Below are 57,671 nucleotides of genomic sequence, written 5' to 3'. Positions count from 1 at the left end.
GATGCGGAGTCAACTGGTTATCCAGCAACCACTCGTAGAAAGCACGCAACAGATAGGGACGACGCGGCGTCAACTGTGACAAATCCATACAGGTTAACCCCGACCGAGGCGCATTTCACGTTCAGCTTCGGTTAAAGAAGCCAGGAAAGAATCACGTTCAAAGACGCGGGTCATATAGCCTTTCAGCTCTTTCGCCCCTGCGCCGCTGAATTCAATACCCAACTGCGGTAAACGCCACAAGAGAGGCGCCAGGTAGCAATCAACCAGGCTGAATTCGTCGCTCAGGAAATACGGTTTCTGACCAAATACCGGCGCAATCGCCAGCAGCTCTTCACGCAGTTGTTTACGCGCAGAGTCGGCCTCGGAAGCAGACCCGTTTACGATGACGTTCATCAGCGTATACCAGTCTTTTTCAATACGGTGCATGTACAGACGGCTTTCACCGCGCGCGACCGGATAAACCGGCATCAGCGGCGGATGAGGGAAACGCTCATCCAGATATTCCATAATGATGCGAGATTCCCACAGGGTCAGCTCACGATCCACCAGTGTCGGAACGCTTTGATTCGGGTTGAGGTCAATCAGATCCTGAGGTGGATTGTCCTTTTCCACATGTTCGATCTCAAAACTAACACCCTTTTCAGCCAACACAATGCGGACCTGATGGCTATAGATGTCAGTAGGACCAGAAAACAGCGTCATTACCGAACGTTTGTTGGCAGCGACAGCCATGAAAACCTCCAGGTATATTCAGAATTTTTACTGCTACCAGCCACAATGTGACCAGCCAGATGTTATGTCACCCAGGGCGAAAAAAGCCATCATTGCTCAGAAACGAGACAAAAAATGAACATTCCCCGCTATTTGGGCAGAAAATTGGATGATAGTTTACCAGATTTTGTGACCTTTGTGGTGAGTCGATTCTGGAAATGAGGAAAAAGAGATATTCCTGGTCTGAAATGCTCGCCCCACCTGAGATATTGTCTTTCGCCTGTTATGCCTGTACTACCGGTGCGCCCCAGCCATCAAAACTGCCGCCATGTTTTTCAGCCAGATCGGTAAGCTGGCAAGTGATTTCTGTCATATGCCATTGTTGCGGAGCATCGGTGCTGATAAAAGACGCCATAAACCCCTGTTGCGGGTCATTCATTCGAATACTGACCAGCGTTATGCCATACGGTAATGCAGCAATATCTTGCGCCAGGTCGCGCGCTGCGACCTCTGTAGGCAATGTCGCATAATAATCAATAGCGCGCGGAAGCGTCAGATCATCACCTTGTTCCTGTAATCCCCGGCACACACGGGAATCGTGTATCCAGTTCCAGTCGTATCGGGTTGGATACAAGAACTGGCGGTAAAAGTTTCCTTTATCATTGTGACTCTCTCTATAACTAAAAGAGATTTCCGGGCCACCAGCGAGCAATTTATCCAGCGTCTTTTCCCAGTTAAGATCCTCTTCCGACATGAACACAAAATCGCGCCAGCCTTGTTGGGTAACCACACCCACCAGCCAGATCGGAAACGTCTTCCCCTTTTCATCAAGCCAGTCCTCTATACGATTTAAACGCTGTGTTTCATCGGGCTGCGGTAAACCATTTTCATAACAGTTGGTGTAATGAACACGTAAGAACCCGGTATGGATAAGGCGATCAAATTTTTCATCCTGAATGGCGCCGATATCCACACGTATACCCGTAACATGGTCATCCACCGTTGTTATAAAGAATTCCCATTTATTCGACAGCATTAACGACTCTTTCTTAGTAAACAATGAGTTAAAAAATCCCACTGCGACTTCCTTTTCTCTGAGCGTGCATGAAAGATGAATAAGATGAGAATAATGCTAAAGATAGGGAGGAAAAGAGACTGGATTCGGACTTTAGCCATAAAAAAACCCGCCGAAGCGGGTTTTTTCGCTAACAGTTGTCTGCCGAAGCAGAACCCCATTAACGTTTGGAGAACTGCGGACGACGACGTGCTTTACGCAGGCCGACTTTCTTACGTTCAACCTGACGAGCGTCACGAGTAACGAAGCCAGCTTTACGCAGTTCGCCACGCAGGGACTCGTCGTACTCCATCAGAGCGCGGGTGATACCGTGACGGATCGCACCAGCCTGACCAGAGATACCACCACCTTTAACAGTGATGTACAGATCCAGTTTCTCAACCATGTCGACCAGTTCCAGCGGCTGACGAACTACCATGCGGGCAGTTTCACGACCGAAGTACTGTTCCAGAGAACGTTGGTTGATAACGATTTTACCGTTGCCCGGTTTGATGAACACGCGAGCTGCGGAACTTTTGCGGCGACCAGTGCCGTAGTATTGATTTTCAGCCATTGCCTATAATCCCGATTAGATGTCAAGAACTTGCGGTTGCTGTGCCGCGTGGTTGTGCTCGTTGCCCGCGTAAACTTTCAGTTTACGGAACATAGCACGACCCAGCGGGCCTTTTGGCAGCATGCCTTTAACCGCGATTTCAATCACACGCTCAGGACGGCGGGCAATCATCTCTTCAAAGGTCGCTTGTTTGATACCACCGATGTGGCCGGTGTGGTGATAGTACACTTTGTCAGTACGCTTGTTGCCGGTTACAGCAACTTTGTCAGCGTTCAGAACGATGATGTAATCACCAGTATCTACGTGCGGAGTGTATTCCGCTTTGTGCTTACCGCGCAGGCGACGAGCCAGTTCAGTAGCCAGACGGCCCAGAGTTTTACCGGTCGCGTCAACAACATACCAGTCGCGTTTTACGGTTTCTGGTTTAGCTGTAAAAGTTTTCATTAAAAGCTTACCCAAATAAATAAGTTACACGTTGGTGAACACCCAAACGTTTTAAATAGTTGAGGTTCACACGACAAAGTCCGGTAAACCTACCCCCTCGGATATGTTTGGCCGGCACAGAGAAAGTTTGGGAAAAAACTCTCTTGTAACGTGGGGTCGCAGGATTATAGAGAAGTCCAGGTCAAAGATCGACCCCTTTTTGCGATTTGCCGCGGGTTTTGTTCAGGCCTGGTTCACCCTCGGTCGGGGAGGTTGCACAGATATAATACCGCATAATGCCGGGGCGCTGCGCTTGTCCGGCTTACGGCATATGCTCCCGCTTGAGGTACTCCGCACTCTGCATCTCTTGCAGGCGTGACAGACAGCGCTGAAATTCAAACTTGAGCCGTTCCCCCTGATAAATTTCATATAACGGTGCGGCGGCGCTGACCACCAGCTTAACGTGGCGCTCGTAAAACTCATCCACCAGCGCAATAAAGCGGCGCGCTTCGTTCTCCATCAGCGGCGTCATGACCGGCACGTCAAACAGCAGAACCGTGTGAAATAACCTTGAGAGCGCAATGTAATCATGCTGGCTGCGGGCCTCGACGCACAGCGTAGCGAAAGAGACCGCTAGCGTTTGGTTTTCAACGCCCAGGGTGGATAAAGAGCGATGATTGATTTCCAGCGTCGGAGCGTGCGCGCGCGCGGCCCCCGCTAACGCCAGCCACAGTTTATCCATTTGCCGCCGGGTTTCATCATTAAGCGGCGTTAGCCATAAATGGGCCTGCGTCAGCGTCCGCAGCCGGTAATCGACGCCGGCGTCCACATTCATAATGTCGCAGTGCTGTTTAATGGCATCGATAGCCGGCAGGAAGCGGGCGCGTTGCAAACCGTTGCGGTAGAGTTCATCCGGCGGAATATTGGAGGTCGCGACCAGCGTAATGCCGCGTGCAAACAGCGCTTTCATTAAACCGCCCAGCAGCATGGCGTCGGTAATATCGGTGACGAAAAACTCATCGAAACACAGTACGTCCGTCTCGGTTTTAAACCGATCGGCAATAATGTCTAACGGATCGATCTGTCCCTGTAGCGCGGTAAGTTCTTCATGCACGCGCAGCATAAACCGATGAAAATGCAGGCGTAATTTTCGCTCACCCGGCAGGCTGTGGTAGAAGAGATCCATGAGCCAGGTTTTGCCGCGACCCACGCCCCCCCACATATACAGCCCGCGAACCGGTATTTGCGCGTCCGGTTCGTTTTTGCCTAATAATTTCCCCAGTCGCGCTATCAGACCGCCGGGTGGCGTAGCCGACGATTTTTTCGCGGTGAGCGCCTGATAAAGGGTTTCCAGACGGTCGACCGCCTCTTTCTGTACGTCGTCAGGCTGATGGGTGCCTTCGTTGAGTGCCTGGAGATAACGCGATGTAGGGGAAAGGCTTTGCATAATGTTATTGTTATTCCTTGAAAATCGATGTGCCGTCGTTCACGGCTGACGAAAAAAAGGCCGTTCTACACTACGCGATATGCTGTCGGGATTCCACTTCTACGGAATTAGCGGTTATAGTGGCATAATCAGGCGCGGGCATGGAGCCTGGAGCCAACACCCTACGGAAACATAAGACAACGGGAGATGTTCATGACCTGGGAATATGCGCTAATTGGATTAGTCGTCGGTATCATCATTGGTGCCGTGGCCATGCGTTTTGGTAATCGTAAGTTACGTCAACAGCAGGCATTGCAGTACGAACTGGAAAAAAACAAAGCTGAGCTGGAAGAGTACCGTGAAGAGCTAGTTAGCCACTTTGCCCGCAGCGCGGAACTGCTGGATACCATGGCGCATGATTACCGCCAGCTGTATCAGCATATGGCGAAAAGCTCCAGCAGCCTGCTGCCGGAAATGTCTGCGGAGTCGAATCCGTTCCGTAACCGTCTGGCGGAGTCTGAGGCGAGCAACGATCAGGCGCCAGTACAAATGCCACGTGATTATTCTGAAGGCGCGTCTGGCCTGTTACGTAGCGGCGCAAAGCGCGATTAATCGCACGCCGTTAAGAAATTTATCGGGCGCATCGCTTGCGCCCTCTCTCTATCTTTCCTGTCCCAGCTATTATCATTGTTACCAGGCTGAAAATTCAATAACATCAATCTGTTTTGAATTGTCTATCCGTTCATTCAAGGTACGAGAGCAGCATCCATGAAAAAACACACCCAGCTGTTAAGTGCATTAGCGTTAAGTGTCGGGTTAACTCTTTCGGCGCCGTTTCCAGCCCTTGCATCGATACCAGGCCAGGTGCCAGGCCAGGCGACGCTGCCAAGCCTTGCCCCTATGCTGGAGAAAGTGCTGCCTGCTGTCGTCAGCGTAAAAGTCGAGGGAACCGCCGCCCAGAGCCAAAAAGTGCCGGAGGAGTTTAAAAAATTCTTTGGCGAGGATCTGCCAGACCAGCCGTCCCAGCCGTTTGAAGGACTCGGTTCGGGGGTGATTATCGATGCCGCGAAAGGCTATGTATTAACCAATAATCATGTGATTAATCAGGCACAGAAGATCAGCATTCAACTGAATGACGGACGCGAATTCGACGCGAAGCTGATCGGCGGCGACGACCAGAGCGATATCGCTCTGTTACAAATTCAGAATCCCAGCAAGTTAACGCAAATTGCCATCGCCGATTCCGACAAACTCCGCGTCGGCGATTTCGCCGTGGCAGTCGGTAATCCGTTTGGCCTTGGGCAAACCGCCACCTCCGGGATTATTTCAGCGCTGGGACGCAGCGGGCTTAATCTGGAAGGGCTTGAGAACTTTATTCAAACCGATGCCTCTATTAACCGCGGCAACTCCGGCGGCGCGCTGCTTAACCTGAACGGCGAGCTGATCGGGATTAATACCGCGATCCTCGCGCCAGGGGGCGGGAGCATCGGCATTGGCTTTGCTATTCCTTCCAATATGGCGCAGACGCTGGCGCAGCAGTTGATTCAGTTCGGCGAAATCAAACGCGGATTGCTGGGAATTAAAGGCACTGAAATGACCGCTGATATCGCTAAGGCATTCAAACTGAACGTTCAGCGTGGCGCTTTTGTCAGCGAGGTTTTACCCAATTCAGGTTCGGCGAAGGCCGGGGTGAAATCCGGAGACGTGATTATCAGTCTTAACGGTAAGCCGCTGAATAGCTTTGCCGAACTGCGTTCACGTATCGCCACCACCGAACCGGGTACGAAAGTGAAGCTGGGCCTGCTGCGCGATGGTAAGCCGCTGGAGGTGGAAGTCACGCTGGATTCCAATACCTCTTCTTCCGCCAGCGCCGAAATGATCGCCCCGGCGTTGCAAGGCGCGACGTTGAGCGACGGCCAGCTGAAAGACGGGACGAAAGGCGTTAAGGTTGATAGCGTCGAAAAAAGCAGTCCTGCCGCGCAGGCCGGTTTGCAAAAAGATGATGTTATCATCGGCGTTAATCGCGATCGCATCAGTTCTATCGCCGAAATGCGCAAAGTGATGGCGGCAAAACCGTCCATCATTGCTCTTCAGGTAGTACGCGGCAACGAGAACATTTATCTATTGCTGCGCTAATCCTGTCTTAAACCGGGCATCAGCCTGCGATGTGATGTCCGGTTAACTCATGGTATGCTGCTGCCGTTCCCTTTTTTAACGACGCCTCCATCATGTTTGTGAAGCTCTTACGTTCGGTCGCAATAGGTTTAATTGTCGGCGCTATTCTGTTGGCCGTCATGCCTTCTTTGCGCAAAATTAATCCTATCACCGTCCCGCAATTCGACAGTACCGATGAGACGCCAGCCAGTTATAATTTTGCGGTTCGCCGCGCCGCGCCTGCCGTCGTCAACGTCTATAACCGCAGTATGAACAGTACCGCGCATAATCAACTGGAGATCCGCACGCTGGGTTCCGGCGTGATCATGGATCAACGCGGTTATATTATTACCAACAAGCACGTGATTAACGATGCCGATCAGATTATCGTCGCGCTACAGGATGGCCGCGTCTTTGAAGCGCTACTGGTTGGCTCCGATTCGCTTACCGACCTGGCGGTGCTGAAGATCAACGCCACTGGCGGGCTGCCTACCATCCCGATTAATACAAAGCGTACACCGCATATTGGCGACGTCGTACTGGCTATCGGCAACCCATATAATCTGGGACAGACCATCACCCAGGGAATCATCAGCGCAACGGGTCGTATCGGCCTGAACCCGACAGGGCGACAGAATTTTCTCCAGACCGACGCCTCGATTAACCACGGTAATTCCGGCGGCGCGCTGGTCAACTCGTTAGGCGAACTGATGGGGATCAACACCCTCTCTTTTGATAAGAGTAACGATGGCGAAACACCGGAAGGCCTTGGTTTTGCGATTCCCTTCCAGCTAGCCACGAAAATTATGGATAAGCTTATCCGCGACGGTCGCGTGATTCGCGGCTATATCGGTATTGGCGGACGAGAAATCGCGCCGCTGCACGCGCAGCAGGGTAGCGGCATGGACCCGATTCAGGGCATTGTCGTTAATGAAGTGACGCCAAACGGCCCCGCCGCGCTTGCCGGTATTCAGGTTAATGATTTGATTATTTCGGTCAATAATAAACCCGCTGTGTCCGCGCTGGAGACGATGGATCAGGTGGCGGAAATCCGCCCGGGCTCCGTCATTCCGGTCGTGGTAATGCGGGATGATAAGCAGCTCACGTTCCAGGTGACGGTGCAGGAATACCCGGCGTCGAACTAAAACGACGCGGCTTTTGCCCGCGTCGTTCGACGACTAGTCAATAAAGACTGGCCCTGCCGGAAAATGCGCCAGGAAACTCGTGAAGATCAGCAGAGCGGGGAGACTTTTCTCCCCGACGGCTTCTTCACGCAGCGCCTTATCGAGTGCCAATAAGCCAGACTCGCCCCCTTCCCCCAGAATGCCGCCCATCCAGAGCAGTCGTTGCGCCTGTTGACGCGCATACTGCGATGCGCTTTTCCAGGCAACCAGATGCAGCAACGTTTGTAACAGCAGGATCCGAGACGCGTGACCATCGCGTTGTAATCGCCTGAATACGGGTAATGCAATACTACGTACCGTCGAGAAACCGCTCGCCGCCTCCCCCTCAATCGGCGATAAACCAACAGCCGCCTGTTTGACGAAATCGCATAACTGATTGTGTGTTAATGGCCGCTCGCCTGCGCTCATATACCCTGCGGCAAAACAGAGTAACCCGATACCCTGAGCCCAATCGGTCGATGGCAGAATCCCCTGCGGAACATTCGGTGCCGACGTCTGTGCGGCACAAAGCCCCTCGTCGTAACACTGTGCAAAACGTTGCTCATATATTGCTGAGTTGACGCCAGACCACGGCAGCAAATGCAGCGCTGGCTCAAGCTCAGTTATCTGATTCACCGTCTCAACAACATAACGCAAGATGGTTTCTCTGGATGGCATGGATGTACCTTGCCGAAACGCAACCATTTCACTCATTACTGTGTCCTCATTTTGCGGGAGCAGAATCACTGCTCCCGATTAGATTGGATTACATCGCCAGCACGTACTTCAGCATCACGCCCGCCGCAATGGCCGAGCCAATCACCCCCGCCACGTTCGGGCCCATCGCGTGCATCAGCAGGAAGTTCTGCGCGTCCGATTCCAGCCCCACCTTGTTCGATACGCGTGCCGCCATCGGCACTGCCGACACGCCGGCGGAGCCAATCAGCGGGTTGATTTTGTTCTTACTGCACAGGTTCATCAGCTTCGCCATCAGCACCCCGGCCGCCGTCCCAATCCCGAACGCAATCACACCCAGCAGCAGAATGCCCAGCGTCTGCGGCTGCAGGAACTTATCCGCGACCAGCTTCGCGCCCACCGACAGCCCGAGGAAAATGGTCACGATATTAATCAGCCCGTTCTGTACCGTGTCGCTCAGACGCTCCACCACGCCGCTTTCGCGCATCAGATTGCCAAAGCAGAACATCCCCAGCAGCGGCGCGGCGTCCGGCAGCAGCAGCGCCACCAGTAGTAACAGCACCACCGGAAAGAGGATTTTTTCCCGCTTACTCACCGTGCGCAGCTGCACCATGCGGATTTTCCGCTCTTTCTCGCTGGTCAGCGCGCGCATAATCGGCGGCTGGATTAACGGCACCAGCGCCATATACGAGTACGCCGCCACCGCGATGGCCCCCAGCAGCTCCGGCGCCAGCTTGCCCGACAGATAAATCGCCGTCGGGCCGTCCGCGCCGCCGATAATGCCGATGGCCGCCGCCTGCGGCAGGGTGAAGGCAATCAGGCCGAAGTAGTTCAGCGTCAGCGCCCCCAGCACCGTGGCGAAGATGCCGAACTGCGCCGCCGCGCCCAGCAGCAGGGTGCGCGGGTTGGCCAGCAGCGGGCCGAAGTCGGTCATCGCCCCCACGCCCATAAAGATGACCAGCGGCGCGACACCGGAGCCAATCGCCACTTTATAGAACAGCGCCAGCACCCCCGGCGTGTAGCCCATGTCCACCGCCAGGTTCTCCATCTGGTTCTGGACTGAGGGCAGGGCAAGGGCCAGCGCTTCCTTGATGGCGTGCACGTCCGGCGCGCAGTTGAGCTTCGCGGCAATCACCGCCAGCTGCCCGGCGTCGTGATGCGCCAGCAGGCTTTCCAGCGCGGTCAGCGCCATACCCGCTTCCGGGATGTTCGACAGCAGACCGCCGAAGCCAATCGGCAGCAGCAACAACGGCTCGAACTTCTTCGCAATCGCCAGCCACAGCAGCAGCAGGCTGACCAGCAGCATGATGGCCTGGCCTGCGCCAAGGTGCATCAGCCCCATGCCCTGAAGCAGGGCGTTCAGACTTTCCATTTCAGTTCTCCGTTACGCCAGCGTCATCAGGGTGTCGCCCACAGAGACCGCGTCCCCGGACTTCACCGCGATACCGCGTACCGTCCCGGCCTGCGCGGCGCGGATTTCGGTTTCCATCTTCATGGCTTCCAGAATCAGCAACACATCGCCTTCGGCCACCGTCTGGCCCTCGGTGGCAATCACCTTCCAGATATTGCCCGCCAGCGGCGCGGTGACCGGTGTGCCTGCGCCTGCCGGGGCGGTGGCAGGAGCAGAAGAGGCAGCAGGTGCAGCCGCAGTGAGCTGGTTGATATCGCCGCCGTCGCTGACCTTCACCACAAAGGCTTTGCCTTCCACTTCCACGGTGTAGATACCGGAGGCGGCAGGCTTCTCTGCTTTTGCCACCGGCTGCGCGGCTTCCGCCTGCGGCAGTGGCTCAAACGCCGCCGGGTTATTGCGGTTCTCAAGGAATTTGAGGCCGATTTGCGGGAACAGCGCCACGGTGAGCACGTCGTCAATGGCGTTTCCCGCAAGCTGAATGCCCTTCTCCTGCGCCTGGCGCTTCACGTCCGCTTCCAGTTCAGCCAGTTCCGGTTTGAGTAAATCCGCCGGACGGCAGGTCACCGGAGCGCCCCCTTCCAGCACGCGGGCCTGTAACGCCGCGTTCACCGGCACCGGGGTGTGGCCGTATTCGCCTTTCAGAATGCCCGCCGTTTCTTTGGCAATGGTCTTGTAGCGTTCGCCCGTCAGCACGTTGAGCACCGCCTGGGTGCCGACAATCTGTGAGGTGGGGGTCACCAGCGGAATAAAGCCGAGGTCCTCGCGCACGCGGGGGATTTCCGCCAGCACCTGGTCGAGTTTGTCCGCCGCGTTCTGCTGCTTCAGCTGGCTTTCGAGGTTAGTGAGCATGCCGCCCGGCACCTGCGCCACCAGGATGCGGCTGTCGTAGCCTTTCAGCTGGCCTTCAAAGGCGTGGTACTTTTTGCGCACCTCGCGGAAGTACGCGGCGATATTTTCCAGCTTCAGGATATCCAGCCCGGTGTCATGCTCAGTACCTGCCAACGTCGCCACCAGCGCTTCGGTGGCCGGGTGGCCGTAGGTGGCGCTCATGGAGGAAATCGCCGTGTCGACGCCGTCAACGCCCGCCTCGATGGCCTTCAGCAGGGCCATCTCCGCCATGCCGGTGGTGGCATGAGCATGCAGATGCAGGCGCACGTCATAACGTTTTTTGATTTCGCTCACCAGCTCATACGCCGCCATCGGTGTGAGAATGCCGGACATATCCTTGATGGCAATCGAGTCAACGCCGGTTTCCAGCAGTTGCTCCGTTAAATCCAGCCAGGTCTGCAGGGTGTGCGCCGGGCTGGTGGTGTAACTCAGGGTCCCCTGGGCGTGCGCGCCGTGGCTGCGCACCGCCTGTAATGCGGCTTTCATATTGCGCGGGTCGTTCATGGCATCGAAGACGCGGAACACATCCATGCCGTTTTTCACCGCGCGTTCGACGAAGCGCTCCACCACGTCATCGGCGTAGTGGCGGTAGCCGAGCAGGTTCTGGCCGCGCAGCAACATCTGCAGCGGGGTTTTGGGCATGGCTTTTTTGAGTTCGCGCAGGCGCAGCCACGGGTCTTCGCCGAGAAAGCGGATACAGGCGTCAAAGGTGGCGCCGCCCCAGCACTCCAGCGACCCGTAGCCCACGTCATCGAGCTGAGCGGCAATCGGCAGCATATCGTCAAGACGCAGGCGGGTGGCGAAAAGGGACTGGTGGGCGTCGCGCAGGACGACATCGGTAATGGCAATGGTCATGGATCCCTCCGGGAATTAAGCGTTAAGGCGGTGATGGTGAATGGCGGCGGCAATCACCGGCTTTAAGCGGGTGAAGTCGTCCACGACGGGAACGGCGCGCGGTGCGGGCGCGGCGACGGGTTCCGGGAAGAAGCGAGTAATCACGGCAGACATGCCGCGGATGGCGAAAATCAGCAGGAACAGAAACGCCAGCACGAACCCCATGCCGAGGAACATCAGGGTGAAGCCTTCACCTAATAGCAGAGCTGCATTAGTCATAAAATAGCCTTCAGGCAGGAGGCACGATAATGGGGCTATTTATGACGATGAAATAATAAGGGTGGATTTCCCTGAACCGCCCCCGGCCAGAGCCCTTGGTTATTATTATCGTCATAACGTATTACCACCATTATCGTGCAATTTACGTAATCAGGTTTATTTGATAAAACTTACGTTCTGGCATATTTCATCAGCGACGATCTCTTTACGCTGATTAAAAATAATTTTGTTCTGTTCAAACAGATTATTCCCATGGGTATCAATAGAAACAATCAGCGGGCCAAACTCTTTAACCCGACAGACCCACAGCGTTTCCGGCATCCCCAGATCGCGCCATTGGGCATCTTCAATTTCTTCCACGCACACGGCGGCTACAACCGCACAACCGGCAGGGAATACGCAGTGCAGCGCTTTGTGTTCAGCACAGCCCTCTTCGGTACCTTTACCCATACCGCCTTTACCCACAATTAATTTCACGCCGGTCTGCGCAATAAATTCTTTTTCGAATTTCTCCATACGCATGCTGGTGGTTGGTCCAACGGAGACCATTTCAAACTTATCGTCTTCGCCTTTAATTGGGCGGACAATTGGGCCAGCGTGTAAAATAGCGCCGCCGCGAACATCTACCGGAAGTTCACGACCACCTTCAATTAAACGGCGATGGGCTACGTCACGGCAGGTAACAATATGACCGTTGAGATAAATAATATCGCCAGCCTTAATATCCGCTAAATCTTCATCTTTAATTGGCGTAGTCAGGATTTTTTTAGTCATCAGAAATTCACTCCGCTGTGAGACGTAATGGTGTAATTCAAATCTTTATCGAAAACGATATGCCCTTTACGGTGCGACCAGCAGCCGACGTTTACCGCCACGCCGATGGTAGAAGGATGACGCGCGGTGTTTTCAATGTTCACGCCCATAACGGAGGTATTACCGGACATCCCCTGCGGCCCCAGGCCAATTTTGTTAATGCCGTCTTCCAGCATTTTTTCCAGCGAGGCTGCACGCTCATTCTCGTTATGCGAACCGATCGGACGCATCAGCGCTTTTTTCGATAGCAGTGCCGCCGTTTCAACAGAGGTCGCTACGCCCACGCCAACCAGCAGCGGCGGACACGCGTTGAGGCCGTAGCTGGTCATCACATCCAGTACAAAGCGGGTCACACCTTCATAGCCTGCACCCGGCATCAGCACCATCGCTTTCCCCGGCAGAGAACAACCACCGCCTGCCATATAGGTATAAATGCTGCACTGATCGGAATTGGGAACGATTTCCCAGAAGACCGTCGGCGTACCTTTACCCACGTTTTTACCGGTGTTGTATTCATCAAAAGTTTCTACGCTGTTGTGGCGCAGCGGAGAATCTACAGTTGCTTTGATCACCGCCTCACGCAACAACGCTTCCAGCTCGCCAATCAGCGGAAAGTTCGTCCCGCACTCCACCAGAAACTGAATGACACCGGTGTCCTGGCAGGAAGGTCGATCCAGCTCTTTCGCCAGACGCTGGTTCTCAATCATGGTAGTAAAGATGACGTCGGCCAGTTTACTGGTCTCTTTCTTATGCAAATCTTCCAGTTTTGCAGTGACATCATCAGGCAAAACTTTGCCGGTATATCCCACAAACTTGGCCATAACGTCGGTCATATGGGATATCTGTTCACTTTTGCTCATAAATGCTCCTTAGTCAGAACAGCTTCCGTTAATTACGGATGAAAAGGGAAAAGGATTGGCAGCAGGATCAAGCTGACAATGGTTGAAACGATAATCAGGGGGATACCGGCCTTAGCGTAGTCGACAAATTTATAGCCACCCGCGGAGAGCACCATCATGTTGGCAGGCATACCGATAGGGGTTGCGTAGGCGCAGGAACCGCCAATGACCGTCGCCATCAGAACCGCACGCGGGTCGGCCCCCATGCCTGCGGCAATGGACAAACTCACCGGCACCAATAGCGCTGTCGTTGCGGTATTGGACATAAAGTTGGTCATCACAACGGATAAGGCGAAAACGGCGATCAGTAACATGAACGGTGAGGAGTTTTGCCCCAGCATGCCGATTACATAGTCCGCAACCAGCTTGCCTGCCCCGGTCATTTCCAGCGCTTTTGCCAGCGCCAGGGTGCCGCCAAAGATAAAAATAGTCTGTGAATCAATGGCTTTATAGGCCTGTTTTTCCGTGAGTACGCCGCTTACTACCAGCACAAGAGCGCCAATACAACCGGTCACGGCCAGGCTGACACCGATCTTCTTCTCAAAGATCATGCCGAGGATCGTTGCGATCAACACCACCAGTGAGAGCCGTTGTTTCCACTGTGGAACATGGCTGTAGTCACGTTGCTCCCCGACGCTCCCCACCTCACCGCCGGTCGCATTATTCGGCAGAAAGCGATAGCCAATAGTCAGGAAGTAGAGAATGCCGCAGATGAGCATCGGGAGACCGATTTTTGCGTATTCAAAAAAGCCAAAGCCGCCGCCAATATTCTGTAGCGCAGACTGCGCGATAAGATTTCCCGGCGCGCCAATTAACGACAGGTTACCGCCCAACGCAGCGGCGAAAACCAGCGGCATCAGTAGACGAGAACGCGAGAAGCCCGATTTTGCCGCCACGCCGATCACCACCGGAATCAAAACCGCAGCGGTACCGGTGTTAGAAAGGACGCCAGACATCAAACCCACCACCACCATAATGGTGAAGATCAGCTGTTTTTCTGTTTTCGCGAAGCGCGTGATGACGCCGCCCACTTTGTTTGCCATACCGGTCTCGAACAACGCGCCGCCCACGATAAACATCGCGACAAAGAGGATGACGTTAGTGTCGATAAAGCCAGCAAAGGCCTGTTTGATATTCAGAACGCCGGTGATCACTAAGGCCACGCAGACAATCATGGAAGTGACGGCTAGCGGCACTTTTTCCCATACAAACATGACGATAGCGAACACCAATAAACATAAGGTAAGGGTAATGGGTTCCATATTTATAATTATCCAATCAATGATATATGATATTGTATCCAATGTTGACAGGGAGAAATTATTCCCATACAAAAACTAAGTCAAATCGTTTCTCAGGAAAGATGCAGGAGTGAGATCTACATCAAGATCGTGGTTAGATCGTTACTGGACGTGATTAATAGAATTGAAGAATTGGTTGAAGCGCCTGCGATGCTCACGCAGGCGAAAAGATCAGGCAGAAGGGTCACCAACATAGCGGGTCAGCATATTCTCCATCGAGCGAATAATGTGTTCGCGCATGCGCTGGCGTGCCAATGTTTCATCATGAAGTTCAAGAGCTTGCAGAATACTTTTATGTTCCTGAATGGAAATCACGGCATACTCTTCTTCGGTGACCTTATGGCCCATCGACAGGCCGTTCCACATATTACAGAGCAACATTTTCATTTTTTCGTTGCCAGCAACATTCCATATTTCCATATGAAATGCCTGATTCAGGTCGGAGTATTCCGCCGAGTTATTTTCCGCGAGAGCCTTTTCAGCGGCATAATGCACCTGGGCTATCCGCGAGATATCGGTGCCAGGACGAGAAGCTTTAGCCACCGCCTCACTTTCTAACAGCGCGCGAATTTCATAGTGTTCACGGATCGTTTGTTCATTGATGCCCAACACCACCGCCCCTTTATTAGGGCGCACTTTTATCAGCCCATCCGCCGCCAGAATCTGAAACGCCTCGCGCACTGGCATACTGGACACGCCGACCATTCCGGCAATGCCTTCTAACGTAATCTCCTGCCCTTCCACTAACTCCCTCGAAAGAATCGCTTTACGCAGCACTGCCGCGACCTGTTCTTTCGCTGAAAGAAGCTTAATCTTCCCTAACTTAGGCTTCTGCACTTTCCCAATCCTTCATATGTTGACGCATTATTTCTGCTAAAGAGAGGAAATAACGCTGCATAACTTGCCCAATCTCATCACGCCGCCCCTGGCGTATGACGTCAGCCAGTTCAGCGAAAAGCTGCGCCGACTCCTGATTATCTTTTTTCAGATGCAAAATAACATAAGAGACATAACCGTCCAGGAACTGCTGATACACCTTTTCCAGATAGCGGTTATTCACATAAGAAATCAGCATCGCATGACACTCCAGTTCGCAGGATTTGTCTTCTGCGACAGCCAGCGCTTGCGCACGTATCAGGAGGGCATCGCCTACTTCGCTGGGTATCAGCGAAAACATTTCGGCGGCCATCGCGGCAATTACGCGAAAAATATGACTCACGCGATCGGCCTCAAGATGCGCGACCTGCATGTGCCTGTTGGGCAGTCGGATTAAAAAACCTTCCTGTTCGAGTGACTGTAGCGCTTCTCGAACCGGCATTCGTGAAAGACCGAGCTGCTCCGCAATACTTTCCTGCGCGAGTTCTTCTCCCGCTTTTATATTGCCGGAAAGAATTTCATAGCGAAGCATTTGCGTAATGTGATCGCGGGTTTGCGTTCTTTGGATCTTTTTCACGACGTTCTCGTTAATAACCGATAAGACGTGAGGAGTTTAGCAGATTTAGTGCTTGATTTCGTGGCTTGTTTACAGTCAAAGAAGCCGGAGCAAAAGCCCCGGCATCGGGCAGGAACAGCTTATTTATTAATAAAATCTTCACCCAACTGAATATCTTTTTTCAGCGTATCCAGCATAGCGTCCAGCGAATGTTGCTCGAAAGCGCTCAGTGTGCCGATGGATTTACGCTCTTCTACACCGTTTTTACCCAGCAGCAGCGGCTGAGAGAAGAAACGGGCATACTGACCGTCGCCTTCCACATAGGCGCATTCCACCACGCCTTTTTCGCCCTGCAGAGCGCGAACCAGAGAAAGACCGAAACGCGCGGCAGCCTGGCCCATAGAGAGGGTTGCCGATCCGCCGCCGGCTTTCGCCTCGACGACTTCAGTACCGGCGTTCTGAATACGTTTAGTCAGATCGGCCGCTTCTTGTTCGGTAAAACTTACGCCTGGAATCTGCGACAGCAGCGGCAGAATCGTCACGCCGGAGTGTCCGCCAATCACCGGAACTTCAACTTCCGTTGGCAGCTTACCTTTCAGCTCTGCGACAAAGGTATTAGAGCGGATGATATCCAGCGTGGTAACGCCAAACAGTTTGTTTTTGTCGTATACGCCTGCTTTTTTCAGCACTTCCGCCGCAATCGCAACGGTGGTGTTCACCGGGTTGGTGATAATGCCCACGCACGCTTTCGGGCAGGTTTTAGCGATCTGCTGCACCAGGTTTTTCACGATGCCAGCGTTAACGTTAAACAGGTCGGAACGGTCCATACCCGGCTTACGCGCCACACCCGCAGAAATCAGTACTACGTCAGCGCCTTCAAGCGCCGGGGTTGCGTCTTCACCGGAGAAACCTTTGATTTTTACAGCGGTGGGGATGTGGCTCAAATCAACGGCCACACCGGGAGTCACTGGAGCGATGTCGTACAGGGAGAGTTCTGAACCTGAAGGCAGTTGGTTTTTTAAAAGTAATGCCAGCGCCTGACCGATACCACCAGCAGCGCCGAGGACTGCGACTTTCATCCTAAACTCCTTATTATATGATTAGCTAAGTGTCTATTGCTCCGCGGCGGCGACCTTAATTCACAAATTCAATGATTACAATCCTCACTCATCAAGAATGCGGAGTCGCGCAATTTTGGCTTTTATGCATTTAATTTGCGTAATCCGGATCGACTGCAACCAGAGAGCAACGTTCCTACAGGTGGTGACAATATACCCTACTATCCTCTCAAAACAACATCATTTTGATAACAATTAATTTACTTTTAATCTTATTTGCGAGGCGTGACACAGGCATGTTTCTTGATAACGAAATTTGATAAAATTCCGCTCTTTCATAACATTATTTCAGCCTTAAACAAGGCAGACTGTTTGCATAAAAATTCATCTGTATGCACAATAATGTTGTTTCTACTGCCATATTACGGGTGACTTATGCGAAGCTCGGCTAAACAAGAAGAACTAGTAAGAGCGTTTAAAGCGCTCCTCAAAGAAGAAAAATTCAGCTCACAGGGCGAAATCGTCCTCGCGTTGCAGGATCAGGGCTTTGAAAATATCAATCAGTCCAAGGTCTCGCGCATGTTGACTAAGTTCGGCGCAGTGCGTACACGTAACGCAAAAATGGAAATGGTGTACTGTCTTCCGGCTGAACTGGGCGTCCCAACAACATCCAGTCCGTTGAAAAATCTGGTGCTGGATATCGACTATAACGACGCTGTCGTGGTGATTCATACCAGCCCCGGCGCGGCACAACTCATCGCGCGCCTGCTGGATTCACTGGGGAAAGCAGAAGGTATTCTCGGCACGATTGCCGGCGACGATACTATCTTCACTACGCCTGCCAGCGGCTTTTCCGTAAGAGATCTGTACGAAGCCATTCTGGAACTTTTTGAACAAGAGCTTTAGTCCCACTTCCTCCGTCGTCGTACGGCGGAGGCACCTTTTTGTCCTCTCCCCTCGCCGCTTTCCTGTACAGCTATCATTTGGCAAATCATGCCCTTAAACATTCACCACATGAATGACAAATCAAAAAAACGCACAAAATGTCAAATTTTTTAACCGATTGATTTTCTTTTATTTTTTAAACAGCAGCGGCGAAAAACAGCAATTTTAATTCCATAACGTTATAAAAAATAAAATTTTTAATGTCTTTAAAAAGCAGAAACAATTAGCGTGGTATTAATTAATCGCGTGATTAGTGTATACTTAATTTTGTGATGAGGGTCACGAAACAAAGACCCCAGTAAAGGAATTCGACGAGGTAAAAATCATGAAAATCAAAACCACTGTTGCAACATTAAGTATTCTGTCCGTTCTCTCTTTTGGCGCTTTCGCCGCAGAACCTATCAGCGCAGAGCAAGCGCAAAATCGTGAAGCAATCGGATCGGTTTCAGTCAGCGCTATCGGCTCATCGCCCATGGATATGAACGCCATGCTGAGCAAAAAAGCGGATGAACAAGGCGCTACGGCCTACCACATTACCGAAGCGCGTAGCGGTAGCAACTGGCACGCCACTGCCGAACTGTACAAATAAAATTCACCTGCCATCGCATATAACGTGTCATTGCTTCGCGGAGATATCGCATAAGAAAAGCCCATTAATCCGCGAGGTTGACCCTATAAAGGAATAAAAGACCATGAAAACGAAATACATTATCGCATCACTCGGCCTGGCCACTCTGCTCTCTTTCGGCGCAAATGCCGCAGTACATCAGGTTAACGCGGAACAGGCGCAGAATCTGCAACCGATGGGCACCATTTCCGTCTCGCAGATTGGCAGTACGCCAATGGATATGCGCCAGGAGATTGTCGCTAAAGCCGAAAAAGCAGGCGCTAATAGCTATCGCATCATCGAATTAAAAGAAGGTGATAACTGGCACGCCACCGCCGAGTTGTATAAGTAAACCCTCGTCGTCTAACCCGACGACTTGCCCCCGCCTGTCGGGGGCTTTTTTATGCTTTTTCAATGCCGGACATTAAACCGTAGCCGCCCCTCCAGCTCTTCTTCCGCTTCATCAAAGAGTAAAATCAGCGCCCCGTAGCGCCTGCGCAGTTTATCAGGCAGGTGAACGAACTCAATCTCTAGCGGTAGAGGTAAGATATCGCTCATTACCGCATCCCATAATGTATCAAGATCGCTTACTTTCTCACTGGCAAGACCAAACGTCTGCGTAAACTCGCGATAAAAATCGCTTTGGTTTTTAATATCATTAAAATCAAAAGTATAGACATTCATAGCCAGCCACCATCCCCGACAGACAATTGTCTGTTTTACTACTAAGCATCATTATGCAGAGGTTTCACTTCCAGAAACGCTTTTAGCCCCGGAGCACTCTTGCGCTGTTTTTGTATCTCAAATAAGTATAGTCATAAAAAAACCGACGCTTTTGGCATCGGTTCTTGTGGGTTAGCTATCGGTAAGCGCGTTCTGGTATTTATGTAACATACCCGTCAGGCGTTTAACCGGTTCCGTCACCTGCGGCGGCGCCTCCCAGATACGTAATTTCTCCTGATAGATATCCAGCTCATCCAGCAACTGACCAAAGTAGCGTCGCCGTTTATCATCGCTTCCGGCGGAAATAACATGGTCTGCGGTACGACGAAGCTGACGGTGGAACACTGACAGATCTTCATTAACCGGTATCGGCGCGTCGCGCAGACGTTGATGAGCAATGATCATCGTTAGCGCCAGGCGGAACTTCGGCAAATCGCCAGGAAATTTATTCATCAGCAAAAAGAGTTGCTGATATAACGCAGGCAGACGGTTTTCTTTACGGCGTACCACGTTGGTCGTCATTGCCGAGACCGCAGCGGAAACAAACTGATTAAGCAGCACGCGACCGGTTCGATCTTTGGATTTATCACGCACCAGCAGGATGACGATAAACGCCAGCATACAGCCGACAATTTGCCCCAACGCGCTGTCGAGGAACTGGCTGAAATGGAACGTCATCGGATTATCCAACACAATAATGTTAATCGTACTGGCCAGCGCCCCCATCGACCCCAGACGCCGTTTCTGGACCTCAATGCCGATAAAGAACCCCAATACCGCCAGGCTCAAACATAACAACAGCATACTTTGCTGCGTATTGGGAATAATCACCAGGAAATAGAGCAATCCCAGCGGCAACGCCGCCAGAGTGCCATAAATAAAATCAATGCAGACCATGCGCGGATTGGGTAAACGCATCGCCAGCGAGGTCACCACGGCAATCATCACCATCGCGCCATTACCCGATGTCCAGCCGGTCCATAGCCAGAATAATGTCCCCAGTATGCAGGAAAGCGTGGTGCGCCAGAAGTTCACCATCGCATGGTGACGTTCAGCGGATTCCACTTTAACTACGGGCTCGCCTTGCAGGATCTCTTCTTCCGTCGCGCTGATTTTGGTGTTACTGATCACGCCGCGTTTAAGCAGCAGATAGCGCGTCGCTGCGCCTACCCAGCTATAAAGCGTGACGGGCGTTTCGCGCTCGCCGGTCCAGACAATGACACGCCGCATCCGTTTTAACTGTCTGTGGACGTCCTGTACCGTTTCAACCGGCGTCTCGAACAGTTCCCGGAATGTATCGGTAATCAGTTCCGGCCGCGTGTTTTGAATAAGATAAGTTTCACAGGATTGCGTAATCAGCGTGAGCGAAAGCGTATTCAACGCTTTCAGGCGGCGGTTAGCGCGTACCCAGCGCGAAGATTCCATATTCAGATTACTTCGCATCCCCTCCAGCGCCGCCGTGCGTCGCACCAGATCGCCCCAGGCGTTGTCGACTTCTTCGCTGTCGCCATGCTTAATACAAAGTTGCATTAGCTGATATTGCGCTACCAGTAAACTGTCCAGTTCGCGATCAACCTCCTGCTTTATCGATCGCGGCGAGAAAAGCAGATCCGCTAAAATAGCGCAGCCAATGCCGATGACGATTTCGCTACAGCGTTCAAGCGCAAATTGCGGCGTGAGTAGCGGCTCCGTCTGAATGGTAATCACAATGATCAGCGCAGTATAACCTGACAGTCCCCACGCATAAGAGTTTTCGATCCGTACTAAAGAGGAGATCCAGGTACAAAAACCGGCCCAGACACAGCACACCAGAATCATCAATAGCGGCGCGCGGATCATAGAGATAATAATGATAAGCGCGGCGATACAGCCAATAAACGTCCCGATAATACGCAACATTCCGCGATAACGGATAGCGCCGGAATAGGGTTCCCCGCCGGCGGCAAATGCCGGGCCTGCCGCCACGATCGCGGCGGTCAGCACCGCCCAACGCGGCGTCTCCAGTTGAAAATGGAAGCCGGTAAATAATGCCAGCACAATGGCGCACGCCAGCTTTACCGCAAAACGAATGTGCTGGTTGGCAATGGAGAAAATGCCCATGACGATTAACCGAATTCGCGCAGCCGGTGCGCCAGTTTACGGAAGAAGGAGTCCTGGCTTGCGTCACGATCCTGCTTACCGGTGATCACGACGGTTGCCGTCGTACCGGCAGGCCACAAATTCCCCTGCTGCTCGTCGAGCCGGATACGCACCGGGACACGCTGGGCCAGACGCACCCATTCGAGGTTAGAGTCTATCGTCGCCATCCCTTTCGCATCGCTGGTACTGCTGGCATTCGTTACCCCTGCCGCCACGCTATCGACGGTACCTTTTAATACCCGGTTGCTGCCAAGCGGCGTGATTTCGGCACGATATCCCGGACGCACGCCTTCCAGCTTGGTCTCTTCCATATAGGCCTGCACGTAAAAAGAGTTCTTTTTCACCAGGGCGACGGCTGTGGAACCGCGGGTAATAAATTCACCGGCATAAACATTGAGGTTAGTTACCCAGCCGTCGGCAGGCGCACGAATGACGGTACGCTCCAGATCGAGTTTAGCCAGGTCGCGCGTCGCCTGGGCTTTAGCCAGTTGATGCAGTACAGTCTGCAAGACATTGTTCGCCTGATCGATCTCTTCCCGGGACATCGCCTGTACGCCGAGGCGATTACGGCGACCGGCTTCCTGGCGTTTTTCCTGCGCCAGTACCTGATAATAGGCTACATCAGCTTCCGCTTCCGCCAGCGCTTTTTGATAGCGTGGCTGATCGATGGTAAACAGGACCTGATCCTTTTTCACCAGTTGGTTATCATGCACGTTTACATGGGTAATCAGGCCCGCGACATCCGGGGCAATAGCGACGACATCGGCGCTAAAACGCGCGTCGCGCGTCCAGGGTGATTCGGTGTAATACACCCAGGCGCGGAAAATGGCGATAAAGGCCAGAATAACCAGTACGAGGGTAATGGCCGTACGGGAGAGTTTTCTTGTTAGTGTTTTCACTTCAACCTCAAACGAACAGGCGCGATATTAAATAAAACAGACAACAATACAGCGCGGTATTGAACAGAGCCGGATGCCAGACAAAATCATAGATACCCGTCGGCACAAGCATCCGACGCACCAGCCAAAAAATAGCCAGTGACAAAAGCAATTCGAAAAATATCGGTGGGAAGGAAAGACCAAACACCACGATAACGGGAAACAGACTCATGTTGACCTTGATTTCTGAGAGAGAGCAGGCGATAGATTGTTAAGCTACATCGCCGCAGAGAAGGGCAAGAGACGCCAGGCGAGAGCGACATAGCTCTTATTCGAATAATAGTATATTAACGTAATTGTTATGCTGTTATCTATATTATGTGATCTAAATCACTTTTAAGCCAGAGTGAATAATGGAACGATTAAAACGAATGTCGGTATTCGCCAAAGTTGTCGAGTTTGGCTCTTTTACCGCCGCAGCCAGACAGCTGCAAATGAGCGTATCGTCCATCAGCCAGACTGTGGCGAAACTGGAAGATGAGCTTCAGGTTAAATTGCTCAACCGCAGCACACGCAGCATTGGGCTCACCGAAGCTGGAAAAATCTATTATCAGGGCTGTCGTCGTATGCTGCATGAAGTGCAGGATGTTCATGAGCAGCTTTACGCTTTTAATAACACGCCTATCGGTACATTGCGTATCGGCTGTTCTTCAACCATGGCGCAAAATGTGCTGGCCGGGCTTACCGCAAAATTATTAAAAGAGTATCCCGGTCTGGCGGTCAATCTGGTGACAGGAATTCCGGCCCCGGATTTAATTGCCGACGGGCTGGACGTGGTGATCCGCGTGGGCGCGCTGCAAGACTCCAGCCTGTTTTCCCGTCGACTCGGCGCGATGCCGATGGTTGTGTGCGCCGCCAAGCCCTACCTCGCTCAGTACGGCGTCCCGGAAAAACCCGCCGATCTCAGTAGCCATTCCTGGCTGGAATATAGCGTGCGCCCGGATAATGAGTTTGAACTTATCGCGCCGGAAGGAATTTCTACCCGACTGATTCCACAGGGGCGGTTCGTCACTAACGATCCGATGACGCTGGTACGCTGGCTGACCGCCGGAACCGGAATCGCCTATGTGCCGCTGATGTGGGTGATCGATGAGATCAATCGTGGCGATCTGGAGATCCTGCTGCCTCGCTATCAGTCCGATCCCCGTCCGGTGTACGCGCTGTACACCGAAAAAGATAAGCTGCCGCTTAAAGTGCAGGTAGTGATTAACGCGTTAACTGACTATTTTGTCGATGTCGCACACCTGTTTCAGGGGATGCACGGGCGAGGGAAAGAAAAATAAAAACACCGGGTAATTGCTGAAGACGATTGTAGCCAGATGCCACCCGACGCAGACATTTCCTGATGGCGCTGCGCTTATCAGGCCTGGGCGGCACACACCACAGGCCTGATAAGGCGGACAGTTATGCGGTGCCGCCAACCGTCAGGTTATCGACTTTCAGCGTCGGCTGGCCTACGCCTACCGGCAGACTTTGACCCTCTTTACCGCAGACCCCCACCCCGTTATCCAGCTTAAGGTCGTTGCCGACCATGGAGATCTGTTGCATCGTTTCAATGCCTGATCCAATCAACGTCGCGCCCTTCACCGGCGTCGTGACTTTGCCGTTTTCAATCAGATACGCTTCCGAGGTAGAGAACACAAACTTGCCGGAGGTGATATCCACCTGACCGCCGCCAAAATTAGGCGCATAGATGCCGTATTCAACGGATTCGATAATTTCCTGCGGCGTTGACTGCCCCGCCAACATATAGGTATTCGTCATACGCGGCATCGGCAGATGCGCATAAGATTCGCGACGCCCGTTACCGGTCGGCGCAGCGCCCATCAGGCGCGCGTTCAGCTTGTCCTGCATGTATCCTTTCAGCACGCCATTTTCAATCAATACGTTGTACTGGCCTGGCGTACCTTCATCATCGATAGCAACGGAGCCACGACGGTTCATCATTGTGCCATCATCCACTACGGTGCAAAGCGCGGAGGCAACCTGCTCGCCGATCTGACCGCTAAACACAGACGTCCCACGACGGTTGAAATCACCTTCCAGCCCGTGCCCGACCGCTTCATGCAGCAATACGCCCGGCCACCCGGCGCCCAGAACCACCGGTAACGTCCCCGCTGGCGCAGCGACCGCGGAGAGATTAACCAGCGCCATGCGTACCGCTTCTTTCGCCCACGCGTCGGCGCGAACCTCGCCGTCGAGATCGGCAAGAAAATACTCATAACCAAAGCGACCGCCGCCGCCGCTGGCGCCGCGCTCGCGTTTACCGTCTTCTTCCACCTGCACGCTAACGGACAAACGCACCAGTGGACGGACATCCGCCGCCAGCGTCCCGTCGGTCGCCGCCACGAGGATTAATTCATATACGCCGGTCAGGCTGGCGTTAACTTCCTGCACGCGTTTATCGGCTTCTCGCGCCGCTTTATCAACGCGTCTGAGGATATCCAGCTTCTCTTCGCGGCTCATACTTTGCAGCGGATCAAGGGTGGTGTAGAGCGGCTGATGCGCTACGGCGGCGAGCGTTTTTACCTTGCCTTCGCCGTTCTCGCGTACAATAGTTCGCGCTGCCTGCGCACTCTGCTCCAGCGCGAGGAGGCTTATCTGGTCAGCATAAGCAAAACCGGTTTTTTCGCCGCTAATGGCGCGAACGCCAACGCCCTGGTCGATATTATATGAACCATCTTTAATGATGCGGTCTTCTAAAACCCAGGATTCGTGATAGCTCGACTGAAAATAGAGGTCGCCATAATCAAGACGGCGTTCGGCCAGTTGGCCCAAAATAGCGAACAGATCCTGATGGTTCAGGCCATTCGCCGCTAGCAATTGTTCACTTACCAGGTTCAGACTCATCGTTTTTGCTACTCGTTGATTTCTGCCGGATGGCGGTTCACGCCTTATCCGGACTACATTGTTAGATTGTGCAAACCGGATAAACTCAGCGCCGTCCGGCATGACTATTTACTGAGAGTGGGGCAATTCCTCGCCCCCGTCAAATCATTGCTGGCTTTCTTTTCTCGGTTGGCGCAGAACTTCGTTGATCTGCGGCGCATCGACCGGACCGGTAATGCGATAACGCAGAATGGAGACCTTGCTCCATAGCGGCCCCAACACTTTACTGGCGGCAAATACCGCCGCGCCGACAATCGGGTTAACGGCAAACGCGGCAGCGACGCCCACGGTGGCGGAAATTTCCGGCGCGACAACGGCCTCCATATCAAGACGACGACGCACCAGATCAACAGAACCTTTCATTGCAATATCCGCTTCCAGCCCATCCACCAGCGTATCGTCAGTATGCAGGACGCCATCTTTAATCCACGCGGTACTATGAATAGAGTCGAAATAGAAGCCCTCGCTAAAGGTATCTCTGAAGTCAAACCGCAGCTTACGCAGCAACGCATCAAAACTGAGCAGCCGCAGTAACTGTCCGGCATGACCGCTACTGAGATCAGTAAACTCGCCTTTGCCCAGACGCGTACGTAAAATCCCGTTGAGCGTGGCTTCCTCAGGTTGCCAGGGCGGGTTTCGCCAGTGCAGATCGTAATCTACGTTAAAAGACGCGTTCTGGATTGGCGTCGAGATGCCGAAGAACCCGGCAGCCGTGTCGAGGTTACTACCATGCAGACTACCTTTCAGCGAGGTTCGTTCATTACCCGGCGCATTCACCCACTCGCCGTTCGCTTTCAAACGGGCGAATCCGGTATCGATCAGGCCATTCGCCAGAGTCAGCGTATTGCCTTTGATGGCGAAATCGCCATCAATACGCCCATATTTTTGCCCCCATAGCCAGCACTCTTCGCAGCGAAGCTGTAAGTCCGGCCAGCCGCGGAAGCTAATCGTGTTCGCCGAAGCCAACGGCGATGTCGGCGTTGGTGACGAGGCGTGCGTTTTTGCGACACCAGGGTTGTAATACAGGTACTTAATGTTCGCCAGCCACGGCGCATGGTTGCGCATGAGCAGCGTGGCGTTCACCTCACGGCCCTGCGCTTCAATTTTTGTTCCGTTCAGCGAGGGGGCTGAAACGACGCTCAAATTGTTCCACTGCTGGCCGCCCAGCGATAGCGCGGGAGTACGCAACGTGACGCGTTGAGGAAACTCGGCCGAACTGCTCACGTTATCCGCCGCGCCTTTCTGGAATAACGCCAGCCACTGCGCGCCATCCAGCGCCGGCAGATTGAGCTCAACGCCTTGTTGAGCAGGTAATGGCGGAATCGTCCGGCTGTCCGTCGTCCAGATAGCCCGATCCAACGTCAGCTTCTGATTTAATAACCAGCGGCTGTTAAAGTGATTTTTACTCCCTGCGCTCCCCGTTAGCGCAAAACTTTTCAGGTTGCCGTCAGCCTGAATGTTCACCGGAATGGCTTCGCCTGCGGGTTTATTTAGCGGAGAAGGTAAGTGACTGCTCACATTTCTCAGATCGCCATTCAGCTCGATGTGATAAGTGGTGTCAGCGTGATACGGAAGATCGATGCCGACTTTACCATTCCACGTCACGCTGCCGCTCAGGGCGTCATTCAGTTGCGGCGGTAAGACGCCCATACGCGTTGGTTGCCAGTTACCGTTCAGGTTGACGGCGACCTGATAGGCTTTTGCCCCTTCCGTCGTACTGAAATCCAGGTTAAGCGGCTGATTAAACCAGTTTGCCGTCAGCGGCCCGCTTTTTAGCGCGCCATTCACAAAGCTGAATTTACCGTTCAGATTTTTGAGCGTGCTGTTTAGCGGCTTAATAAACAGACTGTTATTACGCAACGAGACATCGCCCTCGGCGGTAACCTGTTCTCCGTCCAGCGGAATATCAAGATGTAAGCGAGCATTCACATCGCCATCTAATTGGAGCTCCGCCAGCGTCGAGCCAAGCGAGTCTTTTAGCGGCGTCTGGTCAAAATAAGGCCCAACGGCTTTTCCCGGCCCGTTAATATCGGCATCAATGAGCAGTTTCTCTTTGGAATAATCCGGAATCGCCGCCGCGAGTTTGCTGGCCTTCACCCCGCCCAAATCGACGCTATCCGAACGCATCCACAGACCGTCGTTCAGGAAATCCAGTTCAATGTTGAGATTTTTTAGCGCCGGCCAGTCGGGTTGAAAAGCAAACGTCGCATTGCGTAGCGGCACCAGCACTTCAAACTGACCTTCGTTATGTTTATAGGGAAAGAGGTGCGGGTTACCACCGTAAACCAACGTGGCGTTATCCGCCTCGCCGCCCTGAATCGCGCCGCTAAGGTAATCGACCAGCGCTTTGCCCATCAGGTTTTCCGGAAAATAGCGCCACGCCTGAGATCCATCATCGGTACTGATTCCGGCCAGAATACCCAGCCACGGTTCGTCGCCCGTCGGTTGCAGATAGCGGAACCCGCCGCGCGCATGTACCGCCTTTGCTTTGACGTCAATGTCGCGGCCATCAAGCTGAAAGCCGTTCTCATTCTTCAACCAACTAAGCGTCGCGACGCCGTTTTCAATTTCCAGCGGCGCGCGAAAAACGGTTTCATAGGGCATCTTAGCCTGCTGCATCGCAACCTTCATCTGCCCGTCTTCTACGCTTCCCGCCAGCGTACCGGAAAAATGTTCCGCGCCGGGCAACAGCTTCCACTGTTTCCAGGCAAGGTTTTCCCACGATGCCTGAAAACGCGTTTTTTCGGTCGCCTGTAGCGGAATATCCAGCGCCAGTGTGGCGATCTTTCCGCTCGGCTGCGTAGCCTGCCATATTTCGCCCAGCACAGGCGACAGTTTAGCCGCCAGCGGACGTAATGCTTCCAGCCCCGCCAGTTCAAGATTACTGGCGCGAATGCGTAGCTCATCGCTACGTGTGTGATTCTCGCCGCCGACGTCCTGCTGCGGGAGCCAGGCCACGGTTAAGGCTCCGCTCGGCCAGGGTTTGCCATCAAGCGTAATCCGTGTGTCCGGAATATAAAACTGCCAGCCCGGCTGCTCGCGGCTAATCTGCGCCGTCAGGTTATCGACAGACAGCGTGTGCGTCGTGTTATCGCCCAGCCAGCTTGCGCCGCCCTGTTTCAGCCAGACGTCTCCTCCGGCGATTTCGCCTTTACTGAGCGTCATCCAGCCTTCCAGACTGAAACGCGCCGTCTGGAGCGCCACATTATCCTGCATCCATTTGCCCAGCCACGGCTTGACGTCAATATCGTCGGCCTGTAACCAGACTCTGCCGTTATTCAGCAAACCGTCGTCATCGCGTAAATCCATCCGCACCTGCATCACGCCGTGCTGCCCGGTCAGGCTGGAGAGGCTGACCTCGCCTTCGGCGCGGTGCCGCTCTTTGCCGTTTAGCCAGGTAAGCTGTGGGATCGCCAGCTCCGCGCGTTGTCCGGAAAGCGTCAGAAAACTGATTTGGCTATCGCGCAGATCGAAATGATCGAACTGACGCAGGAAAAGATCGCTTAAACGGCTGGTTTCGATGCCTTCGCCGTCGCTGCTTTGAAGAGGCGTGTTGGTGCGGAAATTGAGTTGCCAGAAGGTCAGGTCGCGAAACTGCCAGCGCATATGCAACAGGCTTTGCCAGACGTCCAGCGCCAGCGTAACGCGTTTTATCGACAGTTCGCCGCCATCTTTCAGGGCGGCATGAATATTATGCGCTTCCAGCGTAGGGCCAAAATTTTGCCAGCTTGCGGAGAGTTGGCTGGCGGCCACCGGCACGCCGGTCACAGACTCAATTTTATTCAGGATAGCCGGACGCCAGGCGTCAAGATGAGGCAACGCCAGGCGCAGCCCGCTAACCAGCAGCGCTGCAATGACGATGAGCGCGGCTCCAGTGAGCAATAAAATCCCCGGCAATCGCCTCACGCGTCTCTCCTTGTCTGCCAAAAAATACGACTCACAACCTTGCTTTGCCGGACGGCGGCGTGAACGCCTTATCCGGCCTGCAAATGCTCGTACGGGTCGCGGTCTTTTACATCATTACGACGTCAAACTGCTCCTGGTTATAAAGCGGTTCGACCTGAACTTTAACCTGTTTGCCGACAAAGATTTCGACTTCCGCCAGCGCGTGTGATTCTTCGCCTTTCAGCGCTTCCGCCACCGCAGGAGAAGCATAAACCAGGAAGCGATCGGAGTCATAAGCGTGATGAACACGTACAATTTCACGCATGATCTCATAGCAGACGGTTTCCACCGTTTTTACCGTCCCGCGGCCATGACAGGTTGGACATTCGTTACAAAGCACATGTTCCACGCTTTCACGAGTCCGTTTACGGGTCATTTCCACCAGCCCCAGCGGCGAAAAACCGTTAATACTGGTTTTCACGCGATCCTTACTTAACGCCTGTTCCAGCGAATGCAGCACCCGGCGGCGATGATCTTCATTATTCATGTCGATAAAATCGATAATGATAATGCCGCCCAGATTACGCAGGCGTAGCTGGCGGGCAATGGCCTGAGTCGCTTCAATATTGGTATTAAAAATGGTGTCGTCGAGATTACGGTGTCCGACAAACGCGCCGGTATTGATATCTACCGTCGTCATCGCTTCGGTTTGGTCGATAATCAGATAACCGCCGGACTTGAGTTCAACCTTACGCTCCAGCGCGCGCTGGATCTCATTTTCCACGTCATAAAGATCGAAGATCGGCTGATGGCCACTGTAATGCTCCAGCTTACTGGTCATTTCCGGGATGTATTCTGCGGTAAACTCCAGCAGCGACTCATAGGTCAGACGTGAGTCGACGCGAATTCGGTCCAACTGCGCATCGGCGAAATCGCGCAGCACGCGCTGCGCCAGCGCCAGTTCGCCATACATCTGGTAGCGTGTTTGCGGACGCTTTTTGCGCTCCATGACTTTCGTCCAGACGCGCTTGAGATAGGCGGCGTCAGACGCGAGATCCTCTTCACACACGCCTTCCGCCGCGGTGCGGATAATAAACCCGCCCTGTTCGTCGCAGTATTCCGCCACCACCTTTTTCAGGCGCTCGCGTTCACTTTCGCTTTCGATACGCTGGGAAACGCCAACGTGTGACGCGCCGGGCATAAAAACAAGGTAACGGGAGGGCAACGTGATGTCCGTGGTCAAACGCGCGCCTTTCGTGCCGAGCGGATCTTTCACTACCTGCACCATCAGATCCTGTCCCTGACGCACCAGTTCGGAGATATCGCGCACGGTAAACTGTTTTTGCTCGTCGCCCGCCACGCATTCGGTATGCGGCATAATGTCGGAAGCGTGAAGAAATGCGGCTTTATCCAGCCCAATATCTACAAAAGCCGCCTGCATACCTGGAAGTACACGACTTACACGACCTTTGTAGATATTGCCTACGATTCCGCGTCGCGCTTCGCGCTCAATATGGATTTCCTGAAGAATACCGCCATCAATGTACGCCACGCGCGTTTCCGATGGCGTTACGTTTACCAACAATTCAGCCGTCATGTTTATCCCTTTTATCACGCAGTGCGTTAAAATGACTCAACAACTCATACGTTTCAACCAGCGGTAAGCCGACCACGGCGTGGTAGCTGCCATTTATCTTCCTGACAAAACAGCCACCCTGCCCCTGAATACCGTATGCACCTGCTTTATCTAAAGGCTCGCCGCTGGCGACATAGCCAGTAATATCCTGCGCAGAAAGCGTGCGGAAAGTCACCTCCGTTACCACCACACAATCCAGCGTCTGCTGCGAGTCCGCAAGCGCAACAGCAGTCATCACCTGATGCGTATTTCCGGAAAGCAAACGCAGCATTTCTGCGGCATGAGCGGCGTCGCGCGGCTTTTCCAGCACCTCGCCGTTTAACACGACTATCGTATCCGCGCCCAACACCGGCAGATCACGGGGAACCAGCGCCACGCCAGCCTGCGCCTTTTCGCGCGCCAGCCGAACAACATACTGCTGCGCGCTTTCCTGAGCACGCCGTTGCTCTTCAATACCAGGCACGACCTGCTCGAATGAAAATCCAAGTTGAGTCAATAATTCCTGGCGACGCGGGGAACCGGAAGCAAGATACAGAGTTGTCATATCGACCTTTATTGCACAGCAAACTGCTGGCGTACTTTACGCATCAGCAAAAAGAGCCAGGGCCACAGCACGCCATTGACTACACTACTCCAGAACACTTCCGGTCTGAAAGAGACGTTGATCACTAAAAACTCGGCCCAGAAAACAATAATGTCCACGGCCAGTGAAAGCAACATTACCACCAGCGCCTGCTGCCAGAGCGCCAGGTTACGGAAGAGCTGGAATTTCAGAGCGACCAGATAGGCGACAATACTCATCGACAGAGCGCGCACGCCAAGTGTGGAACCGCTGATGAGATCAAGTATGGCACCCATCACAAATCCCGTCCCCACATTTACGCGGTGCGGCAGGGCCAGAATCCAGTACAGTAAGATGAGCAAAACCCAGTTTGGCCGGAAAACAATGATGTCGTCCGGCCAGGGCATGATTTGCAGCAACAGCGCAATAAGAAAAGAGAGCCAGATAACCCAGCGCCCCTGGCTACGATAGCTCGCCACCATTACCCTCCCGGCGCACGCGCAGGCGGCGTGGTCGCGCCCGAAGGCGATGGTTGCGTTGATACCGGCGCCGTCTGGCCCGCAGATGGCTGAGTAATCCCCGTCGCCGGGTCCGGCACTGGCGCCGGCGGCCCCATCGCATCCGGAGAAGGCAACACCTGCGGCATCATCTGCATCAGGCGCTCATTGGCGACGCGGTGAACCTCTTCCGGCGTCATCGGATTGGCGCCGTTACGATCGGCTCCCCACAACAGCAGCAGATAGCGCAAACGCTGCAAACCCGCGGTTGGACGTGCCTGAATGACGGTATAGGCGCGCTGAGTGTCCAGCTTGACGGAGGAGACCACCGCCACCGGATACCCTTCCGGGAAACGCCCACCAAGTCCGGACGTTACCAGCACATCGCCAACGCGAATATCGGTATTGGCGGGCAGATGTTCAAGCTGAAGATCGTCAGTACAGCCGTTACCGGCGGCAATCACGCGGATGTCATTGCGCAGTACCTGAATCGGCAGCGCATGAGTCGCATCGCAAATCAGCAACACGCGGCTGGTCAGTTTCGCCACGGCGACAACCTGCCCTACGACACCTTTGTCGCTAATGACCGGTTGACCTTCATATACGCCATTAACGCTGCCTTTATCGATAACGACCTGATCGCTGTAAGGATCGTTAACCGTTGAAATAACCTGCGTCACCATTTTCTGCTCGTCCTGACGCAGCGGCGACCCCAGCAGCTCGCGCAACCGCGCGTTCTCCTGTTTGTACTGCCCCAGCATCAGCAGGTCGCTGTTTTTTAGCAGTAATTCCTGGCGCAGCGCCCGGTTTTCCAGCTCAAGCTGGTCGCGAGAAGCCAGCGTTTGCGACACGCTGTCGAGCAGTTCACGAGGGCCGTTTGAAATAAAATAGAAAGGACTGACGGCAGTGTCCATGTACGTTCGGATTTGACTGAACGTCCCCAGGCGGCTGTCGGCAATGATAACGCCGAGCGCCACCAGCACCGCCAGAATAAGGCGAATCTGTAGCGACGGGCCACGGCTAAAAATTGGCTTCATAGGCTATGCGTATTCTCGCGTCGGAGAGGCAGGACAATCCAGGGATAATCCTGCCCGTATCCAACTACTCTTCGCTGAACAGGTCGCCGCCGTGCATATCGATCATTTCCAGCGCCTTGCCGCCGCCGCGCGCCACACAGGTCAGCGGATCTTCAGCAACCACGACAGGAATGCCCGTCTCTTCCATTAACAGACGGTCAAGGTTACGCAGCAGCGCGCCGCCGCCGGTGAGCACCATACCGCGCTCGGAGATGTCTGACGCCAGCTCCGGCGGACACTGTTCCAGCGCCACCATTACCGCGCTGACGATACCGGTCAACGGTTCCTGCAACGCTTCCAGAATCTCGTTTGAGTTCAGGGTAAAGCCGCGTGGAACGCCTTCCGCCAGGTTACGGCCACGCACTTCAATCTCGCGGACTTCGTCGCCCGGATAAGCGGAACCGATTTCGTGTTTAATACGTTCTGCGGTGGCTTCACCGATCAGAGAACCGTAGTTACGACGAACGTAATTAATGATGGCTTCGTCGAAGCGATCACCACCAATACGGACAGAAGAAGAGTAAACCACGCCGTTCAGGGAGATCACGGCAACTTCAGTGGTACCACCACCGATATCCACAACCATTGAACCGGTTGCTTCAGAAACTGGCAGACCTGCGCCGATCGCGGCCGCCATCGGCTCTTCGATCAAAAAGACTTCACGGGCGCCTGCGCCCTGAGCGGATTCACGAATCGCGCGGCGTTCTACCTGCGTCGCGCCGACCGGCACGCATACCAGTACGCGCGGGCTTGGGCGCATAAAGCTGTTGCTGTGCACTTGTTTAATAAAGTGCTGGAGCATTTTTTCGGTCACAAAGAAGTCAGCGATAACGCCGTCTTTCATCGGACGGATCGCAGCGATATTGCCCGGCGTACGGCCCAGCATCTGCTTCGCATCATGACCGACTGCAGCCACGCTTTTCGGCGAACCGGCACGATCCTGACGAATGGCCACAACGGAAGGCTCATTCAATACGATGCCTTGTCCTTTTACATAAATGAGGGTATTCGCGGTACCCAGGTCAATGGACAGGTCATTGGAAAACATGCCACGAAATTTTTTCAACATACTAAGGGATAATCCTGAAAGCTGGGGCGGAAAACAAAATCCGCTTACTTTACCAACCACACGCAGCAGCGACAAGGCGCAAAAATCATCTGCTACGGTGAAAATTAGTGCAGTTCGTTTCCTTTGTTACAAATCTCGGCCTGAGTCCCTCAGGGCTGAAAAAATCAGCAGCAATCCTCGCCTTCGTTTGCAACCTGTCAAAGGTCATTCACCTGCATATTTGCTGCAACAATCTGGCGAGCAGACAAGCACACCCCCATGAGGCGCAGCGCGCGTTATTCTACGTGAAAACAAATTAAACGGCAGGTTAAACCGAGTATCTTTGCGAATATTTTTTCACGTTTGTGTCAAGTAGTTGGGAGGAGGCAAAAAAATCACCCTGCCCGCCAGCCACGCCGCGTTTTGTCAGCGTCTGCCACTCGCCGCGCGAACGGACGCCCGTCGCGTAAACCTGCGTAGGCGTGCCCGCGCAGGCCTCTACCAGACTTTGAACCAGAAGCTGGTTTTCCGTTCGCTTCTCAATGTTTCTGACCAGACTCGGATGCAGCTTGAGTAATTCCACATTGAGCGCTTTAATCCAGCTCGTGCTAACCAGCGTCAAACCCGCCTGTGTCACCGCCACCCGAACGCCAAGCGCATTGACTAAGCGAAGGATGGGTTGTAACCGGCTGATGTGTTGACAAACATCTGCCTCCGCAAGTTCAATAATTATGCGATTTCGCTGTGATTTTTCACACTGCATTAACGTATCGCGCAACCAGCGCTGAAAACGCGGACGAATCAGCGACTCAACCGTCAACTGCATTGCCAGATTTTCATCCGGCCAGTAGCCCAGCAACGTAATCAGGCGGCTAATTTGTAATCTGTCATACTCTTCCGATAAACCAAATTGCAACACCATCGGCATATACTCCGCCGAGCTCACCTCTTCTTTACCGTCATAGATGCGACACATCAATTCCCGATGATGTACGCGACCTTCTCGCGTGACCGCCGGTTTTTGATAAAGTCGCGGTCCGCCCCGGTTCAGCATCTGCTCAATCAATGTGCGCCAGCGCACATTGCCGCGCCCTTTTTCCGGCAGCGTGTCGTCGTAGATAGCCCAGCTATTTCCCCCCTGCAGGGCGGCGTTCCGCGCCGCGGCTTCAGCATGTTCCATCACCTGCTCGGTGGACTGTCCGCTGCGCCAGGCGCAAATGCCGATATGTACCATATCGTCACGATCAAGCATTTTGTTAGCCGGTAGCGCATCGACAGCTTTTAAAAGTTGTCCGGCAATACTTTCCGCTTCTTTCAGCGTTCGATGCGGTAGCAGCACGGCAAAGTCGCTGCGGTGATAACGCGCCAGCAGCGAGCTTGGGTAACGCATAATAAATGTCGATAGCAGATTGATAAGCATAAACATCTGCTCTTCCGCCTGATTGCCTCCCAGGCTGTCGCGCAGAAGATTGAAGTCTGGCAAGCGGATCATCATCACCACGCCATGCACTCCCACTTTTTCCTGATCTTCCAGCAGCGTCGCCAGCTGGTTATCAAAGAACAGACGGTTACCGAGTCCGGTTTTGGTGTCCTGCGCGGCGTAGGAGCGAATGAGGGTGTCCAGGCGGCTACGCTGTTCGTGAGCAAACTGAATTTCGGAAAGCAATACATCAAGCGCGCTACTGGTGCGCGCTGGCCATTCGTAAACAGAACCGCGGACATTCGCCCCACGTTCGCCGTTCAGAATACGCGTTGAGCGAATTTCCAGAAGCTCTTGCCCGGAAAGCTGCCGCTGCAGCCAGCGCACCGATAAAAACAAAATCAGAACGATAAAACCGATCGCCAGCGTCAGCGGCGCCGTGGTGATCAGTGAGTGAAAATAGTTGCCCATCGGGTCCTGATAAACCAGACGTAGCGACATTCCTGGATGTTTTATCAGCGGTACGACCAGCTCGCGATACATGTCGCTGGTGCCGGCTGGCCGATAACCTCTGGCGCGAGAATGGCTGTAGACGCTGCGCTCCCCCTGCAACAGATCGACACGCACAATATCGGAAGCGATCATGAGTTCGTCGATTCGCGGCGTCAGCGAGACAATATCATGGGTCACCAGGTGCGTATCAATGGCTGTCGCCGTCGCCTGCACACGGCTGACATACTTATACTGTACGGCGTTATAAAAGCTTAGCGAGCAACCTATCAGAGTCACGAAGATCGTTAACCCCGTGAGCAGCGTGATAAAAGCTGAAAATTTCGTCGTTAATCGCATCCTTGAGTTAACTCCGACGGTTATAAACAGTATGAAAAAGCGAATCTGAAGGCGGAATTCGCCACGGCGCGCAATGAAGCAGGCATACTACCAAAATGGATCTATCTGGCAATTTATTGCGTTGCATCGGCATCACGTTTTAATTAGCGAGTATAGTCTTCGTAGCTATTTTTCCAATCTACCATGTAAAGTGAGGACAGGTTATGCAGGCGTTGATCTTAGAACAGCAGGACGGTAAAACCCTCGCATCCGTGCAACATCTCGAAGAGAGTCAACTGCCGGCAGGTGATGTGACGGTGGATGTCCACTGGTCCAGCCTGAATTATAAAGATGCTCTGGCTATCACCGGAAAAGGGAAAATTATCCGTCATTTTCCGATGATTCCTGGTATTGATTTCGCCGGCACCGTTCACGCAAGCGAAGATCCTCGCTTTCATGCAGGCCAGGAAGTACTACTGACTGGCTGGGGCGTGGGCGAAAACCACTGGGGCGGCCTGGCCGAACGCGCACGCGTTAAAGGCGACTGGCTGGTCGCGCTGCCTGCGGGACTGAGCAGCCGTAACGCCATGATCATCGGCACCGCCGGTTTTACCGCCATGCTGTGCGTCATGGCGCTTGAAGATGCAGGTATTCGCCCGCAAGACGGTGAGGTTGTCGTCACCGGCGCCAGCGGCGGCGTGGGCAGCACTGCCGTTGCATTACTGCATAAGCTGGGCTATCAGGTTGCAGCAGTATCAGGACGTGAAAGCACCCACGGCTATCTTAAGAGCCTGGGAGCTAACCGTATTCTCAGCCGCGATGAGTTTGCTGAATCTCGCCCGTTGGAAAAACAGCTGTGGGCCGGTGCAATTGATACCGTTGGCGATAAAGTGCTGGCGAAAGTGCTGGCACAGATGAACTATGGCGGTTGCGTGGCCGCCTGCGGCCTGGCGGGCGGCTTCGCGCTGCCGACCACCGTTATGCCATTCATTCTGCGTAATGTGCGTTTGCAAGGGGTGGACTCGGTGATGACCCCACCGGCACGTCGCGCAGAAGCCTGGGCGCGTTTGGTTAAGGATCTGCCGGAATCGTTCTATGCTCAGGCCGCCACAGAGATTACGCTGGCGGATGCGCCGAAGTTCGCCGATGCCATCATCAATAATCAGGTTCAGGGCCGTACGCTGGTGAAGATAAAATAACGTCACGTATAAAAAAATTTACACTTAATTAACTATTTATTTTTACACATTGACACACTCCCTGTCATATTCACTACACGCCATGTTGTGGTGGGTAGACCGGGAGTCTGTGATGAAAAAGATACGTCTATTAACAGAAGCCGATGTGACTGCGGAATCGGCTTTTTTTATGCAGCGCCGACAGGTGCTAAAAGCATTAGGCATCAGCGCGGCCGCCTTATCCTTACCCTCAACGGCGCAGGCCGATCTCTTCAGTTGGTTTAAAGGCAACGATCGTCCGAAAGCGCCTGCCGGTAAACCGCTTGAGTTTAGTCAGCCTGCCGCCTGGCGAAGCGATTTAGCGTTAACGCCGGAAGATAAGGTGACGGGCTACAACAATTTCTATGAGTTTGGCCTTGATAAAGCCGACCCGGCGGCCAATGCCGGAAGTCTGAAAACCGAACCGTGGACGTTGAAAATCAGCGGGGAAGTCGCGAAGCCATTTACGCTGGATTACGACGATTTAACACATCGTTTCCCATTAGAAGAGCGTATCTATCGAATGCGCTGCGTCGAAGCGTGGTCCATGGTCGTGCCGTGGATTGGTTTCCCTTTATATAAGCTACTCGCGCAGGCACAGCCCACCAGCCACGCTAAATATGTGGCATTCGAAACGCTATACGCGCCGGATGATATGCCAGGACAGAAAGATCGCTTTATTGGCGGCGGACTGAAATACCCTTATGTCGAAGGGCTACGTCTGGATGAAGCCATGCATCCGCTGACTCTGATGACCGTTGGCGTCTATGGTAAGGCGTTACCCCCGCAAAACGGCGCGCCCATTCGACTCATCGTTCCATGGAAGTATGGTTTTAAAGGTATTAAATCTATTGTCAGCATTAAACTCACCCGCGAACGTCCGCCAACCACCTGGAATTTGTCGGCTCCCAACGAATATGGTTTTTACGCCAATGTGAACCCGCATGTGGATCATCCACGCTGGTCTCAGGCTACCGAACGCTTTATTGGTTCAGGCGGTATCCTTGATGTGCAAAGGCAGCCGACGCTGCTGTTTAACGGCTACGCCAATGAAGTCGCTTCGCTGTATCGCGGTCTCAATTTGCGGGAGAATTTTTAAGTGCGTCTGACAGTAAAATAGATAACCTGGCTAAAAGTTTGTCTGCATCTTGCCGGTTTTTTGCCGCTTCTGTGGCTCTTTTGGGCGATAAATCACGGTGGACTCAGCGCAGACCCGGTAAAGGATATCCAACACTTTACCGGCAGAACCGCGCTCAAATTTTTGCTCGCCACCTTGCTGGTTTCACCGCTGGCGCGCTACGCTAAACAGCCATTATTGATACGCACACGCCGCCTGTTGGGGTTATGGTGTTTCGTTTGGGCTACGCTGCATTTAACCAGCTATGCCTTACTGGAACTGGGGATACATAACCTGGCGTTGTTAGGAAGCGAGTTGATTTCACGCCCTTATTTGACGCTTGGGATCATTAGCTGGCTGGTGTTATTGGCGCTAACGTTGACCTCAACGCAATTTGCGCAGCGTAAATTGGGCAAACGCTGGCAAACATTGCATAACGTCGTCTATCTTGTCGCGATCCTGGCTCCCATACATTACCTGTGGTCGGTAAAGATTTTATCACCGCAACCGGTCATCTACGCGGCATTAGCGTTAGCCCTTTTAGCGTTGCGTTACCGGAAGTTTCGCCAGTGGTGGCGCTAGTTTGGTGAACTGTGCGGTCGATTGCAAAACGCAAAACAGGTAATGTCCTTTTTATGTTTCGGGTTGATTATCTTCCCTGATAAGACCAGTATTTAGCTGCCAATTGCGACGAAATAGTTATAATGTGCGACTTTACATTCCCCAACGGCGATTTTCGTTCGCAGAAAGGGTGACAATCGAGCAATGAAGGTATATTTTGTTTTTTGCCCGAAAATGGCAGAAGATAGCCACACAATGACTGGCAAATCATGAATTTCACCTTCGGGTGCTACGGCATAACAGGCAAATCAAAGATGCGCGGTATTTTACCCGCGGCAGTCATTCACATGCTTTACAGACGGCACTAAAACGCCTGTCACAATCACACTAAACAAAGAGTACGGAACCCACTCATGGATATTCGTAAGATTAAAAAACTGATCGAGCTGGTTGAAGAATCAGGTATCTCCGAACTGGAAATTTCTGAAGGCGAAGAATCTGTTCGCATCAGCCGCACAACGGCAAACGCCGGTTTTCCGGTGATGCAGCAGGCTTATGCGGCGCCGATGATGCAGCAACCCGCTCTGTCTAACGCTGTCGCGCCAGCGGCTACTCCAGCAATGGAAGCGCCTGCCGCAGCGGAAATCAGTGGTCACATCGTACGCTCCCCAATGGTTGGTACTTTCTACCGCACCCCAAGCCCGGACGCGAAAGCGTTCATCGAAGTGGGCCAGAAAGTGAACGTGGGCGATACCCTGTGCATCGTTGAAGCCATGAAAATGATGAACCAGATCGAAGCTGACAAAGCAGGTACTGTGAAAGCGATTCTGGTCGAAAGTGGTCAACCGGTAGAATTTGACGAGCCACTGGTCGTCATCGAGTAACGAGGCGAACATGTTGGATAAAATTGTCATCGCCAACCGCGGCGAGATCGCACTACGTATTCTTCGAGCCTGTAAAGAACTCGGCATCAAGACCGTCGCTGTGCACTCAAGCGCGGATCGCGATTTAAAACACGTATTGCTGGCGGATGAGACGGTCTGTATTGGCCCGGCACCGTCCGTAAAAAGTTATCTGAACATCCCGGCTATCATTAGCGCCGCTGAAATCACCGGCGCGGTGGCAATCCACCCGGGTTACGGCTTCCTTTCTGAGAACGCCAATTTTGCCGAGCAGGTTGAACGCTCCGGCTTTATCTTTATCGGCCCGAAAGCGGACACCATCCGCCTGATGGGCGATAAAGTGTCCGCGATTACCGCGATGAAAAAAGCGGGCGTGCCGACCGTACCAGGATCTGACGGCCCGCTGGGCGACGATATGAATGCGAACCGCGCTCATGCCAAACGTATTGGCTATCCGGTGATCATCAAAGCGTCCGGCGGCGGCGGCGGCCGTGGTATGCGCGTGGTTCGTAGCGATGCTGAACTGGCGCAGTCCATCTCCATGACCAAAGCGGAAGCGAAAGCAGCTTTCAGCAACGACATGGTATACATGGAAAAATACCTGGAAAATCCACGCCACATCGAAATTCAGGTGCTGGCGGACGGCCAGGGCAACGCTATCTATCTGGCGGAACGCGACTGTTCCATGCAGCGTCGCCACCAGAAAGTGGTTGAAGAAGCCCCGGCGCCAGGCATTACGCCGGAACTGCGTCGCTATATCGGCGAACGCTGCGCGAAAGCGTGCGTAGACATCGGCTATCGCGGCGCAGGGACGTTCGAATTCCTGTTCGAAAACGGCGAGTTCTATTTCATCGAAATGAACACCCGTATTCAGGTTGAACACCCGGTGACTGAAATGATTACCGGCGTCGATTTGATCAAAGAGCAGTTGCGCATCGCGGCGGGTCAGCCGCTGTCGATCACACAGGACGAAGTTGTCGTTCGAGGCCATGCGGTAGAATGCCGTATCAATGCCGAAGATCCGAACACCTTCCTGCCAAGCCCAGGCAAAATCACGCGCTTCCATGCGCCTGGCGGCTTTGGCGTTCGCTGGGAATCTCATATCTACGCGGGCTACACGGTGCCGCCGTACTATGATTCCATGATCGGCAAACTCATCTGCTACGGTGAAAACCGCGACGTGGCGATTGCCCGTATGAAAAATGCCCTGCAGGAACTGATTATCGATGGTATCAAAACCAATATCGATCTGCAGACCCGCATCATGAATGACGAGCACTTCCAGCACGGTGGAACCAACATCCACTATCTGGAGAAAAAACTCGGTCTTCAGGAAAAATAATCGCACGTTAATCTCAAAAGGCCGGTGAATCCGGCCTTTTTTATTTCTGGGGATAGCGATGCCCCATCATGTACAATTCCCGCTTTCTTCACCCATAAGGGACAAAAAATGGACGCTCGTTTTGTTCAGGCCCATAAAGAGGCGCGCTGGGCGCTGTGGCTGACCCTTTGCTATCTGGCGGCATGGTTAGTGGCTGCTTACTTACCTGGAGACTCGCCGGGAATTACCGGTCTGCCGCACTGGTTCGAGATGGCCTGCTTATTGACGCCGCTGGTCTTTATTTTGCTGTGCTGGGCGATGGTGAAATTCATTTATCGCGATATTCCGCTGGAGGATGACGATGCAGCTTGAGGTCATTCTACCGCTGGTAGCCTATCTGATCGTGGTCTTCGGGGTCTCGATTTACGCTATGCGCAAGCGTACCGCCGGCACCTTTTTAAACGAATATTTTCTTGGCAGCCGTTCGATGGGCGGGATCGTGCTCGCGATGACGCTTACCGCCACCTATATTAGCGCCAGTTCATTTATCGGCGGTCCCGGAGCGGCTTATAAATACGGTCTGGGCTGGGTCTTGCTGGCGATGATCCAGCTTCCCGCCGTCTGGCTTTCACTGGGTATTCTGGGTAAAAAATTCGCTATCCTGGCGCGTCGCTATAATGCCGTCACGCTTAACGATATGCTATTCGCGCGTTACCAAAGCCGCCTGCTGGTGTGGTTGGCAAGCCTGAGTTTATTGGTCGCGTTTATTGGCGCAATGACCGTACAATTTATCGGCGGCGCGCGACTGCTGGAAACCGCGGCGGGAATTCCCTACGAAACCGGCCTGCTGATATTTGGCGTCAGTATCGCACTCTATACGGCGTTTGGCGGCTTTCGCGCCAGCGTACTTAACGATACGCTACAGGGCCTGGTGATGCTGGTCGGCACGATAGTGCTGCTGGTGGGCGTGGTGCATGCGGCGGGCGGTCTAAGTCAGGCCGTTGACACGCTGCACGCTCTCGACCCCAAACTGGTAACGCCGCAGGGCGCCGATGACATACTTTCTCCCGCCTTTATGACCTCTTTTTGGGTACTGGTCTGTTTTGGTGTGATTGGCCTGCCGCATACGGCGGTGCGCTGCATCTCCTATAAAGACAGTAAAGCGGTACACCGGGGCATTATTATCGGTACGATTGTCGTGGCGATTTTAATGTTCGGGATGCACCTTGCCGGCGCGCTGGGTCGCGCGGTGCTTCCGGATCTGACGGTGCCGGATCTGGTGATCCCAACGCTAATGGTGAAAGTTTTGCCGCCGTTTGCCGCCGGGATCTTCCTTGCTGCGCCAATGGCGGCGATTATGTCAACAATTAACGCCCAACTGCTGCAAAGTTCCGCGACGATCATTAAAGATCTCTATCTCAACCTGCGCCCCGATCAGATGCAAAATGAGATCCGGCTGAAGCGTATGTCGGCAGTGATTACATTACTGCTAGGCGCGCTGTTGCTGCTGGCCGCGTGGAAACCGCCAGAGATGATCATTTGGCTCAACCTGCTGGCGTTTGGCGGCCTGGAAGCGGTGTTCTTATGGCCGCTGGTACTGGGCCTTTACTGGGAGCGGGCAAACGCGGCAGGCGCATTAAGCGCCATGATCGTGGGCGGCGTGCTATATGCCCTGCTTGCCACATTTAATATTCAGTACCTGGGCTTTCATCCGATTGTGCCCGCGTTACTGTTAAGTTTATTGGCTTTTCTGATCGGAAACCGATTCGGCTCTTCCGCTTCGCAAGCCACCGTATTGTCTACTGATAAATAAAGAGTTTTGCCATGCCATGGATCCAATTGAAACTGAACACCACCGGCGCGAATGCTGAAGAGCTGAGTGATGCGCTGATGGAAGCGGGCGCCGTTTCCATTACCTTTCAGGATACGCACGATACGCCGGTTTTTGAGCCGTTGCCGGGCGAAACCCGTCTGTGGGGCGATACCGATGTGATCGGTCTGTTCGACGCCGAAACCGACATGAAAGACGTTGTCGCGATTCTGGAGCAACATCCGCTGCTGGGTGCCGGATTTGCCCATAAAATCGAACAACTGGAAGATAAAGACTGGGAACGCGAATGGATGGATAATTTCCATCCGATGCGTTTTGGCGAGCGTCTGTGGATTTGTCCCAGCTGGCGTGACATTCCGGACGAGAATGCCGTCAACGTGATGCTCGACCCGGGACTGGCGTTCGGTACGGGTACGCACCCCACCACCTCTTTATGTCTGCAATGGCTGGACGGGCTCGATCTCAACGGCAAAACCGTGATCGACTTTGGCTGCGGTTCAGGCATTCTGGCGATTGCCGCGCTGAAACTGGGAGCGGCAAAAGCGATTGGTATTGATATCGATCCGCAAGCTATTCAGGCCAGCCGCGATAATGCCGAACGCAACGGCGTGTCTGACCGGCTGGAGCTGTACCTGCCGAAAGACCAGCCAGAAGCCATGAAAGCCGACGTGGTCGTCGCTAACATCCTGGCAGGCCCATTACGCGAACTGGCCCCGTTAATCAGCGTACTGCCCGTTGAGGGCGGTCTGCTGGGGCTTTCAGGTATTCTCGCCAGCCAGGCGGAAAGCGTCTGTGATGCTTACGCCGAGCTTTTCACTCTCGACCCGGTCGTCGAAAAAGAAGAGTGGTGCCGCATTACTGGCCGTAAGAAATAATTCTTGTCAGCGTGGTCGCCCGGCCACGCTTTTCTCCACACAACTGCCTTAACGCCTTTCAGGCACCGAGACATCATTAAATTCATCAAATGAATGCCTGAAATGACTTCTTTGTCACTATCCGTCTGGATAAACAGCTGCTACCAGCGGACAAAAGGTACTGGCGTTTTAACGGGTCGCAGCCATCGCCCTCGTACTTAGTAATGCTGTCCGGGTTGTTCTGCAGCATCCGCTAACGCGCTCTTCAGCACAGCTGGAAAAATTTATGCGTGCCATTCATGAACACAAAAGCGCATCTGTGCGCCCCCTTCCGACTGGCAATGGAGAAAAGTCACGCGCAGCGGGAAGTGATCTTGTCCTGAAACGAGACGGCGATCCCATTCATTTGGGGTAATTAGCTTATAAAAAAAGCAGATTATTCCGCTTATCTTGTTTCTGGACGAAGAAATAGAGAGAAGTTACGGGAATTTGTAAGCGCGTACAAAACCGCCGACAATAAATAACCCTATGATTTTACTGAATTATAAATTTATTTTGCTGTTTTTAAGCACGATTCATTGATCTACAACAGTGGATTGTTCAAAGTTTGGCCTTTCATCTCGTGCAAAAAATGCGTAATATACGCCGCCTTGCAGTCACAGTATGGTCATTTCTTAACTCATGCGCATCGGACAATATCAGCTCAGAAATCGCCTGATCGCAGCGCCCATGGCTGGCATTACTGACAGACCTTTCCGGACGCTGTGCTATGAGATGGGAGCAGGATTGACAGTATCCGAGATGATGTCTTCTAACCCGCAAGTGTGGGAAAGCGATAAATCTCGTTTACGGATGGTGCACGTTGATGAGCCAGGAATTCGCACGGTGCAAATTGCCGGTAGCGATCCTGTTGAGATGGCCGATGCCGCACGTATTAACGTGGAAAGCGGCGCCCAGATTATTGATATCAATATGGGGTGCCCGGCGAAGAAAGTGAATCGTAAGCTGGCAGGTTCAGCCCTCTTGCAGTACCCGGATTTAGTGAAGTCTATACTCATCGGGGTCGTAAACGCAGTGGACGTTCCTGTGACTCTCAAGATTCGCACCGGCTGGGCGCCGGAACACCGTAACTGCGTAGAGATTGCCCAACTGGCTGAAGATTGTGGTATTCAGGCTCTGACCATCCATGGCCGCACCCGCGCCTGTTTGTTCAACGGAGAAGCTGAATACGACAGTATTCGGGCAGTTAAGCAGAAAGTTTCCATTCCGATTATCGCGAATGGCGACATTACTAACCCGCATAAAGCCAGAGCTGTTCTCGACTATACAGGGGCGGATGCCCTGATGATAGGCCGCGCAGCTCAGGGAAGACCCTGGATCTTTCGGGAAATCCAGCATTATCTGGACACTGGGGAGCTGCTTCCGCCGCTGCCGCTGGCAGAGGTAAAGCGCTTGCTTTGCACGCATGTTCGGGAACTGCATGACTTTTACGGTCAGGCAAAAGGGTACCGAATCGCTCGTAAACACGTCTCCTGGTATCTCCAGGAGCACGCTCCAGACGACCAGTTTCGGCGCACATTCAACGCTATTGAGGACGCCAGCGAACAGCTGGAGGCGTTGGAGGCATACTTCGAAAATTTTGCGTAAACAGAAATAAAGAGCTGACAGAACTATGTTCGAACAACGCGTAAATTCTGACGTACTGACCGTTTCTACCGTTAACTCTCAGGATCAGGTAACCCAAAAACCCCTGCGTGACTCGGTTAAACAGGCACTGAAGAACTATTTTGCTCAACTGAATGGTCAGGACGTTAATGACCTGTATGAGCTGGTACTGGCTGAAGTAGAACAGCCCCTGTTGGACATGGTGATGCAATACACCCGTGGTAACCAGACCCGTGCTGCTCTGATGATGGGCATCAACCGTGGTACGCTGCGTAAAAAATTAAAAAAATACGGCATGAACTAATTTCGATTAGCTAACTGCTTGTTTAAAAAGGCGCTACTCGGCATGGGGAAGCGCCTTTTTTATACGCATCACATGGAATTTGGTCATGAAAGCGGAATGTGAACCTCAGTACTTTGGCGATGAATCGAAGAAGATTATTCACGGTGACGCGCTAACAGAACTTAAAAAACTGCCTTCTGAAAGCATTGACTTAATTTTTGCCGATCCGCCTTACAATATCGGAAAAGATTTCGACGGTATGGTGGAATCCTGGGACGAAGCGTCTTTTCTGGCCTGGCTGTATGAATGCATTGATGAGTGCCACCGCGTACTGAAGAAACACGGCACCATGTACATCATGAATAGCACAGAAAATATGCCGTATATCGATCTCAAATGCCGAACGCTTTTTACCATCAAAAGCCGTATCGTCTGGTCCTATGATAGTTCCGGGGTGCAGGCGAAAAAATACTTTGGTTCTATGTATGAACCGATCCTGATGATGGTAAAAAACCCGAAAAGCTATACCTTTAACCGTGACGCGATTCTGGTCGAGACCACCACGGGCGCTAAGCGCGCGCTAATCGATTATCGAAAAAACCCGCCCCAACCATACAATCAGAAAAAAGTGCCGGGCAACGTCTGGTCATTTCCTCGCGTACGTTATCTGATGGATGAATATGAAAACCATCCTACGCAAAAGCCCAGCGCGCTGTTAAAACGGATCATACTGGCCTCTTCTAACCCGAGCGATACTGTATTGGACCCTTTCGCGGGCAGTTTCACCACAGGCGCTGTCGCAGCGGAGTCAGGTCGTAAGTTTATCGGTATTGAACTCAATAATGAATACGTAAAAATGGGGCTCAGAAGATTGAGCGTCACTTCGCATTATTCAGAAAATGAACTTGCAAAAGTCAAAAAGAGAAAAACACAAAACCTGTCCAAAAAGCAGCGAAATGTCGGGATAAACGCGCTATCTTCAGAGAAGTAAAAGCATTGTAAGTCCTCTTTTCAGCGTCAAAATTTCATGTATATTCCCAGCACGCATGGGCATGAATACACAGGATTTGACGATGATACGTAAGTATTGGTGGCTGGTTGTTTTTGCCGTCTCCGTTTTTCTTTTTGATGCGCTTTTGATGCAATGGATCGAATTGATGACGACTGAACAGGATAAGTGCCGAAACATGGATTCGGTTAACCCTCTCAAATTGATCAATTGTATCGATCTGGAGTAGCGAATCGGGCGATTTAACCTATGATTATTTATCACCCGGATTTCTTTTATCCCTTATAAAAACAGGGAATTAAAACACGTTGAGGATAAAAGAAGGGGGGATACTGTCTCGTCCTGTTCTTTTCCTGCATAACCAATGAGCTAATGATACATGCCGGTTAGTGAGTACAACCACATCCTTGTGGCGGTTTCATTTGCTGTCGCTATTTTTGCGTCCTATACCGCATTAAATATGGCCGGACGCGTAGCCGGAAGCGCCCGATCAAACGCCAGAATATGGCTAATGGGCGGCGGCTTCGCGCTGGGCGTCGGTATTTGGGCGATGCATTTTGTCGGGATGCTGGCGATGGATCACGCGATGAACATGCGCTTCGATCCGTTCCTCACCGGCCTCTCCATGCTGATCGCGATCGGCTCCTCCCTGTTTGCGCTATGGCTGGTTAGCGCTGAAAAACTGCGCCTGCGCCGTTTACTGCCGGGCGCGCTGGTGATGGGACTGGGCATCAGCGCAATGCATTATACCGGGATGGCGGCGCTGCAATTTGCTTCCATTATCGTCTGGAATAGCGCATGGGTTGCCCTCTCTATCATTATCGCGCTACTGGCGTCCTGCGGCGCGCTGTGGCTCACGTTCCGCCTGCGTCATGAGGGAACAGATGTCGCCCTGAGGCGAGCAGGCGCCGCGGTATTAATGGGGATAGCTATCGCCGGCATGCATTACGCCGGCATGAAGGCCGCACACTTTCCCCAAAACTGGCCGATGGAACATCGTGGCGTCGATAGCAACTGGCTGGCTGTTCTTGTCAGCGTGGTCGCGCTGACTATCCTGGGTATTACTCTGCTGGTTTCTTTATTTGACGCCCGGCTTCAGGCCCGTACCGCACTACTTGCCTCTTCGCTGGCGCAGGCGAACCAGGAACTGGCGCAGTTGGCGCTGCATGATACGCTCACCCGTTTACCAAACCGGGTACTCCTTGAGGATCGTCTGGAACAGGCCATCAGCAAAGCGAATCGGGAAAACACGTCTTTCGCGCTACTGTTTATGGATCTGGATGGCTTTAAAACCGTTAATGACGCCTATGGTCATGATATTGGCGATAAGCTACTGGTGGCGGTCACGCATCGTCTGAACCAACCGCTGAGCGGGCAGTTTACCCTGGCGCGGATTGGCGGCGACGAATTTGTGCTGCTTGCAGAAGTCAGCGCGCCTGACGAAGCGGCTTCCCTTGCCAGCGCGCTGGTACATTCGATAGATGCGCCCTTTACGATAGATCCGTATGAACTGGTCGTCACCCTTAGCGTGGGAATAGCGCTCTATCCGCTGGACGGAAAAAACGAACGGGAACTGATGTTCAACGCCGATGCCGCAATGTACCACACGAAACATACGGGGCGTAACGGATACCATTTCTTTCAGCCATCAATGAATATGCTGGCGCAAACCCAACTTCAGCTAATGAATGACCTGTGGCTGGCGCTGGAAAGACAAGAGCTCAGGCTGGTGTACCAGCCTAAATTTCAGGCCCCTGCCGGCCCCATTGTAGGATTTGAGGCCCTGTTGCGCTGGTATCATCCAAAACAAGGCGTACTGAATCCTGACCAGTTTTTACCGCTGGCGGAAAAAACGGGTCTTATCGTCACTATCGGTAGCTGGGTGATAGACGAGGCGTGTCGACAGCTCCGCGAGTGGCACTTACAGGGATACGCCTTATGGTCAGTGGCGGTAAATCTGTCCGCCTTACAATTTGAGCAGCCCGGGCTTGTGGACACCATTACGCGGAGCCTGGCCCGACACAGTATCCGTCCCGATTTATTGATTCTGGAAATCACCGAAACCACGGCGATGAACAAGCCAGAGCAAAGCGTCGCTATACTCACCAGATTAACGGAAATGGGGGTTAAGGCCTCTATTGACGACTTTGGCACCGGTTATTCCAGCCTTCTCTATCTGAAACGTCTTCCGGCGTGCGAACTAAAAATTGATCGCGCTTTCGTACATGAACTCAGCGAGGCAGGCGACGGCGCGACCATTGTTGCGGCTATTGTCGCGCTGGCGAAAGCGTTAAATCTGCAAATTGTGGCAGAAGGGGTAGAAAATGAAACGCAGCAACAATTTTTGACCCAGTTAGGATGCCATACGCTTCAGGGGTTCCTGCTTGGCAAGCCGCGTACGGCAGAGGAAATTGCTCGCGATATTCGGGACTCTGCCAATATATTCACAAGGTCAATATATAATATCAACTCAAAATAATCTCAGGCTTCTTCCGCCTGTTGTTCATTTGGCATTAATTGCCTCACACTGCCATCCGGGCTTAGCATTTTTAATACATTATCGACTAATGCAGGCGCCTGCTTATAAAGATCATAACTTGTGGGATTCATTAACCAGTTTTTTACTATTCCGCTAAAACTACCATGCAGAATAATTAATATGACATCCAGATCAAGACTGCCTGAGATCAGTTTTTTATCCATACATCGCTGTAATACTTCAAGCAGCGACTGATGATGGAAACCCATCTTCTCCCGAATGGCCTGTTCCGATATCATACCATTATGGAATTCACATTTATGATATAAAATCTGCATTAATGCCTGCTGACGAGGCACTGCCGCAATATATTGTAAGGCTGCAATAAATTTCTCTCGTAGATCCTGTAAGGGATTATCATTCCAGCATCCCGTAAGCCTATCCTGAATAAGTTCGCGTAAAGGTGGTTGCTGTAACCAAACCTCATTAAACAACTGCGTTTTATTCTCAAAGTGCCAGTAGATGGCGCCCCGCGTGACATCAGCGGCATCAGCGATATCATTCAACGTCGTGTTGGCAACGCCGCGCAAAGCGAACTGCGCAATAGCGGTTTCAATCAAATGTTGCCGCGTTTTAAGCGCATCCGCCTTCGTTTTCTTCGCCATAATTAAGATATCCTGGACCATAAAAACGATAAATACGCTGATAAAATACTCAGCACAAAAAACAACTTTATCATGTCCTTTTTAGTCAGACGAGAGACAGCTATTTTTATTTCGCACAATATCGCCAAATCAATAATAAAAACAAATAAATTAATAAAACACATTCATATAAAATATATATTTCTATTTATGTTATTCAACATCATGATTTTACTAATCGGGACATTATGAAACGACAGGGAATAGTTCTTTTTTTTTGCTTTTATGTGCCGTGAACCCCATCCCAAAATAAGTATTGCTTACATCACAAGCTAATAATTTGTAGGATACCCCACTGCTATTCTATTTTTCGCGCGTTAACGCCTTACCGTTATCCGGTGAATAACGAGCTTTCGGTTTTTTAAGGAACAGTAATGACGAAACATGCCAGGTTTTCACTCCTGCCCTCATTCATCATATTCTCTGCTGCGCTGCTGGCCGGTTGTAATGACCAGGGAGATACCCAGGCTCATGCCGGCGAGCCGCAAGTCACCGTCCATGTGGTCGAAACAGCGCCGCTAGCCGTAACGACCGAACTTCCCGGACGTACGTCCGCATTTCGCATTGCGGAGGTTCGCCCCCAGGTGAGCGGGATCGTGCTTAAAAGAAACTTCACCGAAGGTAGCGATGTAGAGGCCGGGCAGTCGCTCTATCAGATCGATCCTGCCACTTATCAGGCTGATTATGACAGCGCTAAAGGCGAACTTGCTAAAAGCGAAGCGGCTGCGGCTATCGCGCACCTGACGGTCAAACGCTATGTTCCACTGGTCGGCACAAAATATATCAGCCAACAGGAATATGATCAGGCGATTGCCGACGCCCGCCAGGCCGATGCCGCCGTTGTGGCGGCAAAAGCCGCTGTTGAAAGCGCGCGTATTAACCTTGCGTATACCAAAGTCACCTCACCCATCAGCGGGCGTATAGGAAAATCTAATGTGACTGAAGGCGCGCTGGTGACTAATGGTCAGTCAACTGAACTGGCTACCGTGCAACAACTCGATCCGATTTATGTCGACGTGACGCAATCAAGCAACGACTTTATGCGACTCAAGCAATCCGTCGAACAAGGTAACCTGCATAAAGACAGCGCCAGTAGCACGGTTCAACTGGTAATGGAAAATGGTCAGGTCTACCCGATTAAAGGCACGCTGCAATTTTCCGACGTTACCGTAGATGAAAGCACCGGCTCTATCACGCTCAGGGCGGTGTTCCCTAACCCGCAACACAGTCTGCTTCCCGGTATGTTTGTTCGCGCCCGCATTGATGAAGGCGTCCAGCCCAATGCCATCCTTGTCCCCCAGCAGGGCGTGACCCGCACGCCGCGCGGCGACGCAATGGTGATGGTGGTTAACGATAAAAGCCAGGTCGAAGCCCGCAATGTCGTGGCGGTGCAGGCTATTGGCGATAAATGGCTCATCAGCGAAGGGTTAAAACCGGGCGATAAGGTCATCGTCAGCGGCTTACAAAAAGCGCGACCGGGCGTCCAGGTGAAAGCCACTACCGATGCTCCTGCAGCGAAAACGGCGCAATAAGGTAACCGTACATGGCAAACTTTTTTATTAGACGTCCTATTTTCGCCTGGGTTCTGGCCATTATCCTGATGATGGCTGGCGCACTGGCAATAATGCAACTTCCCGTTGCGCAGTATCCAACCATTGCGCCGCCAGCGGTTTCTATTTCTGCAACCTATCCTGGCGCGGATGCGCAGACGGTACAGGATACGGTTACTCAGGTTATCGAACAAAATATGAACGGTATCGATAACCTGATGTATATGTCCTCTACCAGCGACTCTGCTGGTAGCGTGACCATCACCCTGACCTTCCAGTCCGGAACCGATCCGGATATCGCGCAGGTTCAGGTGCAAAATAAATTGCAGCTCGCCACGCCTTTACTGCCGCAAGAAGTCCAGCAGCAGGGGATTAGCGTTGAAAAGTCCAGCAGCAGCTTTTTGATGGTCGCCGGGTTCGTCTCGGATAATCCGAACACTACCCAGGACGACATCTCTGACTATGTCGCCTCTAACATTAAGGATTCTATCAGCCGTCTTAATGGTGTGGGCGACGTTCAGCTATTTGGCGCACAGTACGCCATGCGTATCTGGCTGGATGCGAATCTGCTAAATAAATACCAGCTCACGCCAGTTGACGTCATCAACCAGTTAAAAGTACAGAACGACCAGATTGCGGCAGGCCAACTGGGCGGCACGCCAGCATTACCGGGCCAGCAGCTTAACGCCTCAATCATCGCCCAAACGCGTCTGAAAGATCCGGAAGAGTTCGGCAAAGTTACGTTGCGTGTCAATACCGACGGTTCTGTCGTCCATCTCAAAGATGTCGCGCGTATTGAGCTTGGCGGTGAAAACTATAATGTTGTAGCGCGCATTAACGGTAAACCGGCCTCCGGTCTCGGTATTAAACTGGCGACCGGCGCTAACGCGCTGGATACCGCAACCGCAATCAAAGCGAAACTGGCGGAACTGCAGCCTTTCTTCCCTCAGGGAATGAAGGTGGTTTATCCTTATGACACAACGCCCTTCGTAAAAATATCTATCCACGAAGTGGTAAAAACGCTGTTTGAAGCAATTATTCTGGTGTTCCTGGTAATGTATCTGTTCTTACAGAATATCCGGGCAACCCTGATTCCTACCATCGCTGTTCCTGTCGTGTTGCTAGGCACTTTTGCGGTACTCGCCGCCTTTGGCTATTCCATCAATACTCTGACGATGTTTGGTATGGTACTGGCGATAGGGCTGTTGGTTGACGATGCGATAGTGGTCGTAGAAAACGTTGAACGTGTAATGATGGAGGATAACCTTTCTCCCCGAGAGGCGACGGAAAAATCCATGTCGCAGATTCAGGGAGCGCTGGTTGGTATCGCGATGGTACTGTCTGCGGTATTTATCCCGATGGCCTTTTTTGGCGGCTCGACCGGGGCAATTTATCGCCAGTTCTCTATTACTATTGTTTCAGCAATGGCGCTATCCGTTCTGGTTGCGTTGATTCTGACGCCAGCACTGTGCGCTACGCTGCTTAAACCCGTATCTGCTGAACATCACGAGAAAAAAAGCGGCTTCTTTGGCTGGTTCAATACCAGGTTTGACCACAGCGTTAACCACTATACTAACAGCGTAAGCGGCATCGTGCGTAATACGGGTCGCTATCTCATTATCTATCTACTTATTGTAGTCGGAATGGCGGTTCTGTTTTTACGCCTCCCGACATCCTTCCTGCCGGAAGAAGATCAGGGGGTATTCCTGACCATGATTCAGCTCCCCTCTGGCGCTACGCAAGAACGTACGCAGAAAGTGCTGGATCAAGTCACTCATTACTACCTGAATAATGAAAAAGCGAACGTCGAAAGCGTGTTTACCGTAAACGGCTTTAGCTTTAGCGGTCAGGGACAAAACTCAGGGATGGCATTTGTCAGCCTTAAACCCTGGGAAGAGCGTAACGGTGAAGAAAATAGCGTCGAAGCCGTTATCGCCAGAGCGACACGCGCCTTTAGCCAGATTCGCGACGGGTTGGTGTTCCCCTTCAACATGCCGGCAATTGTCGAGTTAGGTACCGCAACAGGTTTCGACTTCGAACTGATTGATCAGGGAGGACTCGGTCACGATGCGTTAACAAAAGCGCGTAATCAACTCCTGGGTATGGTCGCGAAGCATCCTGATCTATTAGTGCGCGTACGCCCGAACGGGCTGGAAGACACGCCACAGTTCAAGCTGGATGTCGATCAAGAAAAAGCGCAGGCGCTCGGCGTTTCGCTGTCTGATATCAACGAAACCATCTCCGCGGCGTTGGGCGGCTATTACGTTAACGACTTTATCGATCGCGGACGAGTGAAAAAAGTATACGTTCAGGCTGACGCTCAGTTCCGTATGCTGCCGGGAGATATCAACAATCTTTATGTTCGCAGCGCTAATGGCGAGATGGTGCCCTTCTCTACCTTTAGCTCAGCACGGTGGATTTATGGTTCGCCACGCCTGGAACGCTATAACGGGATGCCGTCAATGGAACTGCTCGGTGAAGCAGCGCCCGGACGAAGTACCGGTGAAGCCATGTCGTTAATGGAAAACCTGGCTTCACAGCTGCCAAACGGTATTGGCTATGACTGGACAGGTATGTCGTATCAGGAACGGTTGTCAGGTAACCAGGCGCCGGCGCTGTACGCAATCTCACTCATTGTCGTTTTCCTCTGCCTTGCCGCTCTGTATGAAAGCTGGTCAATTCCGTTCTCGGTAATGCTGGTCGTACCGCTCGGCGTGGTTGGCGCTCTGCTTGCAGCGTCATTGCGCGGTCTGAACAATGACGTTTACTTCCAGGTTGGCTTGTTAACCACTATTGGCCTTTCTGCTAAAAACGCCATCCTGATTGTTGAGTTCGCCAAAGATCTCATGGAAAAAGAAGGACGTGGATTGATTGAAGCGACGCTGGAAGCATCCCGTATGCGTTTACGTCCTATTCTAATGACCTCGCTGGCCTTTATTCTCGGGGTAATGCCGTTAGTTATCAGTCGTGGCGCAGGTAGTGGTGCACAGAACGCAGTAGGCACAGGGGTTATGGGGGGAATGTTAACCGCAACCTTATTAGCTATCTTCTTCGTGCCAGTATTCTTCGTTGTTGTAAAACGCCGATTTAATCGCCATCATGATTAACCGGTAAACAGAGGCGTCTTCGGACGCCTTTTTAAACGGTACGTTTTTATCTCCGCTATTCCCCCTCTCCGCTTACCTCTGCATTCTCCATAGTTTTTACAATTCACATGAATTGAGATGATTCCTCATGTCAGCCATTTTTTCTGTGGTGGTAAAATAACTCTCGTTTTCGCAGCGGTTAGAGCCAGCATTTACGTTGCTGTACTTTGCGAAACGCTGATTAATGAGGTAACACCATGAAAAGACTAATTCCAGTTGCATTGCTTACCACCTTATTGGCAGGTTGTGCACATGATTCTCCCTGCGTACCGGTTTATGACGATCAAGGGCGGCTGGTTCATACCAATACATGTATGAAAGGTACTACGCAGGATAACTGGGAGACAGCAGGCGCTATTGCTGGCGGCGCTGCGGCGGTAGCAGGGTTGACGATGGGTATCATTGCGCTTTCTAAATGATACATGCAGGCGCGGCAATGCCGCGCTTTCAGTAATAATATAAAGGTCGTAAGGATACTCAGCGACGTAATCTGTTCAGCCTGTCCCCCGAAAGTTAACACGATAAAACGCTCTCTTTTCTTACTCGCCCATCCCGATGGTATTTATTCTATTCCTTGTCCGATGCAGACAAAATTGTAGCTTGATAGCATCGTAAGCCGCATTACAAACACGCTTTATACAGTAAGACTTAGAGCGTGGTCATTAGGCGTAATTATCGCAGACAGTCTGGATAAAAACCGGAGCATACACGTAATACATGAGGATTTTGAGCACTGTCCCAGGGCCAAACTGGCAAATAAAATAGCCTAATGGGCCAGATTCTTAGTCCTCAGCGAATATCTCTATTGCTTATTAGAGGCGTAAGTAAAAGCCGTTTGTACATCCACTTCAGCACGGTTCACATTCTATGGTTCAGGCGGATATATGGCGGGAAATCACGTTGACTAAAACGGTTTTTATCCACTCTACGAAGATGTTATATACCCAAAATAATTCGAGTTGCTTAAAGGCGGCAAGGGAGTGAGTCCCCAGGAGCATAGATAACTATGTGACTGGGGTGAGCGACAAATCTGCCGGGAGCAGATTTGAACATCGCGTGCGACGGCCCGTCAGGGCGAGGCCCATGAATGGGCCGAGTAATCCGTAGCCAACACATAAGCGACTTGAAGTATGAAGGGTATAAACCAAATATAAAACGCGTCGGCGCCATTAACCGATAACTTTTTCCATAGAGAGATAAATGCAAAAAGGCCCAATCTTTCGATTGGGCCTTTTGCTTTATTTGATGTCTGGCAGTTTATGGCGGGCGTCCTGCCCGCCACCCTCCGGGCCGTTGCTGCGCAACGTTCAAATCCGCTCCCGGTGGATTTGTCCTCCTCAGGAGAGTACTCACCGACAAACAACAGACAAAAACAAAAGGCCCAGTCTTTCGACTGAGCCTTTTGTTTTATTTGATGTCTGGCAGTTCCCTACTCTCGCATGGGGAGACCCCACACTACCATCGGCGCTACGGCGTTTCACTTCTGAGTTCGGCATGGGGTCAGGTGGGACCACCGCGCTACTGCCGCCAGACAAATTCTTTTTCAAATGCCGAACTTTAACCGTATTAAGTGGTGCTGATACCCAGAGTCGAACTGGGGACCTCACCCTTACCAAGGGTGCGCTCTACCAACTGAGCCATATCAGCACACTAAATTTGATGCCTGGCAGTTCCCTACTCTCGCATGGGGAGACCCCACACTACCATCGGCGCTACGGCGTTTCACTTCTGAGTTCGGCATGGGGTCAGGTGGGACCACCGCGCTAGTGCCGCCAGGCAAATTCTTTGTGCTCTGTCCTGTGTCTTTTACACTGATACGGCGTTGGCTGCTCTTGCGGGCGTCAGTCACATACTTCTGTATGCTCCTTCCGTCGCTGCGTTTGCCGCCTTGTCTCAGCGTAAAATCCTTCGGACTCTGAATCTGAGCTGAAAATTGTTCGTCTTCTCAACCGCCAAAACATCTTCGGCGTTGTAAGGTTAAGCCTCACGGTTCATTAGTACCGGTTAGCTCAACGCATCGCTGCGCTTACACACCCGGCCTATCAACGTCGTCGTCTTCAACGTTCCTTCAGGAGACTCTAAGTCTCAGGGAGAACTCATCTCGGGGCAAGTTTCGTGCTTAGATGCTTTCAGCACTTATCTCTTCCGCATTTAGCTACCGGGCAGTGCCATTGGCATGACAACCCGAACACCAGTGATGCGTCCACTCCGGTCCTCTCGTACTAGGAGCAGCCCCCCTCAGTTCTCCAGCGCCCACGGCAGATAGGGACCGAACTGTCTCACGACGTTCTAAACCCAGCTCGCGTACCACTTTAAATGGCGAACAGCCATACCCTTGGGACCTACTTCAGCCCCAGGATGTGATGAGCCGACATCGAGGTGCCAAACACCGCCGTCGATATGAACTCTTGGGCGGTATCAGCCTGTTATCCCCGGAGTACCTTTTATCCGTTGAGCGATGGCCCTTCCATTCAGAACCACCGGATCACTATGACCTGCTTTCGCACCTGCTCGCGCCGTCACGCTCGCAGTCAAGCTGGCTTATGCCATTGCACTAACCTCCTGATGTCCGACCAGGATTAGCCAACCTTCGTGCTCCTCCGTTACTCTTTAGGAGGAGACCGCCCCAGTCAAACTACCCACCAGACACTGTCCGCAACCCGGGTAACGGGTCCACGTTAGAACATCAAACATTAAAGGGTGGTATTTCAAGGTCGGCTCCA

General features: G+C 52.6%; 52 protein-coding genes, 1 tRNA gene and 3 rRNA genes (1 of these 56 running past the window's edge). 23 read left to right on the top strand and 33 right to left on the bottom strand.

Features of this window, described 5'->3' with window-relative positions; all coding sequences use genetic code 11:
- From sspB to zapE, 6 genes are all read right to left on the bottom strand, one after another.
- Positions 1-88, bottom strand: partial view of a ClpXP protease specificity-enhancing factor gene (sspB, locus tag ACLJTG_RS06040; RefSeq protein ID WP_000366112.1) — the 5' end (the start) only. It extends 413 nt beyond the left edge of the window; the window shows 88 of its 501 coding nt (coding positions 1-88); its start codon is at positions 86-88; its stop codon lies beyond the left edge, outside the window.
- A 5-nt stretch (positions 89-93) separates the two neighbouring features.
- On the bottom strand, positions 94-732 hold the full coding sequence (gene sspA / locus ACLJTG_RS06035) for a stringent starvation protein SspA (protein ID WP_000257298.1): 639 nt from the start codon (positions 730-732) through the stop codon (positions 94-96).
- A gap of 262 nt (positions 733-994) precedes the next feature.
- Positions 995-1,747 (bottom strand): DUF695 domain-containing protein, encoded by a 753-nt coding sequence (locus tag ACLJTG_RS06030; protein ID WP_000950539.1) that lies wholly within the window; start codon positions 1,745-1,747, stop codon positions 995-997.
- A gap of 199 nt (positions 1,748-1,946) precedes the next feature.
- Positions 1,947-2,339 (bottom strand): 30S ribosomal protein S9, encoded by a 393-nt coding sequence (gene rpsI, locus ACLJTG_RS06025; RefSeq protein ID WP_000829815.1) that lies wholly within the window; start codon positions 2,337-2,339, stop codon positions 1,947-1,949.
- Between the two features lie 15 nt (positions 2,340-2,354).
- Entirely contained in the window at positions 2,355-2,783 is a 429-nt protein-coding gene (rplM, locus tag ACLJTG_RS06020) for a 50S ribosomal protein L13 (RefSeq protein ID WP_000847559.1), read from the bottom strand.
- Positions 2,784-3,084: 301 nt separating this feature from the next.
- Complete coding sequence (gene zapE, locus ACLJTG_RS06015) at positions 3,085-4,209, bottom strand: cell division protein ZapE (protein WP_001191218.1); 1,125 nt, start codon at positions 4,207-4,209, stop codon at positions 3,085-3,087.
- Between the two features lie 192 nt (positions 4,210-4,401).
- Between zapE and zapG the strand changes: the two genes are divergently transcribed.
- The 3 genes from zapG (at position 4,402) to degS (ending at position 7,487) form a co-directional block, all read left to right on the top strand.
- Positions 4,402-4,800, top strand: coding sequence for a Z-ring associated protein ZapG (gene zapG, locus ACLJTG_RS06010; protein WP_001519074.1), 399 nt, complete (start codon positions 4,402-4,404; stop codon positions 4,798-4,800).
- Positions 4,801-4,956: 156 nt separating this feature from the next.
- Entirely contained in the window at positions 4,957-6,324 is a 1,368-nt protein-coding gene (gene degQ, locus ACLJTG_RS06005; RefSeq protein ID WP_000716690.1) for a serine endoprotease DegQ, read from the top strand.
- 92 nt (positions 6,325-6,416) lie between these two features.
- The gene (degS, locus tag ACLJTG_RS06000) at positions 6,417-7,487 is read left to right on the top strand and encodes an outer membrane-stress sensor serine endopeptidase DegS (RefSeq protein WP_000497707.1); all 1,071 of its coding nucleotides are present in this window, start codon (positions 6,417-6,419) and stop codon (positions 7,485-7,487) included.
- Positions 7,488-7,520: 33 nt separating this feature from the next.
- Here degS and ACLJTG_RS05995 read toward each other — a convergent pair whose 3' ends face one another.
- The 10 genes from ACLJTG_RS05995 to mdh form a co-directional block, all read right to left on the bottom strand.
- On the bottom strand, positions 7,521-8,252 hold the full coding sequence (locus tag ACLJTG_RS05995) for a triphosphoribosyl-dephospho-CoA synthase (RefSeq protein ID WP_000602035.1): 732 nt from the start codon (positions 8,250-8,252) through the stop codon (positions 7,521-7,523).
- A 19-nt stretch (positions 8,253-8,271) separates the two neighbouring features.
- Positions 8,272-9,573 (bottom strand): oxalacetate decarboxylase subunit beta, encoded by a 1,302-nt coding sequence (locus ACLJTG_RS05990; RefSeq protein ID WP_079951124.1) that lies wholly within the window; start codon positions 9,571-9,573, stop codon positions 8,272-8,274.
- Positions 9,574-9,585: 12 nt separating this feature from the next.
- On the bottom strand, positions 9,586-11,355 hold the full coding sequence (gene oadA, locus ACLJTG_RS05985; RefSeq protein ID WP_080102130.1) for a sodium-extruding oxaloacetate decarboxylase subunit alpha: 1,770 nt from the start codon (positions 11,353-11,355) through the stop codon (positions 9,586-9,588).
- Between the two features lie 15 nt (positions 11,356-11,370).
- Positions 11,371-11,613: an oxaloacetate decarboxylase subunit gamma gene (locus ACLJTG_RS05980; protein ID WP_000180123.1), complete on the bottom strand. Its 243-nt coding sequence runs from the start codon at positions 11,611-11,613 to the stop codon at positions 11,371-11,373.
- A gap of 156 nt (positions 11,614-11,769) precedes the next feature.
- The gene (gene ttdB, locus ACLJTG_RS05975; RefSeq protein WP_000162405.1) at positions 11,770-12,387 is read right to left on the bottom strand and encodes a L(+)-tartrate dehydratase subunit beta; all 618 of its coding nucleotides are present in this window, start codon (positions 12,385-12,387) and stop codon (positions 11,770-11,772) included.
- The gene (ttdA, locus tag ACLJTG_RS05970) at positions 12,387-13,286 is read right to left on the bottom strand and encodes a L(+)-tartrate dehydratase subunit alpha (RefSeq protein ID WP_000045349.1); all 900 of its coding nucleotides are present in this window, start codon (positions 13,284-13,286) and stop codon (positions 12,387-12,389) included. The genes ttdB and ttdA overlap by 1 nt, the downstream gene beginning before the upstream one ends.
- A gap of 32 nt (positions 13,287-13,318) precedes the next feature.
- A complete protein-coding gene (locus ACLJTG_RS05965) occupies positions 13,319-14,587 on the bottom strand; it encodes an SLC13 family permease (RefSeq protein WP_000433390.1) in 1,269 nt (422 codons plus the stop codon).
- A gap of 210 nt (positions 14,588-14,797) precedes the next feature.
- Positions 14,798-15,463, bottom strand: coding sequence for a GntR family transcriptional regulator (locus ACLJTG_RS05960; protein WP_001171581.1), 666 nt, complete (start codon positions 15,461-15,463; stop codon positions 14,798-14,800).
- Entirely contained in the window at positions 15,450-16,079 is a 630-nt protein-coding gene (locus tag ACLJTG_RS05955; protein WP_000723776.1) for a GntR family transcriptional regulator, read from the bottom strand. Before ACLJTG_RS05955 ends, ACLJTG_RS05960 begins: the two co-directional genes overlap by 14 nt.
- Before the next feature lie 119 nt (positions 16,080-16,198).
- Positions 16,199-17,137 (bottom strand): malate dehydrogenase, encoded by a 939-nt coding sequence (mdh, locus tag ACLJTG_RS05950; RefSeq protein ID WP_079951567.1) that lies wholly within the window; start codon positions 17,135-17,137, stop codon positions 16,199-16,201.
- A 414-nt stretch (positions 17,138-17,551) separates the two neighbouring features.
- Between mdh and argR the strand changes: the two genes are divergently transcribed.
- From argR to yhcN-B, 3 genes are all read left to right on the top strand, one after another.
- Positions 17,552-18,022, top strand: coding sequence for a transcriptional regulator ArgR (argR, locus tag ACLJTG_RS05945; RefSeq protein WP_001257852.1), 471 nt, complete (start codon positions 17,552-17,554; stop codon positions 18,020-18,022).
- A 364-nt stretch (positions 18,023-18,386) separates the two neighbouring features.
- Entirely contained in the window at positions 18,387-18,650 is a 264-nt protein-coding gene (gene yhcN / locus ACLJTG_RS05940) for a peroxide/acid stress response protein YhcN (protein WP_000695693.1), read from the top strand.
- Positions 18,651-18,753: 103 nt separating this feature from the next.
- Positions 18,754-19,020 (top strand): DUF1471 family stress response protein YhcN-B, encoded by a 267-nt coding sequence (gene yhcN-B / locus ACLJTG_RS05935; protein ID WP_000853277.1) that lies wholly within the window; start codon positions 18,754-18,756, stop codon positions 19,018-19,020.
- 59 nt (positions 19,021-19,079) lie between these two features.
- On the opposite strand, the gene ACLJTG_RS05930 is transcribed toward yhcN-B, so the two are convergent.
- The 4 genes from ACLJTG_RS05930 to aaeX all read right to left on the bottom strand — a co-directional run bounded on the left by ACLJTG_RS05930 (position 19,080) and on the right by aaeX (position 22,640).
- Entirely contained in the window at positions 19,080-19,352 is a 273-nt protein-coding gene (locus ACLJTG_RS05930) for a hypothetical protein (protein ID WP_001103887.1), read from the bottom strand.
- Between the two features lie 171 nt (positions 19,353-19,523).
- Complete coding sequence (aaeB, locus tag ACLJTG_RS05925) at positions 19,524-21,491, bottom strand: p-hydroxybenzoic acid efflux pump subunit AaeB (RefSeq protein WP_079951568.1); 1,968 nt, start codon at positions 21,489-21,491, stop codon at positions 19,524-19,526.
- 5 nt (positions 21,492-21,496) lie between these two features.
- On the bottom strand, positions 21,497-22,429 hold the full coding sequence (gene aaeA, locus ACLJTG_RS05920; protein WP_000855134.1) for a p-hydroxybenzoic acid efflux pump subunit AaeA: 933 nt from the start codon (positions 22,427-22,429) through the stop codon (positions 21,497-21,499).
- Between the two features lie 7 nt (positions 22,430-22,436).
- Positions 22,437-22,640, bottom strand: coding sequence for a p-hydroxybenzoic acid efflux pump operon protein AaeX (gene aaeX, locus ACLJTG_RS05915; protein WP_000051840.1), 204 nt, complete (start codon positions 22,638-22,640; stop codon positions 22,437-22,439).
- Between the two features lie 181 nt (positions 22,641-22,821).
- Here aaeX and aaeR point away from each other — a divergent pair, with 181 nt between their 5' ends.
- Entirely contained in the window at positions 22,822-23,751 is a 930-nt protein-coding gene (gene aaeR / locus ACLJTG_RS05910; protein ID WP_000440300.1) for an HTH-type transcriptional activator AaeR, read from the top strand.
- 121 nt (positions 23,752-23,872) lie between these two features.
- Here the strand turns inward: aaeR and tldD are convergent, their stop codons facing one another.
- The 8 genes from tldD to csrD all read right to left on the bottom strand — a co-directional run bounded on the left by tldD (position 23,873) and on the right by csrD (position 36,330).
- Positions 23,873-25,318: a metalloprotease TldD gene (gene tldD / locus ACLJTG_RS05905; RefSeq protein ID WP_000055936.1), complete on the bottom strand. Its 1,446-nt coding sequence runs from the start codon at positions 25,316-25,318 to the stop codon at positions 23,873-23,875.
- A gap of 144 nt (positions 25,319-25,462) precedes the next feature.
- Complete coding sequence (gene yhdP / locus ACLJTG_RS05900) at positions 25,463-29,263, bottom strand: AsmA2 domain-containing protein YhdP (protein WP_079951569.1); 3,801 nt, start codon at positions 29,261-29,263, stop codon at positions 25,463-25,465.
- 106 nt (positions 29,264-29,369) lie between these two features.
- A complete protein-coding gene (gene rng, locus ACLJTG_RS05895; protein WP_000123188.1) occupies positions 29,370-30,839 on the bottom strand; it encodes a ribonuclease G in 1,470 nt (489 codons plus the stop codon).
- On the bottom strand, positions 30,829-31,422 hold the full coding sequence (locus tag ACLJTG_RS05890; RefSeq protein WP_000210307.1) for a Maf family protein: 594 nt from the start codon (positions 31,420-31,422) through the stop codon (positions 30,829-30,831). The genes rng and ACLJTG_RS05890 overlap by 11 nt, the downstream gene beginning before the upstream one ends.
- An 8-nt stretch (positions 31,423-31,430) precedes the next feature.
- Positions 31,431-31,919 carry a rod shape-determining protein MreD gene (mreD, locus tag ACLJTG_RS05885; protein ID WP_000179403.1) on the bottom strand — a complete coding sequence of 163 codons (489 nt, stop codon included), beginning with the start codon at positions 31,917-31,919 and terminating at the stop codon, positions 31,431-31,433.
- Positions 31,920-31,921: 2 nt separating this feature from the next.
- Positions 31,922-32,974 (bottom strand): rod shape-determining protein MreC, encoded by a 1,053-nt coding sequence (mreC, locus tag ACLJTG_RS05880; protein ID WP_000802538.1) that lies wholly within the window; start codon positions 32,972-32,974, stop codon positions 31,922-31,924.
- A gap of 64 nt (positions 32,975-33,038) precedes the next feature.
- Complete coding sequence (gene mreB / locus ACLJTG_RS05875) at positions 33,039-34,082, bottom strand: rod shape-determining protein MreB (protein WP_000913396.1); 1,044 nt, start codon at positions 34,080-34,082, stop codon at positions 33,039-33,041.
- A 307-nt stretch (positions 34,083-34,389) separates the two neighbouring features.
- The gene (gene csrD / locus ACLJTG_RS05870; protein ID WP_001241384.1) at positions 34,390-36,330 is read right to left on the bottom strand and encodes an RNase E specificity factor CsrD; all 1,941 of its coding nucleotides are present in this window, start codon (positions 36,328-36,330) and stop codon (positions 34,390-34,392) included.
- A gap of 203 nt (positions 36,331-36,533) precedes the next feature.
- Between csrD and ACLJTG_RS05865 the strand changes: the two genes are divergently transcribed.
- From ACLJTG_RS05865 to ACLJTG_RS05805, 13 genes are all read left to right on the top strand, one after another.
- Positions 36,534-37,508, top strand: coding sequence for an MDR family oxidoreductase (locus ACLJTG_RS05865; protein ID WP_001148246.1), 975 nt, complete (start codon positions 36,534-36,536; stop codon positions 37,506-37,508).
- A 112-nt stretch (positions 37,509-37,620) separates the two neighbouring features.
- Complete coding sequence (gene msrP, locus ACLJTG_RS05860) at positions 37,621-38,625, top strand: protein-methionine-sulfoxide reductase catalytic subunit MsrP (protein WP_000723850.1); 1,005 nt, start codon at positions 37,621-37,623, stop codon at positions 38,623-38,625.
- Between the two features lie 21 nt (positions 38,626-38,646).
- Positions 38,647-39,225, top strand: coding sequence for a protein-methionine-sulfoxide reductase heme-binding subunit MsrQ (msrQ, locus tag ACLJTG_RS05855; RefSeq protein ID WP_410958959.1), 579 nt, complete (start codon positions 38,647-38,649; stop codon positions 39,223-39,225).
- A 392-nt stretch (positions 39,226-39,617) separates the two neighbouring features.
- Entirely contained in the window at positions 39,618-40,088 is a 471-nt protein-coding gene (gene accB, locus ACLJTG_RS05850) for an acetyl-CoA carboxylase biotin carboxyl carrier protein (RefSeq protein WP_000354626.1), read from the top strand.
- Positions 40,089-40,098: 10 nt separating this feature from the next.
- Complete coding sequence (gene accC, locus ACLJTG_RS05845) at positions 40,099-41,448, top strand: acetyl-CoA carboxylase biotin carboxylase subunit (RefSeq protein WP_000884627.1); 1,350 nt, start codon at positions 40,099-40,101, stop codon at positions 41,446-41,448.
- 108 nt (positions 41,449-41,556) lie between these two features.
- Positions 41,557-41,799 carry a YhdT family protein gene (locus ACLJTG_RS05840; RefSeq protein ID WP_000340016.1) on the top strand — a complete coding sequence of 81 codons (243 nt, stop codon included), beginning with the start codon at positions 41,557-41,559 and terminating at the stop codon, positions 41,797-41,799.
- Positions 41,789-43,240 (top strand): sodium/pantothenate symporter, encoded by a 1,452-nt coding sequence (gene panF, locus ACLJTG_RS05835; protein WP_001175686.1) that lies wholly within the window; start codon positions 41,789-41,791, stop codon positions 43,238-43,240. The genes ACLJTG_RS05840 and panF overlap by 11 nt, the downstream gene beginning before the upstream one ends.
- An 11-nt stretch (positions 43,241-43,251) precedes the next feature.
- Positions 43,252-44,133: a 50S ribosomal protein L11 methyltransferase gene (gene prmA / locus ACLJTG_RS05830; protein ID WP_001145849.1), complete on the top strand. Its 882-nt coding sequence runs from the start codon at positions 43,252-43,254 to the stop codon at positions 44,131-44,133.
- 660 nt (positions 44,134-44,793) lie between these two features.
- Positions 44,794-45,759 (top strand): tRNA dihydrouridine synthase DusB, encoded by a 966-nt coding sequence (gene dusB, locus ACLJTG_RS05825; RefSeq protein ID WP_001219664.1) that lies wholly within the window; start codon positions 44,794-44,796, stop codon positions 45,757-45,759.
- Between the two features lie 25 nt (positions 45,760-45,784).
- A complete protein-coding gene (gene fis, locus ACLJTG_RS05820) occupies positions 45,785-46,081 on the top strand; it encodes a DNA-binding transcriptional regulator Fis (RefSeq protein ID WP_000462905.1) in 297 nt (98 codons plus the stop codon).
- Between the two features lie 85 nt (positions 46,082-46,166).
- Positions 46,167-47,051 carry an adenine-specific DNA-methyltransferase gene (yhdJ, locus tag ACLJTG_RS05815; RefSeq protein ID WP_000642612.1) on the top strand — a complete coding sequence of 295 codons (885 nt, stop codon included), beginning with the start codon at positions 46,167-46,169 and terminating at the stop codon, positions 47,049-47,051.
- A gap of 82 nt (positions 47,052-47,133) precedes the next feature.
- Positions 47,134-47,298 carry a DUF2556 family protein gene (locus ACLJTG_RS05810; RefSeq protein WP_021000831.1) on the top strand — a complete coding sequence of 55 codons (165 nt, stop codon included), beginning with the start codon at positions 47,134-47,136 and terminating at the stop codon, positions 47,296-47,298.
- A 150-nt stretch (positions 47,299-47,448) separates the two neighbouring features.
- Positions 47,449-49,548 (top strand): putative bifunctional diguanylate cyclase/phosphodiesterase, encoded by a 2,100-nt coding sequence (locus ACLJTG_RS05805; RefSeq protein ID WP_021000832.1) that lies wholly within the window; start codon positions 47,449-47,451, stop codon positions 49,546-49,548.
- A 2-nt stretch (positions 49,549-49,550) separates the two neighbouring features.
- Here ACLJTG_RS05805 and envR read toward each other — a convergent pair whose 3' ends face one another.
- Positions 49,551-50,213 carry an acrEF/envCD operon transcriptional regulator gene (gene envR / locus ACLJTG_RS05800; protein WP_001085725.1) on the bottom strand — a complete coding sequence of 221 codons (663 nt, stop codon included), beginning with the start codon at positions 50,211-50,213 and terminating at the stop codon, positions 49,551-49,553.
- 413 nt (positions 50,214-50,626) lie between these two features.
- Here envR and ACLJTG_RS05795 point away from each other — a divergent pair, with 413 nt between their 5' ends.
- From ACLJTG_RS05795 to ACLJTG_RS05785, 3 genes are all read left to right on the top strand, one after another.
- Positions 50,627-51,784 (top strand): efflux RND transporter periplasmic adaptor subunit, encoded by a 1,158-nt coding sequence (locus ACLJTG_RS05795; RefSeq protein ID WP_021000833.1) that lies wholly within the window; start codon positions 50,627-50,629, stop codon positions 51,782-51,784.
- Between the two features lie 11 nt (positions 51,785-51,795).
- Positions 51,796-54,909, top strand: a complete 3,114-nt coding sequence (locus ACLJTG_RS05790; RefSeq protein ID WP_001273283.1) for an efflux RND transporter permease subunit — start codon at positions 51,796-51,798, stop codon at positions 54,907-54,909.
- 236 nt (positions 54,910-55,145) lie between these two features.
- Complete coding sequence (locus ACLJTG_RS05785; RefSeq protein WP_000825645.1) at positions 55,146-55,367, top strand: membrane protein; 222 nt, start codon at positions 55,146-55,148, stop codon at positions 55,365-55,367.
- A 997-nt stretch (positions 55,368-56,364) separates the two neighbouring features.
- Here ACLJTG_RS05785 and rrf (ACLJTG_RS05780) read toward each other — a convergent pair.
- From rrf (ACLJTG_RS05780) to ACLJTG_RS05765, 4 genes are all read right to left on the bottom strand, one after another.
- Positions 56,365-56,480, bottom strand: a 5S ribosomal RNA gene (rrf, locus tag ACLJTG_RS05780).
- 39 nt (positions 56,481-56,519) lie between these two features.
- Positions 56,520-56,595, bottom strand: a tRNA-Thr gene (locus ACLJTG_RS05775).
- Between the two features lie 14 nt (positions 56,596-56,609).
- Positions 56,610-56,725, bottom strand: a 5S ribosomal RNA gene (rrf, locus tag ACLJTG_RS05770).
- Between the two features lie 196 nt (positions 56,726-56,921).
- Positions 56,922-57,671 (bottom strand): 23S ribosomal RNA (locus tag ACLJTG_RS05765); the annotation flags it as partial.

The organism is Salmonella sp. SAL00672 (genome assembly GCF_046552175.1).
In the GTDB taxonomy this organism is placed as follows: Bacteria; Pseudomonadota; Gammaproteobacteria; order Enterobacterales; family Enterobacteriaceae; genus Salmonella; species Salmonella enterica.
The sequence above is the reverse complement of the archived record's forward strand: the minus strand, read 5'-3'. Positions and strand labels throughout refer to the sequence as shown.

Bases quoted from the DNA above. Each gene is read 5' to 3' on its own strand.
- oadA (WP_080102130.1), bottom strand. From the start codon at position 11,355: ATGACCATTGCCATTACCGATGTCGTCCTGCGCGACGCCCACCAGTCC.
- msrP (WP_000723850.1), top strand. From the start codon at position 37,621: ATGAAAAAGATACGTCTATTAACAGAAGCCGATGTGACTGCGGAATCG.
- fis (WP_000462905.1), top strand. From the start codon at position 45,785: ATGTTCGAACAACGCGTAAATTCTGACGTACTGACCGTTTCTACCGTT.
- prmA (WP_001145849.1), top strand. From the start codon at position 43,252: ATGCCATGGATCCAATTGAAACTGAACACCACCGGCGCGAATGCTGAA.
- ACLJTG_RS05795 (WP_021000833.1), top strand. From the start codon at position 50,627: ATGACGAAACATGCCAGGTTTTCACTCCTGCCCTCATTCATCATATTC.
- argR (WP_001257852.1), top strand. From the start codon at position 17,552: ATGCGAAGCTCGGCTAAACAAGAAGAACTAGTAAGAGCGTTTAAAGCG.
- yhcN (WP_000695693.1), top strand. From the start codon at position 18,387: ATGAAAATCAAAACCACTGTTGCAACATTAAGTATTCTGTCCGTTCTC.
- zapG (WP_001519074.1), top strand. From the start codon at position 4,402: ATGACCTGGGAATATGCGCTAATTGGATTAGTCGTCGGTATCATCATT.
- ACLJTG_RS05785 (WP_000825645.1), top strand. From the start codon at position 55,146: ATGAAAAGACTAATTCCAGTTGCATTGCTTACCACCTTATTGGCAGGT.
- aaeX (WP_000051840.1), bottom strand. From the start codon at position 22,640: ATGAGTCTGTTTCCCGTTATCGTGGTGTTTGGTCTTTCCTTCCCACCG.
- mreB (WP_000913396.1), bottom strand. From the start codon at position 34,082: ATGTTGAAAAAATTTCGTGGCATGTTTTCCAATGACCTGTCCATTGAC.
- accB (WP_000354626.1), top strand. From the start codon at position 39,618: ATGGATATTCGTAAGATTAAAAAACTGATCGAGCTGGTTGAAGAATCA.
- rpsI (WP_000829815.1), bottom strand. From the start codon at position 2,339: ATGGCTGAAAATCAATACTACGGCACTGGTCGCCGCAAAAGTTCCGCA.
- ACLJTG_RS05930 (WP_001103887.1), bottom strand. From the start codon at position 19,352: ATGAATGTCTATACTTTTGATTTTAATGATATTAAAAACCAAAGCGAT.
- accC (WP_000884627.1), top strand. From the start codon at position 40,099: ATGTTGGATAAAATTGTCATCGCCAACCGCGGCGAGATCGCACTACGT.
- dusB (WP_001219664.1), top strand. From the start codon at position 44,794: ATGCGCATCGGACAATATCAGCTCAGAAATCGCCTGATCGCAGCGCCC.
- yhcN-B (WP_000853277.1), top strand. From the start codon at position 18,754: ATGAAAACGAAATACATTATCGCATCACTCGGCCTGGCCACTCTGCTC.
- degS (WP_000497707.1), top strand. From the start codon at position 6,417: ATGTTTGTGAAGCTCTTACGTTCGGTCGCAATAGGTTTAATTGTCGGC.
- ACLJTG_RS05865 (WP_001148246.1), top strand. From the start codon at position 36,534: ATGCAGGCGTTGATCTTAGAACAGCAGGACGGTAAAACCCTCGCATCC.
- mreC (WP_000802538.1), bottom strand. From the start codon at position 32,974: ATGAAGCCAATTTTTAGCCGTGGCCCGTCGCTACAGATTCGCCTTATT.
- ACLJTG_RS05990 (WP_079951124.1), bottom strand. From the start codon at position 9,573: ATGGAAAGTCTGAACGCCCTGCTTCAGGGCATGGGGCTGATGCACCTT.
- ACLJTG_RS05805 (WP_021000832.1), top strand. From the start codon at position 47,449: ATGCCGGTTAGTGAGTACAACCACATCCTTGTGGCGGTTTCATTTGCT.
- envR (WP_001085725.1), bottom strand. From the start codon at position 50,213: ATGGCGAAGAAAACGAAGGCGGATGCGCTTAAAACGCGGCAACATTTG.
- zapE (WP_001191218.1), bottom strand. From the start codon at position 4,209: ATGCAAAGCCTTTCCCCTACATCGCGTTATCTCCAGGCACTCAACGAA.
- ttdB (WP_000162405.1), bottom strand. From the start codon at position 12,387: ATGACTAAAAAAATCCTGACTACGCCAATTAAAGATGAAGATTTAGCG.
- tldD (WP_000055936.1), bottom strand. From the start codon at position 25,318: ATGAGTCTGAACCTGGTAAGTGAACAATTGCTAGCGGCGAATGGCCTG.
- ttdA (WP_000045349.1), bottom strand. From the start codon at position 13,286: ATGAGCAAAAGTGAACAGATATCCCATATGACCGACGTTATGGCCAAG.
- ACLJTG_RS05980 (WP_000180123.1), bottom strand. From the start codon at position 11,613: ATGACTAATGCAGCTCTGCTATTAGGTGAAGGCTTCACCCTGATGTTC.
- csrD (WP_001241384.1), bottom strand. From the start codon at position 36,330: ATGCGATTAACGACGAAATTTTCAGCTTTTATCACGCTGCTCACGGGG.
- rplM (WP_000847559.1), bottom strand. From the start codon at position 2,783: ATGAAAACTTTTACAGCTAAACCAGAAACCGTAAAACGCGACTGGTAT.
- aaeR (WP_000440300.1), top strand. From the start codon at position 22,822: ATGGAACGATTAAAACGAATGTCGGTATTCGCCAAAGTTGTCGAGTTT.
- degQ (WP_000716690.1), top strand. From the start codon at position 4,957: ATGAAAAAACACACCCAGCTGTTAAGTGCATTAGCGTTAAGTGTCGGG.
- ACLJTG_RS06030 (WP_000950539.1), bottom strand. From the start codon at position 1,747: ATGCTGTCGAATAAATGGGAATTCTTTATAACAACGGTGGATGACCAT.
- ACLJTG_RS05840 (WP_000340016.1), top strand. From the start codon at position 41,557: ATGGACGCTCGTTTTGTTCAGGCCCATAAAGAGGCGCGCTGGGCGCTG.
- mdh (WP_079951567.1), bottom strand. From the start codon at position 17,137: ATGAAAGTCGCAGTCCTCGGCGCTGCTGGTGGTATCGGTCAGGCGCTG.
- aaeB (WP_079951568.1), bottom strand. From the start codon at position 21,491: ATGGGCATTTTCTCCATTGCCAACCAGCACATTCGTTTTGCGGTAAAG.
- rng (WP_000123188.1), bottom strand. From the start codon at position 30,839: ATGACGGCTGAATTGTTGGTAAACGTAACGCCATCGGAAACGCGCGTG.
- ACLJTG_RS05810 (WP_021000831.1), top strand. From the start codon at position 47,134: ATGATACGTAAGTATTGGTGGCTGGTTGTTTTTGCCGTCTCCGTTTTT.
- ACLJTG_RS05790 (WP_001273283.1), top strand. From the start codon at position 51,796: ATGGCAAACTTTTTTATTAGACGTCCTATTTTCGCCTGGGTTCTGGCC.
- yhdJ (WP_000642612.1), top strand. From the start codon at position 46,167: ATGAAAGCGGAATGTGAACCTCAGTACTTTGGCGATGAATCGAAGAAG.
- panF (WP_001175686.1), top strand. From the start codon at position 41,789: ATGCAGCTTGAGGTCATTCTACCGCTGGTAGCCTATCTGATCGTGGTC.
- ACLJTG_RS05965 (WP_000433390.1), bottom strand. From the start codon at position 14,587: ATGGAACCCATTACCCTTACCTTATGTTTATTGGTGTTCGCTATCGTC.
- ACLJTG_RS05890 (WP_000210307.1), bottom strand. From the start codon at position 31,422: ATGACAACTCTGTATCTTGCTTCCGGTTCCCCGCGTCGCCAGGAATTA.
- sspA (WP_000257298.1), bottom strand. From the start codon at position 732: ATGGCTGTCGCTGCCAACAAACGTTCGGTAATGACGCTGTTTTCTGGT.